The 54,026-nt window shown below is 61.5% G+C and carries 62 protein-coding genes and 1 tRNA gene (2 of these 63 cut by a window edge); 32 read left to right on the top strand and 31 right to left on the bottom strand.

What is annotated here, in order from left to right:
* The 3 genes from groES to J5286_RS04360 form a co-directional block, all read left to right on the top strand.
* On the top strand, positions 1 to 150 hold the 3' portion of the coding sequence (gene groES, locus J5286_RS04370) for a co-chaperone GroES (protein ID WP_018898571.1). Its footprint begins 147 nt before the window's first position; only the last 150 of its 297 coding nucleotides appear in the window; its start codon lies beyond the left edge, outside the window; the stop codon is at positions 148 to 150.
* Positions 151 to 207: 57 nt separating this feature from the next.
* Entirely contained in the window at positions 208 to 1,848 is a 1,641-nt protein-coding gene (gene groL, locus J5286_RS04365; RefSeq protein ID WP_209189285.1) for a chaperonin GroEL, read from the top strand.
* A 678-nt stretch (positions 1,849 to 2,526) separates the two neighbouring features.
* Positions 2,527 to 2,973 (top strand): hypothetical protein, encoded by a 447-nt coding sequence (locus J5286_RS04360; RefSeq protein ID WP_209189613.1) that lies wholly within the window; start codon positions 2,527 to 2,529, stop codon positions 2,971 to 2,973.
* An 84-nt stretch (positions 2,974 to 3,057) separates the two neighbouring features.
* Here J5286_RS04360 and J5286_RS04355 read toward each other — a convergent pair whose 3' ends face one another.
* Positions 3,058 to 3,768, bottom strand: a complete 711-nt coding sequence (locus J5286_RS04355) for a glutathione binding-like protein (protein ID WP_209189284.1) — start codon at positions 3,766 to 3,768, stop codon at positions 3,058 to 3,060.
* A gap of 221 nt (positions 3,769 to 3,989) precedes the next feature.
* On the opposite strand from J5286_RS04355, the gene J5286_RS04350 reads away from it, so the two are divergent.
* Complete coding sequence (locus tag J5286_RS04350; RefSeq protein ID WP_047508180.1) at positions 3,990 to 4,436, top strand: DoxX family protein; 447 nt, start codon at positions 3,990 to 3,992, stop codon at positions 4,434 to 4,436.
* Positions 4,437 to 4,523: 87 nt separating this feature from the next.
* Here J5286_RS04350 and hisG read toward each other — a convergent pair whose 3' ends face one another.
* The 3 genes from hisG to hisS form a co-directional block, all read right to left on the bottom strand.
* A complete protein-coding gene (gene hisG, locus J5286_RS04345; protein ID WP_047508182.1) occupies positions 4,524 to 5,219 on the bottom strand; it encodes an ATP phosphoribosyltransferase in 696 nt (231 codons plus the stop codon).
* Positions 5,219 to 6,337, bottom strand: a complete 1,119-nt coding sequence (locus J5286_RS04340; protein WP_209189283.1) for an ATP phosphoribosyltransferase regulatory subunit — start codon at positions 6,335 to 6,337, stop codon at positions 5,219 to 5,221. Before J5286_RS04340 ends, hisG begins: the two co-directional genes overlap by 1 nt.
* Positions 6,338 to 6,517: 180 nt before the next feature.
* Positions 6,518 to 8,038 carry a histidine--tRNA ligase gene (hisS, locus tag J5286_RS04335; RefSeq protein ID WP_209189282.1) on the bottom strand — a complete coding sequence of 507 codons (1,521 nt, stop codon included), beginning with the start codon at positions 8,036 to 8,038 and terminating at the stop codon, positions 6,518 to 6,520.
* A gap of 137 nt (positions 8,039 to 8,175) precedes the next feature.
* Between hisS and J5286_RS04330 the strand changes: the two genes are divergently transcribed.
* The 5 genes from J5286_RS04330 to copM all read left to right on the top strand — a co-directional run bounded on the left by J5286_RS04330 (position 8,176) and on the right by copM (position 10,431).
* Complete coding sequence (locus J5286_RS04330) at positions 8,176 to 8,931, top strand: hypothetical protein (protein ID WP_209189281.1); 756 nt, start codon at positions 8,176 to 8,178, stop codon at positions 8,929 to 8,931.
* 65 nt (positions 8,932 to 8,996) lie between these two features.
* Positions 8,997 to 9,260: a BrnT family toxin gene (locus J5286_RS04325; protein ID WP_209189280.1), complete on the top strand. Its 264-nt coding sequence runs from the start codon at positions 8,997 to 8,999 to the stop codon at positions 9,258 to 9,260.
* Positions 9,241 to 9,555 (top strand): BrnA antitoxin family protein, encoded by a 315-nt coding sequence (locus tag J5286_RS04320; RefSeq protein ID WP_209189279.1) that lies wholly within the window; start codon positions 9,241 to 9,243, stop codon positions 9,553 to 9,555. The genes J5286_RS04325 and J5286_RS04320 overlap by 20 nt, the downstream gene beginning before the upstream one ends.
* 49 nt (positions 9,556 to 9,604) lie before the next feature.
* The gene (locus tag J5286_RS04315; RefSeq protein ID WP_209189278.1) at positions 9,605 to 9,979 is read left to right on the top strand and encodes a hypothetical protein; all 375 of its coding nucleotides are present in this window, start codon (positions 9,605 to 9,607) and stop codon (positions 9,977 to 9,979) included.
* Positions 9,980 to 10,053: 74 nt separating this feature from the next.
* Positions 10,054 to 10,431, top strand: coding sequence for a CopM family metallochaperone (copM, locus tag J5286_RS04310; protein ID WP_209189277.1), 378 nt, complete (start codon positions 10,054 to 10,056; stop codon positions 10,429 to 10,431).
* Between the two features lie 64 nt (positions 10,432 to 10,495).
* Here the strand turns inward: copM and J5286_RS04305 are convergent, their stop codons facing one another.
* Complete coding sequence (locus J5286_RS04305; RefSeq protein ID WP_209189276.1) at positions 10,496 to 11,545, bottom strand: aldo/keto reductase; 1,050 nt, start codon at positions 11,543 to 11,545, stop codon at positions 10,496 to 10,498.
* Positions 11,546 to 11,874: 329 nt separating this feature from the next.
* Between J5286_RS04305 and J5286_RS04300 the strand changes: the two genes are divergently transcribed.
* From J5286_RS04300 to J5286_RS04285, 4 genes are all read left to right on the top strand, one after another.
* The gene (locus tag J5286_RS04300) at positions 11,875 to 13,218 is read left to right on the top strand and encodes a TadE/TadG family type IV pilus assembly protein (RefSeq protein ID WP_209189275.1); all 1,344 of its coding nucleotides are present in this window, start codon (positions 11,875 to 11,877) and stop codon (positions 13,216 to 13,218) included.
* Between the two features lie 5 nt (positions 13,219 to 13,223).
* On the top strand, positions 13,224 to 13,748 hold the full coding sequence (locus J5286_RS04295) for a TadE/TadG family type IV pilus assembly protein (RefSeq protein ID WP_052214002.1): 525 nt from the start codon (positions 13,224 to 13,226) through the stop codon (positions 13,746 to 13,748).
* Entirely contained in the window at positions 13,748 to 14,275 is a 528-nt protein-coding gene (locus J5286_RS04290) for a TadE/TadG family type IV pilus assembly protein (protein WP_209189274.1), read from the top strand. The genes J5286_RS04295 and J5286_RS04290 overlap by 1 nt, the downstream gene beginning before the upstream one ends.
* Before the next feature lie 65 nt (positions 14,276 to 14,340).
* Positions 14,341 to 15,045 carry an HAD family hydrolase gene (locus J5286_RS04285; protein WP_209189273.1) on the top strand — a complete coding sequence of 235 codons (705 nt, stop codon included), beginning with the start codon at positions 14,341 to 14,343 and terminating at the stop codon, positions 15,043 to 15,045.
* A 12-nt stretch (positions 15,046 to 15,057) separates the two neighbouring features.
* Here the strand turns inward: J5286_RS04285 and J5286_RS04280 are convergent, their stop codons facing one another.
* Entirely contained in the window at positions 15,058 to 15,558 is a 501-nt protein-coding gene (locus tag J5286_RS04280; protein WP_209189272.1) for a hypothetical protein, read from the bottom strand.
* Entirely contained in the window at positions 15,555 to 16,184 is a 630-nt protein-coding gene (locus J5286_RS04275; RefSeq protein WP_209189271.1) for a DNA-3-methyladenine glycosylase I, read from the bottom strand. The genes J5286_RS04280 and J5286_RS04275 overlap by 4 nt, the downstream gene beginning before the upstream one ends.
* Before the next feature lie 212 nt (positions 16,185 to 16,396).
* Between J5286_RS04275 and J5286_RS04270 the strand changes: the two genes are divergently transcribed.
* Entirely contained in the window at positions 16,397 to 17,140 is a 744-nt protein-coding gene (locus J5286_RS04270) for a L,D-transpeptidase (protein ID WP_209189270.1), read from the top strand.
* Between the two features lie 122 nt (positions 17,141 to 17,262).
* On the top strand, positions 17,263 to 17,934 hold the full coding sequence (locus J5286_RS04265; protein WP_209189269.1) for a L,D-transpeptidase: 672 nt from the start codon (positions 17,263 to 17,265) through the stop codon (positions 17,932 to 17,934).
* Positions 17,935 to 17,977: 43 nt separating this feature from the next.
* Here J5286_RS04265 and J5286_RS04260 read toward each other — a convergent pair whose 3' ends face one another.
* The 4 genes from J5286_RS04260 to J5286_RS04245 all read right to left on the bottom strand — a co-directional run bounded on the left by J5286_RS04260 (position 17,978) and on the right by J5286_RS04245 (position 22,649).
* Complete coding sequence (locus tag J5286_RS04260) at positions 17,978 to 18,415, bottom strand: hypothetical protein (protein WP_209189268.1); 438 nt, start codon at positions 18,413 to 18,415, stop codon at positions 17,978 to 17,980.
* Between the two features lie 56 nt (positions 18,416 to 18,471).
* The gene (glcF, locus tag J5286_RS04255; RefSeq protein ID WP_209189267.1) at positions 18,472 to 19,785 is read right to left on the bottom strand and encodes a glycolate oxidase subunit GlcF; all 1,314 of its coding nucleotides are present in this window, start codon (positions 19,783 to 19,785) and stop codon (positions 18,472 to 18,474) included.
* 222 nt (positions 19,786 to 20,007) lie between these two features.
* Entirely contained in the window at positions 20,008 to 21,213 is a 1,206-nt protein-coding gene (gene glcE / locus J5286_RS04250; RefSeq protein WP_209189266.1) for a glycolate oxidase subunit GlcE, read from the bottom strand.
* Positions 21,210 to 22,649 (bottom strand): FAD-binding oxidoreductase, encoded by a 1,440-nt coding sequence (locus tag J5286_RS04245; RefSeq protein WP_209189265.1) that lies wholly within the window; start codon positions 22,647 to 22,649, stop codon positions 21,210 to 21,212. The genes glcE and J5286_RS04245 overlap by 4 nt, the downstream gene beginning before the upstream one ends.
* 134 nt (positions 22,650 to 22,783) lie before the next feature.
* On the opposite strand from J5286_RS04245, the gene J5286_RS04240 reads away from it, so the two are divergent.
* A complete protein-coding gene (locus J5286_RS04240) occupies positions 22,784 to 23,680 on the top strand; it encodes a LysR family transcriptional regulator (RefSeq protein WP_209189264.1) in 897 nt (298 codons plus the stop codon).
* Positions 23,681 to 23,683: 3 nt separating this feature from the next.
* Here J5286_RS04240 and J5286_RS04235 read toward each other — a convergent pair whose 3' ends face one another.
* Positions 23,684 to 24,535, bottom strand: coding sequence for a LysR family transcriptional regulator (locus tag J5286_RS04235; protein ID WP_209189612.1), 852 nt, complete (start codon positions 24,533 to 24,535; stop codon positions 23,684 to 23,686).
* Between the two features lie 101 nt (positions 24,536 to 24,636).
* Here J5286_RS04235 and J5286_RS04230 point away from each other — a divergent pair, with 101 nt between their 5' ends.
* Positions 24,637 to 25,635: a zinc-dependent alcohol dehydrogenase family protein gene (locus J5286_RS04230; RefSeq protein ID WP_209189263.1), complete on the top strand. Its 999-nt coding sequence runs from the start codon at positions 24,637 to 24,639 to the stop codon at positions 25,633 to 25,635.
* 47 nt (positions 25,636 to 25,682) lie between these two features.
* Here J5286_RS04230 and J5286_RS04225 read toward each other — a convergent pair whose 3' ends face one another.
* Entirely contained in the window at positions 25,683 to 26,840 is a 1,158-nt protein-coding gene (locus J5286_RS04225; protein ID WP_209189262.1) for an adenosylhomocysteinase, read from the bottom strand.
* Positions 26,841 to 27,275: 435 nt separating this feature from the next.
* Between J5286_RS04225 and J5286_RS04220 the strand changes: the two genes are divergently transcribed.
* The 5 genes from J5286_RS04220 to J5286_RS04200 all read left to right on the top strand — a co-directional run bounded on the left by J5286_RS04220 (position 27,276) and on the right by J5286_RS04200 (position 32,601).
* Complete coding sequence (locus J5286_RS04220) at positions 27,276 to 27,788, top strand: NUDIX hydrolase (protein WP_209189261.1); 513 nt, start codon at positions 27,276 to 27,278, stop codon at positions 27,786 to 27,788.
* A gap of 64 nt (positions 27,789 to 27,852) precedes the next feature.
* Positions 27,853 to 29,352 (top strand): inorganic phosphate transporter, encoded by a 1,500-nt coding sequence (locus J5286_RS04215; protein WP_209189260.1) that lies wholly within the window; start codon positions 27,853 to 27,855, stop codon positions 29,350 to 29,352.
* A gap of 13 nt (positions 29,353 to 29,365) precedes the next feature.
* A complete protein-coding gene (locus tag J5286_RS04210) occupies positions 29,366 to 30,106 on the top strand; it encodes a 16S rRNA (uracil(1498)-N(3))-methyltransferase (protein ID WP_209189259.1) in 741 nt (246 codons plus the stop codon).
* Between the two features lie 146 nt (positions 30,107 to 30,252).
* A complete protein-coding gene (locus J5286_RS04205; RefSeq protein ID WP_018898536.1) occupies positions 30,253 to 31,626 on the top strand; it encodes a glutamate--cysteine ligase in 1,374 nt (457 codons plus the stop codon).
* A 99-nt stretch (positions 31,627 to 31,725) separates the two neighbouring features.
* Entirely contained in the window at positions 31,726 to 32,601 is an 876-nt protein-coding gene (locus J5286_RS04200) for a DUF937 domain-containing protein (protein WP_209189611.1), read from the top strand.
* 96 nt (positions 32,602 to 32,697) lie between these two features.
* On the opposite strand, the gene J5286_RS04195 is transcribed toward J5286_RS04200, so the two are convergent.
* The gene (locus J5286_RS04195; RefSeq protein WP_113009985.1) at positions 32,698 to 32,997 is read right to left on the bottom strand and encodes a DUF1127 domain-containing protein; all 300 of its coding nucleotides are present in this window, start codon (positions 32,995 to 32,997) and stop codon (positions 32,698 to 32,700) included.
* A gap of 203 nt (positions 32,998 to 33,200) precedes the next feature.
* On the opposite strand from J5286_RS04195, the gene J5286_RS04190 reads away from it, so the two are divergent.
* Complete coding sequence (locus J5286_RS04190) at positions 33,201 to 34,157, top strand: LysR substrate-binding domain-containing protein (protein WP_209189258.1); 957 nt, start codon at positions 33,201 to 33,203, stop codon at positions 34,155 to 34,157.
* Between the two features lie 26 nt (positions 34,158 to 34,183).
* Here J5286_RS04190 and J5286_RS04185 read toward each other — a convergent pair whose 3' ends face one another.
* The 5 genes from J5286_RS04185 to J5286_RS04165 all read right to left on the bottom strand — a co-directional run bounded on the left by J5286_RS04185 (position 34,184) and on the right by J5286_RS04165 (position 39,116).
* A complete protein-coding gene (locus tag J5286_RS04185) occupies positions 34,184 to 34,828 on the bottom strand; it encodes a TetR/AcrR family transcriptional regulator (protein ID WP_209189257.1) in 645 nt (214 codons plus the stop codon).
* A 280-nt stretch (positions 34,829 to 35,108) separates the two neighbouring features.
* Positions 35,109 to 35,531: an MAPEG family protein gene (locus J5286_RS04180; protein ID WP_209189610.1), complete on the bottom strand. Its 423-nt coding sequence runs from the start codon at positions 35,529 to 35,531 to the stop codon at positions 35,109 to 35,111.
* Between the two features lie 97 nt (positions 35,532 to 35,628).
* Positions 35,629 to 36,186, bottom strand: coding sequence for a hypothetical protein (locus J5286_RS04175; RefSeq protein WP_209189256.1), 558 nt, complete (start codon positions 36,184 to 36,186; stop codon positions 35,629 to 35,631).
* Positions 36,186 to 37,670, bottom strand: coding sequence for an IMP dehydrogenase (gene guaB / locus J5286_RS04170; RefSeq protein WP_018898529.1), 1,485 nt, complete (start codon positions 37,668 to 37,670; stop codon positions 36,186 to 36,188). The genes J5286_RS04175 and guaB overlap by 1 nt, the downstream gene beginning before the upstream one ends.
* 453 nt (positions 37,671 to 38,123) lie before the next feature.
* Positions 38,124 to 39,116 carry an MBL fold metallo-hydrolase gene (locus tag J5286_RS04165; protein WP_209189255.1) on the bottom strand — a complete coding sequence of 331 codons (993 nt, stop codon included), beginning with the start codon at positions 39,114 to 39,116 and terminating at the stop codon, positions 38,124 to 38,126.
* A 254-nt stretch (positions 39,117 to 39,370) separates the two neighbouring features.
* Between J5286_RS04165 and J5286_RS04160 the strand changes: the two genes are divergently transcribed.
* Positions 39,371 to 40,795 (top strand): DHA2 family efflux MFS transporter permease subunit, encoded by a 1,425-nt coding sequence (locus J5286_RS04160; RefSeq protein WP_209189254.1) that lies wholly within the window; start codon positions 39,371 to 39,373, stop codon positions 40,793 to 40,795.
* Between the two features lie 13 nt (positions 40,796 to 40,808).
* Here J5286_RS04160 and J5286_RS04155 read toward each other — a convergent pair whose 3' ends face one another.
* From J5286_RS04155 to J5286_RS04145, 3 genes are all read right to left on the bottom strand, one after another.
* The gene (locus tag J5286_RS04155) at positions 40,809 to 41,204 is read right to left on the bottom strand and encodes a VOC family protein (protein ID WP_112979921.1); all 396 of its coding nucleotides are present in this window, start codon (positions 41,202 to 41,204) and stop codon (positions 40,809 to 40,811) included.
* 101 nt (positions 41,205 to 41,305) lie between these two features.
* A complete protein-coding gene (locus tag J5286_RS04150; RefSeq protein WP_112944595.1) occupies positions 41,306 to 42,025 on the bottom strand; it encodes an RlmE family RNA methyltransferase in 720 nt (239 codons plus the stop codon).
* A gap of 23 nt (positions 42,026 to 42,048) precedes the next feature.
* Positions 42,049 to 43,611: a Ppx/GppA phosphatase family protein gene (locus J5286_RS04145; RefSeq protein ID WP_209189253.1), complete on the bottom strand. Its 1,563-nt coding sequence runs from the start codon at positions 43,609 to 43,611 to the stop codon at positions 42,049 to 42,051.
* 259 nt (positions 43,612 to 43,870) lie between these two features.
* On the opposite strand from J5286_RS04145, the gene J5286_RS04140 reads away from it, so the two are divergent.
* The 5 genes from J5286_RS04140 to J5286_RS04120 all read left to right on the top strand — a co-directional run bounded on the left by J5286_RS04140 (position 43,871) and on the right by J5286_RS04120 (position 46,640).
* Positions 43,871 to 43,944, top strand: a tRNA-Gln gene (locus J5286_RS04140).
* Between the two features lie 180 nt (positions 43,945 to 44,124).
* Entirely contained in the window at positions 44,125 to 44,808 is a 684-nt protein-coding gene (locus tag J5286_RS04135) for a helix-turn-helix domain-containing protein (RefSeq protein ID WP_209189252.1), read from the top strand.
* A gap of 195 nt (positions 44,809 to 45,003) precedes the next feature.
* Positions 45,004 to 45,234, top strand: a complete 231-nt coding sequence (locus tag J5286_RS04130; protein WP_209189251.1) for a hypothetical protein — start codon at positions 45,004 to 45,006, stop codon at positions 45,232 to 45,234.
* A 513-nt stretch (positions 45,235 to 45,747) separates the two neighbouring features.
* Positions 45,748 to 45,981, top strand: a complete 234-nt coding sequence (locus J5286_RS04125) for a hypothetical protein (RefSeq protein ID WP_209189250.1) — start codon at positions 45,748 to 45,750, stop codon at positions 45,979 to 45,981.
* Between the two features lie 458 nt (positions 45,982 to 46,439).
* Entirely contained in the window at positions 46,440 to 46,640 is a 201-nt protein-coding gene (locus J5286_RS04120; protein ID WP_511458190.1) for a Y4lK-related protein, read from the top strand.
* A 567-nt stretch (positions 46,641 to 47,207) separates the two neighbouring features.
* On the opposite strand, the gene J5286_RS04115 is transcribed toward J5286_RS04120, so the two are convergent.
* Genes J5286_RS04115 through J5286_RS04095 form a run of 5 tightly spaced genes read right to left on the bottom strand, consistent with a single transcriptional unit; the run spans position 47,208 to position 49,283 of the window.
* On the bottom strand, positions 47,208 to 47,462 hold the full coding sequence (locus J5286_RS04115; protein WP_348529240.1) for a DUF6074 family protein: 255 nt from the start codon (positions 47,460 to 47,462) through the stop codon (positions 47,208 to 47,210).
* A gap of 5 nt (positions 47,463 to 47,467) precedes the next feature.
* The gene (locus J5286_RS04110; protein ID WP_209189247.1) at positions 47,468 to 47,722 is read right to left on the bottom strand and encodes a hypothetical protein; all 255 of its coding nucleotides are present in this window, start codon (positions 47,720 to 47,722) and stop codon (positions 47,468 to 47,470) included.
* Complete coding sequence (locus J5286_RS04105; protein WP_209189246.1) at positions 47,719 to 48,405, bottom strand: twin-arginine translocation signal domain-containing protein; 687 nt, start codon at positions 48,403 to 48,405, stop codon at positions 47,719 to 47,721. The genes J5286_RS04110 and J5286_RS04105 overlap by 4 nt, the downstream gene beginning before the upstream one ends.
* Complete coding sequence (locus J5286_RS04100) at positions 48,405 to 48,890, bottom strand: hypothetical protein (protein ID WP_209189245.1); 486 nt, start codon at positions 48,888 to 48,890, stop codon at positions 48,405 to 48,407. Before J5286_RS04100 ends, J5286_RS04105 begins: the two co-directional genes overlap by 1 nt.
* Before the next feature lie 39 nt (positions 48,891 to 48,929).
* Positions 48,930 to 49,283, bottom strand: coding sequence for a hypothetical protein (locus J5286_RS04095; RefSeq protein WP_209189244.1), 354 nt, complete (start codon positions 49,281 to 49,283; stop codon positions 48,930 to 48,932).
* A 101-nt stretch (positions 49,284 to 49,384) separates the two neighbouring features.
* Here J5286_RS04095 and J5286_RS04090 point away from each other — a divergent pair, with 101 nt between their 5' ends.
* From J5286_RS04090 to J5286_RS04080, 3 genes are all read left to right on the top strand, one after another.
* Positions 49,385 to 49,618 carry a helix-turn-helix domain-containing protein gene (locus J5286_RS04090; protein WP_209189243.1) on the top strand — a complete coding sequence of 78 codons (234 nt, stop codon included), beginning with the start codon at positions 49,385 to 49,387 and terminating at the stop codon, positions 49,616 to 49,618.
* A gap of 508 nt (positions 49,619 to 50,126) precedes the next feature.
* A complete protein-coding gene (locus tag J5286_RS04085; RefSeq protein WP_348529239.1) occupies positions 50,127 to 50,702 on the top strand; it encodes a DUF6932 family protein in 576 nt (191 codons plus the stop codon).
* The gene (locus J5286_RS04080; protein ID WP_209189242.1) at positions 50,702 to 51,670 is read left to right on the top strand and encodes a hypothetical protein; all 969 of its coding nucleotides are present in this window, start codon (positions 50,702 to 50,704) and stop codon (positions 51,668 to 51,670) included. Before J5286_RS04085 ends, J5286_RS04080 begins: the two co-directional genes overlap by 1 nt.
* 253 nt (positions 51,671 to 51,923) lie before the next feature.
* Here the strand turns inward: J5286_RS04080 and J5286_RS04075 are convergent, their stop codons facing one another.
* The 4 genes from J5286_RS04075 to J5286_RS04060 all read right to left on the bottom strand — a co-directional run.
* Positions 51,924 to 52,916, bottom strand: a complete 993-nt coding sequence (locus tag J5286_RS04075) for a hypothetical protein (RefSeq protein ID WP_209189241.1) — start codon at positions 52,914 to 52,916, stop codon at positions 51,924 to 51,926.
* A complete protein-coding gene (locus J5286_RS04070) occupies positions 52,909 to 53,319 on the bottom strand; it encodes a hypothetical protein (protein WP_209189240.1) in 411 nt (136 codons plus the stop codon). Before J5286_RS04070 ends, J5286_RS04075 begins: the two co-directional genes overlap by 8 nt.
* A gap of 66 nt (positions 53,320 to 53,385) precedes the next feature.
* The gene (locus J5286_RS04065; RefSeq protein ID WP_209189239.1) at positions 53,386 to 53,883 is read right to left on the bottom strand and encodes a terminase small subunit; all 498 of its coding nucleotides are present in this window, start codon (positions 53,881 to 53,883) and stop codon (positions 53,386 to 53,388) included.
* Between the two features lie 11 nt (positions 53,884 to 53,894).
* Positions 53,895 to 54,026: the end of a hypothetical protein gene (locus tag J5286_RS04060; RefSeq protein ID WP_209189238.1), read on the bottom strand. 252 nt of this gene lie beyond the right edge of the window; the window shows 132 of its 384 coding nt (coding positions 253-384); the start codon falls outside the window, past its right edge — the gene reads right to left on this strand; its stop codon occupies positions 53,895 to 53,897.

Raw genomic sequence — 54,026 nt, 5'->3', positions numbered from 1 at the left:
GCTCGTGACGAGTCCGGCAAGGTCGTCGCTCTCGACGTCAAGGCTGGCGACCGCGTTCTGTTCGGCAAGTGGTCCGGCACCGAAGTCAAGATCAACGGCGAAGACCTTCTGATCATGAAGGAAGCCGACATCATGGGCATCATCGGCTAATCAGCCGGTTTCCCATCCATCTCAGTTCGCTGACACCCCTTTTCAGGAGTTCTCAAAATGGCAGCTAAAGAAGTAAAGTTCGGCCGCTCTGCGCGCGAAAAGATGCTGCGCGGCGTCGACATCCTCGCTGACGCAGTGCAGGTAACCCTCGGCCCGAAGGGTCGTAACGTCGTAATCGACAAGTCCTTCGGCGCTCCGCGCATCACCAAGGACGGTGTATCGGTCGCCAAGGAAATCGAACTCGAAGACAAGTTCGAAAACATGGGCGCCCAGATGGTCCGCGAAGTTGCTTCGAAGACCAACGACATCGCCGGCGACGGCACCACGACGGCTACCGTTCTGGCCCGCGCTATCGTTCGCGAAGGCGCCAAGGCAGTTGCTGCCGGCATGAACCCGATGGACCTGAAGCGCGGTATCGACCTCGCTGTTGCAGAAGTCGTCAAGGACCTGCAGGCCAAGGCAAAGAAGATCTCCACCTCGGCTGAAGTTGCCCAGGTCGGCACGATCTCCGCAAACGGCGACAAGCAGGTCGGCGACGACATTGCTGAAGCCATGCAGAAGGTTGGCAACGAAGGTGTTATCACCGTCGAAGAAGCCAAGACCGCTGAAACCGAACTCGAAGTCGTCGAAGGCATGCAGTTCGACCGCGGCTACCTCAGCCCTTACTTCGTGACCAACCCGGAAAAGATGGTCGCCGACCTCGACGACGCTTACATTCTCCTCCACGAGAAGAAGCTCTCGAACCTGCAGGCGATGCTCCCGGTTCTCGAAGCCGTCGTTCAGACCGGCAAGCCGCTCCTCATCATCGCTGAAGACGTCGAAGGCGAAGCTCTTGCTACGCTCGTCGTCAACAAGCTGCGCGGTGGCCTGAAGATCGCTGCCGTCAAGGCTCCTGGGTTCGGCGACCGCCGCAAGGCCATGCTGGAAGACATCGCTATCCTCACGGGCGGCACTGTCATCTCCGAAGACCTCGGCATCAAGCTGGAATCCGTAACGCTCGACATGCTCGGCCGTTCGAAGAAGGTTTCGATCTCCAAGGAAAACACGACGATCGTCGACGGCGCTGGCGCCAAGTCCGACATCGAAGGCCGCGTTGCGCAGATCAAGGCTCAGATCGAAGAAACCTCTTCCGATTATGACCGCGAAAAGCTGCAGGAACGTCTTGCCAAGCTCGCTGGCGGCGTTGCCGTCATCCGCGTTGGCGGCTCCACGGAAATCGAAGTCAAGGAACGCAAGGACCGTATCGACGACGCTCTGAACGCCACACGCGCGGCCGTTCAGGAAGGCATCGTACCGGGTGGTGGCGTTGCTCTCCTCCGTTCGGCTTCCAAGATCACCGCAAAGGGTGCAAACGACGACCAGGAAGCTGGCGTCAACATCATCCGTCGCGCTCTTCAGGCTCTGGTTCGCCAGATCTCCGAGAACGCCGGTGACGAAGCATCGATCGTTGTTGGCAAGATCCTCGAGAAGAACGAAGACAACTACGGCTACAACGCCCAGACGTCCGAATACGGCGACATGATCGCCATGGGCATCGTCGACCCGGTCAAGGTTGTTCGCACGGCTCTGCAGAACGCAGCTTCGGTTGCTTCGCTGCTGATCACGACCGAAGCCATGATCGCCGAGCTGCCGAAGAAGGACGCTCCTGCCGGCATGCCTGGCGGCATGGGCGGAATGGGCGGCATGGACATGATGTAAGACCGAGAGGTTTTACATCTGATCCAACCGGTTCAGGTTACGGAAGGGCGGCCCTCGGGTCGCCCTTTTCGTTTTGTGATTCGCACTCACATTCGCGTGCGGAATTTTTCAACCTTGTGATGAAACGTATAATCATACAAATGGAGAGCTGTTGAGCTTGGCGAGGCTTTCGTGAAGCTTGCTCGACGGGCGATTTTTACCGAGGGGTCAAATTCTCGTAACAATCGAGTTTTCTTGCCAATGGTTGCCGTCAGAGGCAGGAAACGCCCGCAACTCCATCAATTTCGCATTATTTAGCAGTGTTTTTATCAACCTTTCCGCTATTTCTGGTCGTTGACGACTGGGTGCGAGGATCCGTCTGCGTGTTAAAAACCGTTGCCGTTTCTGCAAAAAAACTTATAGATTCGCGCTGTGTTCGGCGCTTCGTTCAGGCGCACTTGCCGCTGCATCGCCGACACCGCTCAGAATTGCATTGACGCACGGACCGAGTTACTTATTCTGAATTAAATTAGAAGTTGCATATTTTGGAAAGGCTGGGCAGAGTGGGCTCACTTCTTGGGGCGACCGCTCGGAACGCTATTTTCCGGTCACCGAGCATGAAGCGCGGCGTCGACTGAAACTGTGATGTTTGCCGGGTGTGCAGCAAGGGAGAACGCTGCGCCCAAACTGGGGAACAATGTGTTTAAGATAACAAAAGCCACCGCATCCGCACCGCTGATGCACGGATCGCTGGAACTCAATGATAACAATCCCGACATGCTTGCTCAGCTTTCCGTATCCGAGAGCTGGGTCGGCGACTTTTCCAGCGGCGTGATCCGCCTTCAGGAACGCAGCGCCCGGCTTCATGGCCTGAGCGTACCCGAATGCGGCTTGCTCAGCCTGATGCGCTGTTATGATCCGAAAGATCGCGGCCGCATCGTCCAGATTTTCGAACAGGCTGCGGCGCTATCCTCGTCCTTCTGTTTTTCGACCACGATCATCCTGCCGAACGGCTACCGCCAGCCGCTGTTCTGCATGGGTGAATCGAACGGCTACGAAGAAGAAGGCAATGGCAGCATGATCGGCATGTTCATCTTCCCGCGCATCGAGGCCGACACGAGCAAGGCCGCTATTCGCCGCCAATAAGACTTACTGCTTTCACGGAAAAGCCGGCCTATTGGGCCGGCTTTTGACGTTATATGGGCACCGCGTCGGCGCCGAGGGCTCGGCTTAGGCCGGACGGGCGGGAATGTTTAGCCCCTTTTCGCTGGCCGGGCGCGCCATGCAGCGCTTCAGCCAGTCCATGACCGCCGGGAACTTGTCGTATTCCAGGAGCTCCCGACCGCCATAAAAGACATCGGCGCCGCGCACCCACGGGAACGTGGTAATATCGGCGATGGTGTAGGTGTCGCCCATGATCCACTGGCGGCCCTGCAGCCGCTCCTCCAGAACGCCGAGCAGGCGCTTCGACTCGTCGCGATAACGCTCCACCGGATAGGAGTTGTTGGCGACCTTGTCGGCCGCGAACTTGTGGAAGTGGCCGAACTGGCCGAACATCGGCCCGATGCCGCCCATCTGGAAGAACACCCACTGGAGCGTTTCGTAGCGACCGGCTGCGTCCGCCGGAATGAGCTTGCCGGTCTTTTCGGCGAGGTAGACAAGGATCGCACCGGATTCGAACAGGCCGATCGGCTTTCCATCAGGGCCATTGGGATCGATGATCGCAGGAATGCGGCCATTCGGATTGAGCGACATGAACTCCGGAGACTTCTGATCGTTGGTGCCGAACGAGATCAGATGCGGCTCATAGGGCAGAGCGAGCTCCTCAAGCGCGATCGACACCTTCACGCCGTTCGGCGTCGGCAGCGAATAGAGCTGGATGATATCGGGGTTGCTTGCCGGCCAGCGTTTGGTGATCGGGAATGCGGAAAGGTCTGCCATCTGAAGTCTCCATGCGGGATAAGGCGGCCGACCATAGAAGAGCGCCGAGGGACATGGCAAGCGGTGATCGTGCGCACTCAGTCGTTCACCATTACTGAACAAACTGTCCGCTACCGTCTATCTTTCCATGACGGCCAAAAAAGAGGAGAAACAGTGCATACGAGATCGACAACCGTGCCGGGGGCACACCGGTCTCAGCTCATTCAACCGGAGACAGTTCCATGTCGAATACCCAGAACATTGTCATTCTCGTCGCCCGCATCCTCCTCTCCTTCATCTTCATCTATTCCGGCTTCGGCAAGCTGACCGACCCGGCTGGCACCGCCGGCATGATCACCGGCGCCGGCCTGCCTGCCGCGACCGCTCTTGCCTACCTCGCCGGCCTGTTCGAACTCGTCACCGGTCTTGCCGTTCTCGTCGGCTTCCAGACGAAGATCGTCGGCTGGGCACTGGCCGCATTCTGCATCTTCACCGGCGCTGTCTTCCATTCCGGCACCGTTGCCGTTCCCGGCTGGCCGGATGCCGCTCTCGGCTGGATCAACGCTCTCAACGGCATCATGCTGATGAAGAACTTCACGCTCGCCGGCGCCTACATCCTCCTCGCCACCTTCGGCCCGGGCCTCTACTCGATCGACGCCCGCCGTGGCGCCCTGCCGGTCGCCGCTTAATCGGCACCCTATTCTCCCAAGCATAAAAAAGCCCGCCGCCAGTTCATCTGGCGGCGGGCTTTTTCGTGATTGATACGACGATAGATGTCAGAGCGCGGCGCGAACGGCTTCGATCAGCCGGGCCACCGACGGCTCGTTGGCGTGGCTCTGCTTGCGGGCGCGCACGAGGCAGGCCTCTGAGCGCAGGATGACGCCATCCGACAGTATCTTCAGGTGGTTGGCGCGCAGCGTCGAGCCCGTCGAGGTGATATCGACGATGATATCCGCCGAGCCGGACGCCGGTGCGCCCTCGGTGGCGCCCAGGCTCTCGACGATGCGATAGAGCTGGATGCCGTGCTGGCGCGAGAAGAACTGCTGCGTCAGCCGCCAGTATTTGGTGGCGATCGTCAGGCGTCGGCCGTGGCGGGCGCGGAAATCGGTGGCGACATCGCCGAGATCGGCCATGCTGTCGACATCGAGCCAGATCTCCGGCACCGCGACGATGACATCGGCGTGGCCGAAGCCGAGGCGGGCGCAGAATTCGACGCGCTTGTCGGCTTCCGCCAGGCCTTCGCGGATCAGGTCTTCGCCGGTGACGCCGAAATCGACGGTGCCGTTGCCGAGCTCCTTGGAGATCTCGGAGGCAGAGAGGAAGGCGACCTCGACATCGTCCCAGCCTTCGACGCGGCCGCGATAGGAGCGGTCGTTGCCGACGGCGGTGATCTTCATGCCGGCCTTCTCAAAGATGGCCGAGGCGTCGTCCTTCATCCGGCCCTTGGAGGGCAGCGCGATGGTGATGGTCATCAGGCGGCCCTTTCCGTTTCGATGCGATCCAGCCACAGCGAGAAGCCGACGGCCGGGATGCGCTCCTTGGCGCCGAGCAGGGTCATCAGCTTGTCGAAGCGGCCGCCACCGGCGAGCACGGCATCCGAACCCTCGACGCCGATCTCGAAGACGAGGCCGGTGTAATAATCCAGTGGGCGGCCGAAGGCGGCGCGATAATCGATGAGCGAGAGATCGACGCCGGCATTGGCAAGTGCCGCGACGCGACCATCGAAGCGCGACAGGGCGTTGCCGAGCTTGAGGCCGGCGGCATCGGCGAAGCCGGACAAGGCCGCAGAGGCATTGATCAGCGGCACGTTGAGCGACAGGAACTCCTTCAGCACCAGGAAGGCTGCGTCATCGAGCCGGGTTTCCGACAGGATCAGCTTTTCCTTCAGCCTGCGGGCGATGTCCTGCGGCGAGCGGCTGGCATTGGTGGAATAGCCTGTCGCCTGCATGGTGGCATCGATATGGGCGACCAGCGCCTCTTCATCGTCGGCGCCGAGAAGGCGGGCGATATCGTCGCTGAGGCCGGTGACGAATTGCGGACTGACAAGGCTGGCGAGCAGCGCTTCGAGATGGGTGGTGTCGCCAAAGGCATGGATCAGCCGCTTCTGCCAGCCGAGCGGCAGGCCGAGCGCCTGGACGACGGCTTCAAACACGGCCTGATCGCCGAGCGTGACGGCCAGTTTCTTGCCCGGCAGCAGCCGCGACAGCACGGCCGTAGCATCGCCGATGGCGCGGGCGTCGGCGCTCGGGATGTTGATATCGCCGAGATCCTCGATGCCCGCCTGATAGAACTCATTGCCGCCTTCGCGGCGCTGGCGGAAGACCTCGCCCAGATAGGCATAGCGCTTCGGCGTGCCCATGGCGCTTTCGATATGGCGCAGGCAGACGGGAATGGTGAATTCCGGCCGCAGACACAGGCTGGCGCCGGTTTCGCTCTCGGTCATGAAGATGCGGCGGCGAAGGTCCTCGCCGGCGATGTCGAGAAAGGGTTCTGCCGGCTGGATGACCGGGGTGTCGACGCGCTCGGTGCGCCGGGCGGCGAACTCGGCGAGCAGGTCTTCGGAGAAGGCTGGGAGGTTGATCAGGGGCATGGGGTTCGTGTCTCCGGGGCTACCCCCCTCTGTCCTGCCGGACATCTCCCCCACAAGGGGGGAGATCGGCCAGGTTCATCCGCTCGCTCCACATTCACTGTTTGGCGCAAGCCGCGCAACACATCGATCTCCCCCCTTGTGGGGGAGATGTCCGGCAGGACAGAGGGGGGTATTCCCCGCTCAAACATCAGAGGCTCGCTTGCGATCTTCCGCCTGCGCCGCCAGGATTTCCTTCACCTTGGCGACCAGATCGGCCTCCTTGACCGTTTCCTGCGCGACACGGGCTTCGCGCCACGAGGCGTTGTCCTCAATCTCGCCGGAGAGGCGCTTGCCCTCGATCAGGTCCTTGATCTGCACGACACCCTCTGCGCGCTCATCACCGCCCTGGATGATGGCGACTGGGCAGCCGCGGCGGTCGGCGTATTTCAGCTGGTTGCCGAACTTCTTCCAGTTGCCCTGGTACATTTCGGCGCGGATGCCGGCCTGGCGAAGCTCCTGGGTGATGCGTTGGTAGCGGCCCATGGCCTCGACATCGCCATCCATGACGGTGACGAGGACGGGTTCGACGACTTCGCTCTGGCCGAGCTTGCCGAGGTTCTTCAGCGCCGTCATCAGGCGCGAGACGCCGATGGAGAAGCCCGTTGCCGGAACCGGCTGACCCATGAAGCGGGAGACCAGACCATCATAACGACCGCCGCCGCCGACGGAGCCGAAGACGACCTTCTCGCCCTTTTCGTTGGTCACGTCGAAGGTGAGTTCGGCCTCGTAGACCGGGCCGGTGTAATATTCGAGGCCGCGGACGACGGAGGGGTCGATCTTGATGCGATCGGAATTATAGCCGGCGCCAGTGACGAGACCGCCGATGAGGTTCAGTTCCTCGACGCCTTCAGCACCCTTGGAGGTGCCAGCGACGAGTTCGGCAAGCTGGGCGGCGCTTTCGGCGTAATCCTTGATGCCGACGAAAAAGAGAACCTTTTCGATCTGGCCCTGATCGAGTCCGGCTCCCTTCGTGAAGTCGCCAGACTCATCCTTGCGGCCGGGGCCGAGCAGGAGAGCCACGCCCTCGGGACCGAACTTGTCGAGCTTGTCGATGGCGCGGAGCACGTTCAAACGCTGGGCGGCCTTGTCGTCGCCGCCGAGGCCGATCGCTTCCAGAACGCCGTCCAAAACCTTGCGGTTATTGACGCGGATGACATAGTCGCCGCGCTTGATGCCGAGGGCTTCCAGCGTGTCCGACATCATCATGCACATCTCGGCATCGGCCTGAACGCCGGGCGCGCCGACGGTATCGGCGTCGAACTGCATGAACTGGCGGAAGCGGCCGGGGCCGGGCTTCTCGTTGCGGAAGACATAGCCGGCGCGATAGGTGCGGTAGGGCAGCTGGATCTCGTTGAAGTTTTCCGCGACATGACGGGCGAGCGGCGCTGTCAGGTCGTAGCGCAGCGACATCCACTGCTCGTCGTCGTCCTGCAGCGAGAAGACGCCTTCGTTCGGACGATCGGCATCCGGCAGGAACTTGCCGAGCGCATCGGTGTATTCGAACAGCGGCGTTTCGACAGGATCGAAACCATAATGCTCGTAGACTTCGCGGATCTTCGCGGTCATCTCGTTGACAGCGCGAATATCGGCCGCCGAACGATCGACGAAGCCGCGAGGAAGTCTGGCCTTGAGCTTTTGTGGTTTCTTCTGCTTGTCGTTCATTTCCAACGTCTTCCGCTCAGTGTGACAGTGGCGGTTTCCTAGCGGAAAGGGTCGGATGCGGCAAGGGCGAAGGCCCTTGATCCGGAAGACAGAATCGATTGAACGAGAGAGAATGAACCGAATGGCGGAGCTATATGATGATCGCTGAAGCACTTCTCTACGCCGCGACCGCCTGGCGGACGCAGAAGGCGCGCCGCAAATATATCCGCTACTCCGTCAATCTGTGGTCGCGCGCCAACCGTTGCAGCCGGCAGTGGGCGGAGCATGAGGAGAATACGAGGCGAGCGATCCTTGCCGCCATGGCGGGCTGCAAGCAGCGGCGGACGGCTGTGGTGCTGGGTTCCGGCTTGCTGCGCGATGTGCCGATCCGGGAGCTGGCAGCCAGCTTCGATACGGTCGTTCTGATCGATCTCGTGCATGTCGCGACGGTGAGGATGAAGATGCGCCGCAAGGCCTATCGCAATGTCCGGCTGATCGAGCGCGATCTCTCGGGCTATGACGCACTTGCGGCCGGTGAACAGCCGGAGCCGCTCGGGTTCCTGCGCAATGTGCCCTATCTGGATCTCGTGGTTTCGGCCAATCTGCTCTCGCAGATCGGGCGCGGGGTGCAGCGGCGGTTCGAAGCCGAGCGGGAGCGGATGCCTGAGGATACGGTGGAGCGGCTGATCGCAGCGCATCTTTCCGGCCTGTCGCGCATGCCGTTCAAGAGCTGCCTTGTCACCGACGTCTCCTATGCGGTGATCGATCGCAATGGAAAGACCCATGAAGAGAGCGACCTGATGCACGGGGTCGCGGTGCCGGAGGCGCGGGCGGCGTGGGCCTGGCCGGTGGTGCCGATTGGTGAGGAAAGCCCGGATTACCAGGTGATCCATCGGGTGATTGCGGCCTGGTGAGTTGCAAGATATCCTGATGCAATCAAAGATTTATTGTATCACTTTTATTTTGCGATATCGTATCGATGAAGATCGTTTGGGATGAGCCGAAACGGCTTGCCAACCTTGACAAGCATGGGCTCGACTTCGCCGATCTCGACGAGGTGTTCTTTCTCGGCGCCATATTGCGGCCGGCCAAGCGCGGGCGCTTGATGGCGATCGGGCGCTTTGCGGATGGCTCGATCGCCGTGGTGTTCGTGGTGCTGGGTTCGGAGGGCATTTCCGTTATCTCGATGCGCCCGGCGCGAAAGAGCGAAAGGAGGCTGCTGGATGACAGCGAAGAAGACTGAGTTGCAGATCGAATTCAGAGAAGGGCGCGGCTATTCCAAGGACGATTGGGATGAGGTCAGCGACAATCCCGAATGGACCGAAGAGGACTTCAAGAAGGCGCGCCCCTTCGCGGAGGTCTTCCCCGAGCTTGCCGAGAGCATCCGGCGTTCGCGCGGGCGGCCGGCGGTGGAGAGCCCTAAGCGGCAGATATCGCTGCGGCTCGATCCCGATGTGATCGATGCGTTCAAGGCGACCGGCAAGGGGTGGCAGGGACGGATCAATGATGCGTTACGCAAGGCCGCCAAGCTCGATTAGCGCGACGCGACGTCTTGGCAGCGGTGGCGCGCTTGCCTATGTTTAACCGATGCGGCTTTTCTCTATCGCGACGATGATGCTGGCATGGCTGACCTACGGAACGATGTTCGCGTGGGTGGGATGTCCGATGTGCGCGTCGATGAGCCAGCCCGCCGCTGTCGATATGGCTGCCGGCAAGCCGCACCATCATATGCCTGATATGGAGATGGGCGATGCCGTCAAGGGCTCAGTGCCGGCGAAGAACCCGTGTGCCGCCGGCGGCATGGCGCATATGCCGCTCTGTTCTGCCTGTCTCATCGTGCCCGTCGACGTGATTGTTCATGTGGATGGCAAGCAGGTGTTTTCCTATCCCTCGCCGGCGATCGCGCTCGCCTTTCCCGGCGCACGGCCGGCTCCGCAAGCGCCCCCTCCCCGGTTGAGCTGACAATCCAGATCCTGAGAAACGCGGCGATATCAGCCGCATCGGACTTTCATTGCCAGACTGAGGAAGGATATCCCATGTCTCTTAAACTACTCGCTCTCACCACCGGTCTTGTTGCCGGGCTCTCATTCATCGCTCTTCCTGCACGCGCGGAAGACAAGCCGATGGATATGGACATGAGCATGCCGATGGGCGACCACAGCCCGTCCAGCCATGCCTTTTCCGAGGCCAACAACAAGATGCACAAGGACATGATGATCGAATATAGCGGCGACGCCGATATCGACTTCGTGCGCGGAATGGTCGCCCATCATCAGGGGGCGATCGACATGGCCAAGGTGGAGCTGCAATACGGGAAGGACCCCGAAATGCGCAAGCTGGCGGAGGGCGTGATCAAGGCGCAGGAGGCCGAGATCACCGAGATGCAGGCGTGGCTGAAGGCGCACGCCAAGTAAGGCCGCTTCCGCGATTGCCTGCTGGACGCCGGGTTTGTATCGGCGTCCAGCGTTTCGATTGCGATCAAGCCTTTGGTTCGAACGGCGCGGGGCGGCGACCCGCACCCTGGCGGGAGAGCATCCAGCCGGGATATTCGGGCGCGAGTTCGCTGACCTCGTCCAGCTTCTTCAGGTCATCGGCATCGAGTTTCAGTCCGACGGCTGCGAGGTTCTGGTCGAGCTGTTCGATGCGCTTGGCGCCGATGATCACAGTCGTGACGAAAGGCTTGGCGAGCACGTAAGCGAGCGCCACGGTAGCGACGCTCACGCCGTGCTTTTCGGCAATCTCGCGCATGACGGCGACGCAGGCCCAGGCGCGGTCCTTGTCGACAGGCGGGAAGTCGAAGGCGGCGCGGCGGCCTTCGCCGTTGCCCGGCGCGCCGGGGCCGTATTTACCCGATAGCAACCCGCCGGCCAGCGGCGACCAGACCATCAAGCCAACCTTCTCCTCGTTCATCATCGGTACGATATCGCGCTCGAGGTCGCGGCCGGCAATGGAGTAATAGGCCTGCACGGTCTCGAAGCGGGCGAAGCCGCGACGTTCCGAAACCCCAAGCGCCTTGGCGATGCGCCACGCCTGCCAGTTGGAGACGCCGACGTAGCGGACAAGGCCGCGCGAGACGAGATCGTCCATCGCCCTCAGCGTCTCGTCGATCGGGGTGACGCTGTCGGTGCCGTGGATCTGGTAGAGATCGATATGATCGGTCTGCAGGCGCTCGAGGCTCTTTTCGACCGAATCCATGATGTGGCCGCGCGAGGCGCCGCGATCGTTCGGCTTGTCGCCCATCGCGCCGTAGACCTTGGTGGCGATGACGACATCCTTGCGGGCGACGCCGAGGTTCTTCAGCGACTGGCCGAGCAGCTTCTCGGAATCGCCGAAAGAATAGACGTCAGCGGTATCGATGAAATTGACGCCTGCCGAAAGCGACCGCTCGACGATCGCATCGGCCGCCTTCTGATCGACATCGGCGATGGAGCCCCACGGGCTGCTTGGGTCAGGAGCGCCGAAGGTCATGGTGCCCAGGCAGATTTCGGAGACGAACAGGCCGGTATTTCCAAGCTGGTTGTAACGCATGGTCAAACGTTTCCTTGTGAGGACCGCCGTGAAGCCGGCGGAGGGAATGATCCCGGTTATATGATTTTTGGGCGGCGCAGCGCTGGCATGGCAGCGCTTGCTGCAGGCATGAACCCATCAGACATAAGTTGCGCGCGCTCGGTTTCAACGGCTCACGCGATACGCAGGGGTTGCAGCAACATAGGTCGCTCGCAACTCATTGGCGCACAACCGTGATTGCACCCTGCAATTGCCGCTCTTAGTAATTGTATTTACTGCGTTTTCCGAGCGGATTCATAAAATTCTAATTGATATCCACCTAAACAATCCTCGCAGATGCGGGGGCAATCATGACATCCTTGGTTCAGCTTGTGAGTTCACTGCTGCGCAACAAGCGCGGCAATGTGGCGATGATCGTAGCGCTGCTTTTCGTGCCAATGGTCTTGGCCGGTGGCGCCGGGGTCGATCTCGCGCGCTATGAAGCGGTGCGCGTGGAAATGCAGGACGGGCTCGACCGCGGCGTGCTGGCGGCGGCGTCGCTGTCGCAGAAGCAGAAGACCGCCGATGTTCTGAAAAGCTACATGAACAATCTCCCCTACGGTGCTGACGTGGCCATCGACTTCTCCGAAGCGACGGCGATGAACTCGCGCAAGATTTCGGCCAACGCCTCCTATACGATCAACACCGCCTTCATGCATCTGGCCGGCGTCAAGACGTTGACGATCAAGACGGCGTCGAGCGCCGAGGAGGCCAAGCAGAATATCGAGCTGTCGCTGATGCTCGACATGTCGGGTTCGATGGTGGGCAGCAAGATCAAGAACCTGAAGATCGCCTCGCAGCAGTTTATCGACCAGATCCTGACCGACGACACCAAGGACTATACGACGATCAGCGTCGTGCCCTATGCGGGCCACGTCAACGTGGGTTCCGCGGTCTTCGACAAGCTCGGCGGCTCCCGTCTGACCGGCCAGTCGCAGCCGACCAAGGATCCGAATTACAAGGGATCATGCTTCGAGCTCGACAATGCGGGCTTTGGCAGCGATGCGATCCCGAGCTTCAAGGCTCGGTCGAACCTGCCGATCTTCACGAACTGGAATTACAACACGACCGACAAGGAAAAGAGGTGGTGGTGGTGTCCCGGCGAAGAGGACGCGATCACCTATTTCTCCAATGACGCGACCTATCTCAAGGCCCGGCTGAACGCGCTGCAACTCTATGACGGCACCGGCACGCAGAACGCCATGCAGTGGGGCTACATGCTGCTCAATCCGGCCTCATCGAGCATCGTCCAGGCGGCGATCGCGAGCGGGCAGATGTCCTCGAAGTTCTCCAACCGCCCGTCCAGCTTCAGCGATGCCGACACGATGAAGGTGCTCGTCTTGATGACTGACGGCGTGATCACCGCGCAATTCCGCCCGAACGACTACAAGCGCTCTCCGGATCTCAGCCCGAGCAACTACACGATGTCAGGCAACACGGCGACCTACTTGAGCAATATCTGCTCGACCGCCAAGGGCAAGGGCATCACCATCTTCACCATCGGCTTCGAGCTCGGCAGCGACACCACCGCGATCAACGCCATGAAGAACTGCGCGACGAGCTCCGCCCACTTCTACCAGGCCTCCGGCTCCGGCATCGGCGACGCTTTCAAGTCGATCTCGACATCGATCCGCAAATTGAGACTGACGCAGTAATGAGAGTGGGCTTTTTCAGTAGCGCGCGCCGGCTTTTCGGCGACAGCAAGGGCGCGGCGGCGATCGAGTTCGCCATCCTGGCGCCGATCGTCTTTGCCGTCATCTTCTCGATCTTCGAGGCTGGCTTCATCATGACGCAGTCGATCATGCTCGACCGCGCAGTCAGCCGCAGTTCGCGCGCGCTGCAGATCAACGGCGCCAAGATGAGCTATGCCGATTTCAAGGCTTCGGTGTGCAAGGAAGCGGTGATCCTCAGCGATTGCGTCAAGTCGATCCGCATCGAGTTCACGCCGGTGACCAAAGCCTCGGATTTCCCGACGACGGGCACGCCCTGCGTCGACCGCTCCGTCGCGATCGATCCTGTCACCAGCTACAATTCCGGGCAACCGTCGCAGATCATCTTCACCCGCGCCTGCTATGTCGTCGATCCCTTGGTGCCGGGGCTCGGCTTCGGCCTGAGTTTCCCGAAGGACAACACCGGCGCCATCCAGCTGACCTCCAGCTTTGCCTTCGTCAACGAGCCGACCTGATGTTCAAGCACGCCTTTTCCCGCCTGATCCGCGAGCGCTCCGGCGCATCCGCGATCGAGTTCGCGCTGCTGGCGCCAATCCTGCTGTTCTTCTTCCTGGCGAGCATCACGGTGTTCGACATGTACCGGACCTACCAGAACATCGTGCAGGCCAACGGTATCGTCGCCGACGTGATCTCGCGGCAGACCTCGATCGACAATACCTTCGTGTCCAATCTCTACAGCGTCTTCACGCATCTGCAGCAGAACAGCACGGCCCCGATCGCGCTTCGAATCTCCAGCATCAAGAAGACCGCCGGGGTCTACAAGCTGGACTGGACGAAGGAGAGCGGCACGGCCGGCCTGTTGAAGGCGCAGGTTCTCAGCAGCTCGACGCTGCCGCAGCTGACGGACGGAGATTCGGTGATCTATGTCGAGGGTGCGGCCAGATACACGGCGATGACCAGCATCATGGGCTTCGGCAGCATGACGTTCGCCGAGACCGCCTTTTCACGCCCGCGCTTCATCGGCGCCATCGTCTATCAGTGACGCAATCCCTTGCGGTGAAGGCGCGAGGCTCCTAATTGTTTTTCAATGAACAAGAGGGTGCGCCCATGACGACCCGCACGCTGACCACGATCGGCTTCGATGCAGACGACACGCTGTGGCAGAACGAGCAATTCTACCGGCTGACGGAAACGCACTTCACCGAACTGCTCTCCGACTATGCGGAGGGCACGCTGGTTTCGGAGCGGCTGCTGGCCGCCGAGAAGCGCAATCTTCAGCATTACGGCTTTGGTATCAAAGGCTTCACGCTGTCGATGATCGAGACCGCGATCGAGATTACCGAGGGCAATGTGCCGGCTTCGGTGATCGCGCAGATCCTCGATACCGGGCGGGATCTTCTCTCGCATCCAGTCGAGACGCTGCCCGAAGTGCGCGAGACGCTGGCGGCGCTAGCCGACCATTACCTGCTCGTGCTGATCACCAAGGGCGACCTGTTCGACCAGGAGCGCAAGCTGGCGCAATCCGGCCTTGGCGATTTCTTCCATGCCGTCGAGATCGTTTCCGACAAGACGGCGGTTACCTATCGCCGGATCTTCTCCAAGATCGGCGGCGGGCCGGAGCGGGCGATGATGGTGGGCAATTCGCTGAAGTCGGACATCGTGCCGGCAATCGCCGCCGGCAGCTACGGCGTGTTCGTGCCGCACGAACTGACCTGGGTGCTCGAGCATGTCGAGGAGCCGACGAAGGCGCCGCGCTTTCGCAAGATCGAACGGCTTGGCGAACTGCGCGGCGTGATCGACAGTTTGGGTTAAACGAAGCTCCGCTTACTTGCGCGAGGGGAAGAGCGGCGACGGCTTGCTGTCGTCGGCAGGGGCCGGCGCGGGTGTTACCGGCGCGGCTGAGGCAGCCTGCGGTTCCACGAGAATGCTGTAGGGTGCGCCGAGACCGCGTCTTGGAGAGGCCTTGGAATAATAGGGGCGAAGCAGCCAGGTGGCATCCTGCTTGACCGTCGTCTGGAAGGTCTGCCCGTCCTCGTCGGTGCCGAAGATCGCTTCGTCGTCGGGGGCCGCGAGATCGAAGATCGCGAGGAAGGCGAACTGGCTCTTCGTCGAGAAATCGATCTTCACATGCTGGCCGGCCTTGACGGGCAAGGTGTAGACCTTGCCGTTGCCGAATTTCGTCCAGCCCTTGAGCTCCATGGTTGCTGCCGGAAACTGCAGCTTTTCCAGCCTTTCGCCGCGCTGCAGCTCGGGTGTCTGCGCCATAGCGGCGGGCGCGATCGCGCTTATGGCGATCGCCATTGCCATCAGTTTCAGTTTCTTCATGGACGTACCAATGCGTCGCGCATCGCCTCTACTTCGGGACGGCAGTAGCAGCCTTCGAGATGATCGTTGACGAGACCCATTGCCTGCATGAATGCGTAAACTGTGGTCGGGCCGACAAAGGTCCAGCCGCGCTTCTTCAAATTCTTGGATATGGCGACCGAGGTGGGCGTAGTCGGATTGGCCATGATCGTGGCGCGATCGACCACCTTGGGGCGCTCGTTGTGACCGGGCTCGTAGCTCCAGAAATAACGCGCGAGCGAGCCGAACTCGTCGCGCAGTTCGATCGCGCGCTTGGCATTGTTGATCGTCGAAACGATCTTGCCGCGATGGCGGATGATGCCGGCATCGCTAACGCAACGCTCGACATCCTCATCGTTAAACAGCGCCACCTTATCGAAATCGAAGCCGGCGAAGGCCGCGCGGAAATTCTCGCGCTTGCGCAGGATGGTGAGCCAGGAGAGGCCGGACTGGAAGCCTTCAAGGCAGATCTTCTCGAACAGTCGGATGTCGTTCACGACCGGCCTGCCCCATTCCTCGTCGTGATAGCGCAGATAATCCGGCAGGTTGCCGTGCCAATGACAGCGGCTCTTGCCGTCCTCACCGATTGTAATGCCTGTCTCGCTCATCACGTTCCATTCGTTTCAGCGGCTGCGAATCCGGCTTTACCATTTGCAAACCCTGTTTCCAAACCGAACGATAACCCTGACGAAAAGTTTATAGGCCAGTTCGGCTTTTAGTGAACGCGGGTTTACCATTCGCTGGCGAGCGCGGTGGCAGCATGATCGGCAGGTGGCGGATGCCGCCCGTCCATTTTCGGCCATTGTAGAGAGTTCGTCCGATGATGAAATCCGTTTTGCTCGCCGCAGCCCTGCTCGGCGTCTTTTCCACGGCCGCCCTTGGCGACGACCGTTACGTTTCCCGTCCGCCTGTCGTGCTGAGCCCTGATCTCGCGGCACCGTGGATCATGCAGCTCAGCGGCGGCAATGTTCGCCCCGTCGTCTACCAGCGCCCCGTCATCGTGCAGCAGCAGCGCGGGTTGTTTGCTCCGCGCGCCGTTCGCCGCGCGCCGGCAGCACAGCAGGTCTCGGCGATCAACCCCGGCGTTCCTGTCATCCGCGGCCAGATCGAGCCGCAGTTCCTGCCACAGATGGTCGACTACCAGACCAAGGAAGCGCCCGGCACCATCGTCATCGATACCAACAACCGCTTCCTCTATCTGGTCATGACAAACGGCAAGGCGCGTCGCTATGGCGTCGGCGTCGGCAAACCGGGCTTCGAGTGGGCCGGCGTTCACAAGGTGACGCGCAAAGCCGAGTGGCCGGACTGGACGCCGCCATCGGAAATGATCAGCCGCGAGGCGGCGAAGGGCCATTATCTCCCGGCGCGGATGGATGGCGGACCGGAAAATCCGCTCGGCGCGCGCGCCATGTATCTCGGCTCGACGCTCTACCGCATCCACGGCACCAATGCCCCTTGGACGATCGGAAGCGCCGTTTCCTCGGGCTGCATTCGCCTGCGCAACGAGGACGTCGTCGACCTTTACGAGCGTGTCAAAGTGGGTACGCGGGTCATCGTGATCTGAATTTTCTTATGGCGGCAAGGACACACCTTGCCGCCTACCCCGCATTTTCAGGGTTTCCAGCTTGAAATCCCGGTCGATTCCGTTAGCTTTTCCGGCGATCGTGCCTTGAGAGGGAAATCGAAATGAAGAAAGTGTCTCTGCTCGTGGCGGCCGTTGCCGTTGCGATGTCGGGTATGGTGGCCGTTGCCAGCGCCGAGCCCGTAATGACGGCGACGGATGCCGTTCGTGGCGTCAAGCACAGCCAGCAGGTCAAGCCGCAATACAAGAAGCGTGTCGTCCGCCTCATCACCAATGAAGCGCCGGGCACCGTGATCGTCGATACGGTCAACAAGTATCTCTACCTCGTCGAAGGCCGCAACAAGGCCACGCGCTACGGCATCGGCGTCGGCCGCGAAGGCTTCGGTTGGTCAGGTGTCGTGAAGATCGGCCGCAAGGCTGAATGGCCGACCTGGACGCCGCCGGCTGAAATGCGCGCCCGCGAGGCCCGCGCCGGCCACAACCTTCCGGCCGTACAGCCGGGTGGCCCCGACAATCCGCTCGGCGCCCGCGCCATGTATCTCTACCAGGGCGGCCGTGACACGATCTTCCGCATCCACGGCACCAACCAGCCCTGGACGATCGGCCTCAACCTGTCTTCCGGCTGCATCCGCATGGTCAACAACGATGTCGAAGACCTTTACGATCGCGTGCCCGTCGGCACCAAGGTCATCGTCGTCGGCCCCGGCAACAAGCAGGGCAACGTCGCCTTCGACGATCGCGGCATCGACGTTCTGAGAACGATCTTCGGCGGCTAAGGCCTCATGTCATGAAATGAAGGGCGGCTGGATTTCCGGCCGCCTATTTCGATCCGCAGCTGACCTTGCCGTTGAAGGCCTGCGGCGCCGCACCGCCCTCGATCGCGAGTTCGTAGGTGCCGGCAAAGGCCTTGGCATTGTTGCGCTGCTCGGCCGATACGATCAGATTGGCCGTCTGGCCACCCGCCGCCTTCCCGCCATCATACAGAACCTCAAGCCTGAGCTCACCATTGTGCGACCAGTGGTTCGTCAGGCTGTCCGAATCAAGATCGATCCTGCCCAGCGGCTGCGGCGCGGTTTCGTTCTTCAGGAGAAGCGCGCCGCGAAAGTGATTGAGCTCGTGCCCATTCTCCGCCTTGAAGCCGCTTTCGACGGTGAAGCGGACATTCTTGTCGTCGGCGGAACAGAAGAGACGGCTGTCGGCGTGTGCGACTTCGGTGGCGCCAAGAAGAGCGGTGAACGCCAGGATGAAACGGTGCATGCTTGAGCTCCAAATGCCGCCGGACGATCCGGCCGCGTCAGGCTAGCCCGAAACCCTTAAATTTTTCTGGCCGCTAATTTGACGGGCATGTCGCCGCCATAGGCCCAATCGAGCAGTTCCACGGTGTGCAGGATGGGGATCGCGGTCGCCGACGCGATCTGGGTGATGCAGCCTATATTGCCTGTGGCGATGATATCGGGCTTCGTCGCCTCAATGTTCTTCACCTTGCGGGCCTTCAGCGCGTCGGAAATATCCGGCTGCATGATGTTGTAGGTGCCGGCCGAGCCGCAACAGAGATGGCCTTCGGCCGGATCGCGCACGGTGAAGCCCGCAGCCTTCAACAGCTGCTTCGGCGCCATAGTGATCTTCTGGCCGTGCTGCATCGAGCAGGCGGAGTGATAGGCGACCGTCAGTCCCCTCGGCATGTGCGAGGGAAGATCGAGCGTCGCCAGATATTCGGTGACATCGCGGGCGAGCGCGGAAACGCGGGCGGCCTTTTCGGCGTAGATGGGATCGAGCCGCAGCATGTGGCCGTAATCCTTGATCGTCGTGCCGCAGCCGGACGCGGTGATGATGATGGCATCGAGCCCGCCCTCTTCGATCTCGCGGGTCCAGACATCGACATTGGCGCGGGCGCTTGCCAGCGCCTGTTCCTCGCGGCCCATGTGATGGACCAGCGAACCGCAGCAGACTTCTCCCTTGGGCACCACGACCTCGACGCCGAGACGAGTGAGAAGCCGGATGGCCGCGGCGTTGATGGCGGGGTCGAGCACCTGTTGCGCGCAGCCGGTAAGGATCGCCACGCGGCCTCGCTGCTCGCCCTTTTCAGCCGCGTGTGTTGCCGGCGTTGCCAGATGCGAGGGTGCGGGCAGGCTGCGCGGCGCGAGCGCCAGCATGGCGGCGAAGGGTTTCAGTGCCTGATGGCGACGGAACAGGCCTTCGAGCGGCCTGCCGATGCGGGCCAGCCGCAACGCCAGGCGGAAGCGGCCGGGATAGGGCAGCACGGCGGCGAGAATGCCGCGCGTCAGCCGGTTCATGAAGGGGCGCTTGTAGGTCTTTTCGATATGGGCGCGGGCGTGATCGACGAGATGCATGTAATCGACGCCCGAGGGACAGGTCGTCACGCAGGCAAGGCACGAAAGACAGCGGTCGATATGGGTAACCACCTCCGTGTCGGCCGGGCGGTCGTTTTCCAGCATGTCCTTGATGAGATAGATGCGGCCGCGCGGGCTGTCGAGCTCGTTGCCGAGCGTGACATAGGTGGGACAGGTGGCGGTGCAGAAGCCGCAATGGACGCATTTGCGCAGGATCTGCTCGGAGGCCGCGACATGGGGATCGGCTAGCTGGGTGGGGGTGAAGTTGGTTTGCATGTCAGGCTAACGGTCCCCTGTTGTCGTGCGATGAAGACCCCTCCCCAACCCCTCCCCACAAGGGGGAGGGGCTTGCTGGGCGCGGACTCAGTGACACATTGAAACCGTTCAACGATCGCAAGCGTGATGATTTGGCACGGAGAATACCAAGGGTTAGCCCCTCCCCCTTGTGGGGAGGGGTTGGGGAGGGGTTTTGCCCACGCACAGCTGGACACCACAACATCACCATCCCCCCATCTTCCCCGGACTGAAAATCCCCGCTGGATCAAACTTCTCCTTCACCCGCGCCGACAGCAGCGCCACCGCATCGACCTGCGGCTCGAACGCCGGTGTCGCCGCGCGCATCGAAGCTGGCGCACGCATCAGCGTGGCGTGGCCGCCGCCGAGTGCCGCCATGAAGCGCCGCAGCAGGTCGGCTTCGGCGTCCGCCTCCATGCGCATCCAGACGAGACCGCCCTGCCAGTCGTAGAAGGCGTCGACGCCGGTCTCCAACCGAAGTGCCGCGACCAGCTGGTGGCCGACCGACGGCGCCACCGAGACGCGCCAGACGGGCCGCGGGCCGCCGTCGGCATAGGGTTTCACGTCGCGGATCTCGCGCCAGAGCGTGGCGCTGTCATCCTCACCGAGGCGTGCGGTCGGGCCGAAGGCGGACATGGCAGAAGCCAGCTTCTCGGCTCTTGTGGCAACGGAGGCCGGCAGGCCCTCGATGCGCAGCACGGTCGCCTCGCCTTCCGGCAAGCGATTGCCTAGGAAGGTCCAGGTGACGGTCATGGGCAGGTGGGCGGCGCCCGAGACCTCGACCGGCAGCGCCATTGCGGCGGCCATGGCATTGGCGGCCTCGGCGTCGTTGAGGCCCGATATGACGATCGTCACTTCCGACTTGGGCCTTGGCGGCACGCGGAAAGTGACCTCGGTGATGAGGCCGAGCGTGCCGTGCGAACCGGCCATCAGCTTGACGAGGTCGAGGCCGGTGACGTTCTTCATCACCCGCCCGCCGGCCTTGATCGCCTCGCCGCGTCCATTGACGAAGCGGACGCCGAGCAGGCTGTCGCGGGCGGCACCCGATATCAGGCGGCGCGGGCCGGAGACGTTGGCGGCGAAGACGCCGCCGATGGTCGGCTCACCCGATGTGCCCATGAGGGGGCGGTGATCCATCGGCTCGAAGGCCATGGTCTGGCCGCTCTCGGCCAGTGCCGCCTCGATTTCTGCCAGCGGCGTGCCGGCGCGGGCGGTGAGCACCATCTCGCCGGGATTATAGGCGACGATGCCCGAGAGCGCGGTCGAGCGCAGGCGGTGTTCAGCTGTCTCAGCATTGCCGAAGCCTGAACGGGTGTTGCCGCCCGCGATGCCAAGCGGCGTGCCGGCCTGCGCATGGGCGCGGATGATCTCGGCGGCTTCCTCCTCCGTATCTGGGCATAGCTCGATCATGCGGGTTGGCGCCCTTCGAGCGGGAAGACCTTGGAGGGATTGAGCAGCCAGCCGGGATCGAAGGCGGCGCGGACGGCGATTTGCTGGGCGAGATCAGCCTCGGAATATTGATGGCGCATGAGATCGCGTTTCTCGATGCCTACGCCGTGTTCGCCGGTGAGACAGCCGCCGGCATCGACGCAGAGCTTCAGGATCTCCATGCCGGCCGCCTCGGCGCGGGCGGCATCATCGGGATCGTTGGCGTTGAAGAGGATGAGCGGGTGCATGTTGCCATCGCCGGCGTGGAAGACATTGGCGACGCGCAGGCCATGGCGCTCGATGATTTCAGAGGTCTCATTCAGCACGTAAGAGAGCTGGCTGAGCGGCACGGTGCCATCCATGCAGATATAATCGGCAATGCGGCCGGTGGCGCCGAAGGCGGACTTGCGGCCTTTCCAGATCAAGGCGGCTTCCGTGGCCGACTGGCATTCGCGCACTGTGCTGACGCCGTGACGACGGGCGATGTCGACGATATCCTTCAGCATGTCGTCCATCTCGGCCTCCGAGCCTTCGACCTCGACGATCAGAAGCGCGCCAACATCGAGCGGGTAACCGGCCTTGGCGAAAGCTTCGCAGATCTCGATCGCCTGCTTGTCCATGAACTCGATGGCGACGGGGATGATGCCGGATGCGATGACATCGGCGACGCAGGAGCCCGCCTCCTCGGAGGTCGCGAAGCCGAAGAGCACCGGCCGAGCGCCTTCCGGCTTGGCGATCAGCCGCACCGTTGCTTCCGTCACGATGCCGAGCTGGCCCTCATGGCCGCAGACGAGGCCGAGGAGATCGTAGCTGCCGGCATCCAGCCCCTTGCCGCCGAGATCGATGACCGTGCCGTCGACGAGCACCATTTTCACGCCGAGCAGGTTGTTGGTGGTGACGCCATATTTCAGACAGTGGGCGCCGCCCGAGTTCATGCCGATATTGCCGCCGATGGTGCAGGCGAGCTGCGAGCTCGGATCGGGCGCATAAAAGAAGCCATCGGCGGAGACGGCTTCTGAAATGTTGAGATTGGTGACGCCGGCCTCGACCACCGCGGCGCGATTAAAAAGGTCGATCTCGATGATGCGGTTCATCTTCGAGACGCAGACGACAACCGCATCCTCCTGCGGAATGGCGCCGCCCGACAGCGACGTACCGGCGCCGCGCGGGACGACAGGGATGCCGTAGCGGTGGCAGTATTTCATCACCGCCGCGACTTCAGCCGTGCTGCGCGGAAGTGCCACGGCAAGCGGCATGCGGCGGTAGGAGACGAAGGCGTCAGTCTCGAAGGGCATGAGTTCGCGCGGCTCGGAAACCAGGCATTCCGGCGGCAGGAGATCGGCGAGATCGGCAATGATCTGCCGGCGGCGCGCCATGACATCGGCGCGCGGGGCGAGAAACGAAATGGCGTCGGACATGCCTTTCCTCCCTTCGCCACATCAGGCGAAACCGGCCGTATCCTCCATACTGCCAAGGCTTCGGGCTTAACACTTTCCCCAATCTGGCGCAAATGCTAAGCACTTATGACAAAATAAGAAATTATCGGGGCGACATGACCAATCTGGGAGATCTCGAAATCTTCGCCAAGGTGGCGGCGACGGGCAGCATGTCGCTTGCCGGGCGGGCACTCGGCTTCTCGCCTGCGGTGGTTTCCAAGCGCATCAAGCGGCTGGAAGACCGGCTGGGAACGCGGCTCCTGCAGCGCACGACACGGCAGATCTCGCTCACCGAAGCCGGCCAGGGTTTCTACGACCGGGTGCTCGGCATTCTGGCCGGGCTCGAGGAGGCGGAGTTCTACATTTCCGGGCGCTCGGCGCAGATGCATGGGACGCTGAAGGTCTCGGCGCCGACCTCGTTCGGGCGCATGCATATCGCGCCGCATCTGAAGCGCTTCATGGACGCCCATCCCGACCTTGCAATCAACCTCGTGCTCTCCGACGAGTTCAGCGATATCGTCGGCGGCGGGTTCGATCTGGCGATCCGCATCGCGGAGCTGACCGATTCCAGCCTTGTCGCTCGCCGCCTGGCGCCTGTGCGCCGGGTGCTCTGCGCCTCTCCCGATTATCTCAAGGCGAATGGCACGCCTGACAGCATCGACGATCTCAAGCGGCATCGCTGCCTGCCGGCGCACAATAACGATGTCTGGCGGCTCGAGGGACCTGAGGGCGCGCTGTCGATCCGGCCGGAAGGGATGCTCGTCACCAACTCCAGCGAGGTGATCCGCGAGGCCGTGATTGCCGGCCTCGGCATCGCGCTACGCTCGACCTGGGATATCGGCGCGGAGCTGAAATCCGGGCAGCTGGTGCAGGTGCTGCCTGCCTATGAGGGGTCGCGCAACGTGACGCTGTCGGCCGTCTATCCAAGCCGCCAGTTCCTGCCGGCCAAGGTGCGGCTGTTCATCGATTATCTCGCGGAGCTTTATGGGCCGGTGCCCTATTGGGAACGGTAAGGATCAGTTGGCCAGCCGCTCGATGACGTGATCGAGCAAAGCGCGCAGCCGCGCCATGCGCTTCATGTCGCGGTGATAGCCGACCCAGGTGTCGCGCCCCGGCGGCGGCTCGCCGAGATCGACGCGCTCGATCGCGGCGAGACTGTCGCCAAGCGGACGCGGAAGGACCGCGAGGCCGGCGCCGTTGGCGCAGAGCGTTGCCTGCACATCACGGTTGTTGCTGCGAAGCGCGATCGACGCCTTCGGCAGCAGGCGCTGGAGCCATGAGACATCGGGCATGCCGCCGAAAGCCTCGTCCATGGTGACCAGACGCGCGCCTTCCCCGCCTCCCGCCACCGGATGCGGCAGGCCACGCTTGATGTAAAGGCCATATTCGATGCGCAGCAGCCTGCGGGAGATCACTTCCGGCTCCGTGAAGGGTGCGATGCGGAAGACGAGGTCGGCTTCGCGCCGCGAGAGGCTGAGCAGGCGGCTGTCGGTCAGGAGTTCGACGACGACCTTGGGATAGGCGAGCGAAAACTCGGCGATGACAGGTGCCAGCAGATGGGTGCCGAACCAGTCCGAGGACGAGAGACGCAGGAAGCCGGTGAGGTCGCTGGCGGTGCCGGCCAGCTCGCGCTGCAGGGCAAGCGCCTCCTCCTCGATCCGCTCGGCATGGGCGAAGACCGCCACGCCTTCGTCGGTCAGCACGAAACCATCGGCGGTGCGCTGGAAGAGCGTCTGGCCGAGCGCTGCCTCAAGGGCGCGCAGGCGCCGGCCCATGGTCGGTTGCGTCAGCCCAAGGCTGCGCGCCGCCGCACCCAAGGTGCCGAGCCTGGCAATGGCCAGGAACAGCCTGAGATCGCTCCACTCCATGCTCACCCAAACATTTCTGCATGATCTTCATACGTTATCTATGATTTCCATTCGATCTTCAACGGCGCATCCTCCTTTCACCAACACGAAAGGAGTGTTCCATGTCTTCGAAATCCACGATGAAAGCGCTTGTCGTCGACGCACAGCAGGGCGCGTTTCGCGAGACCGAGATTGCCCGGCCCGAGGCCGCCAAAGGCCAGGTGCTGGTGCACATCCAGGCCAGCGGCGTCAATCCGCTCGACACCAAGATCCGCGCCGGCAACGCCGCCCATGCCCGCCATCCCCTGCCCGCCATACTCGGCATCGACATGGCGGGTATCGTCGAGGCGGTCGGTCCTGATGTGACCGGTTTCCGGCGCGGCGACGCGGTCTACGGCATGACCGGCGGGGTCGGCGGTATTCAGGGGTCGCTCGCCGAGTTCGCGGCTGTCGACGCCGATCTCATCGCGCTCAAGCCGAGCAATCTTTCGATGCGGGAAGCCGCAGCCTTGCCACTCGCGGCGATCACCGCATGGGAAGGGCTTGTGGACCGGGCGAAGGTTTCGAGCGGCCAGCGTGTCCTCGTCATCGGCGGTGCCGGCGGGGTCGGGCATGTCGCGGTGCAGATCGCCCGGGCTGTCGGCGCTGACGTTTACGCGATCGATGGCGCGGCGAAGGCAGATTATCTCCGCGGCCTCGGCGCCACCGCGATCGACCGCGCCGTCGGGACCATCGAGGATCACGTCGCGACCTATACCGCTGGGCGTGGCTTCGATGTCGTCTACGATACGGTCGGCGGCGCCGGGCTCGACATGGCGTTCAAGGCGGTCGGCCGGTTCGGCCATGTCGTGAGCGCGCTTGGCTGGGGCACACATGCGCTGGCGCCGCTCTCGTTCAAGGCAGCGAGCTATTCCGGCGTGTTCACGCTGCTGCCATTGCTTACAGGCGAAGGCCGCGCGCATCACGGCGAGATCCTGCGCGAGGTGACGCGGCTCGCCGAAGCGGGCAAGCTGTTGCCCCGCATGGACAGCCGCCGGTTTTCGCTTGCCGATGTCGCCGAGGCGCACAGGCTGATCGAAAGCCGCGAGGCCGAGGGCAAGCTGGTGGTCGAGATCGATTGATGATCTCGCGCCGGGGCTCTTGCGGCCCCGGCAGCGGCTGGAAAGGCCTACCGCGCCAGATCGAGATAGGCGTTTGCTACCATCGCGTCGATATCCGCAGGGACCGGTACGATGCAGGCTTCGGGGCCCACGCCCCGTTTGGCGACGCGTTCCAGGCAGCGGACCTGCAGGGTGAAGCCTAGGTCCATGGATTCCACCGAGTTCCCAAGCGGGCGCGGGCCGGCGAGGTTGGCCATGTGGCCGCCGCCCAGGATGTGGATGGCGCGGCCGTCCTTCATATGCAGGGTCTCGATACCATCGGCCTCATAGCGGTCGGTCGCGATAACGTCCTCGTGGGCGCGGAAGGCGGCGACGTCGATCTCGTTGGGGAAATGGCCGCCGTTCATGAGGATGGCGCCGTTCTTGATCAGCGGCAGGTCCCTCAAGGTGATGATATCGGGATGGCCGGTGACGGTGACGAGCACGTCGGCGGAGCGGATGGCGTCATCGCGCAGCGGTGTGACGAAACCATCCAGATGCGCTTCGAGCGTGGTGACAGGATCGATATCGACGACGCTCACCTGCGAGAAGGCATTGCGGAAACAGGCGGCCGTGCCCTTGCCGCAGGCGCCATAGCCGAACACGGTGACGCGCTTGCCGTTGGTGGAGCGATTGGTGAAGCGCATGTAGCTCTCGAACAGGCTCTGGCCGACCGCGTGCTTGTTTTCGGCGAACTGCTTGATCGGGCTGTCGTTGATGACGAGGATCGGCATGTTCAGCCTGTCGCGCAGCGGCAGCAGGCGGGTGCGTCCGGAGGTGGTCTCCTCGGTGCCACCAAGGAGATTGGCGTAGGGGCTTTCGGCGGCGATGGCGAAGAGATCGCCGCCGTTGTCGAGCAGCAGATCGGGCTTTTCGGCGACCACAGCAACAAGGCTCTGATGATGCGCGGCGGGATCGGTGGTCTGGGTGGCGAAGACGGTGATGCCCTGGCTGCGCAGATACTCCACCGTTGCCGGCTGGGTGCTGTTCAGGTTGCCGGTGCAGACCAGACGCGCGCCGCCGGCGTTGAGCGTCATCAGAAGTGCCACGGTTTTCGGTTCGAGATGGATGCCGGTGCCGATCGTCAGGCCCTCGAAGGGACGCGTTACGCGGAACTCCGCCGCCGTTGCCTGCAGCAGCCGGCAGCTGCCTCCGATCCAATCGATGCGCGTTGCTTCCGATACCATGAACCATCCTCCTGTTTCGACGCATTGATAAGCCGAATGGCGGGTGGCGACCAAGGATATTTTTTCGCAGAGAGTGGCGACTCATTGCGCCGGATCACCTGCCTCAGCAGGCTTTGAGGGTCTAAATTACCTTCTCAGGATGTTAGCCGGGCAATCTTTTCTGTGGAGAACCGACGCAGAATTGCCAATGTTTGGGGCTATCGGCATGCGGCATCACGTCCCGATTGATTATGACGAAAGTCGATATCATATTAAATGGCACTCGACGTGACGGAAATAGAGCATTCGATGGCGGTTTTTTGAAACCGAAACCAAAACGAAAGGCTCTATTGATAGATATAAAGCCTGAACCGAAAGCAAAACACACACATGGATCGCGCAAGCTTTCCATGAGACACTAATATACGCACCCAACCGATAAAGGTGACCCGACCGTTGAGCCTACTTGCCCGCCTCGCCTCCGATGTCCAGCTGATGTTCCGGCGCCCTCCGCGCCAGCAATATGCTGCGCTCTGCTACCGGACGAAGGGCAAGACCGGCGCGCTTGAGGTGCTGCTTCTGACCAGCCGCGATACCGGCCGCTGGGTGATCCCCAAGGGATGGCCGATGGATGGCAAGACCTCCTACGAGGTCGCCGCCCGCGAGGCTTACGAGGAAGCCGGCGTGCGCGGGACGGTCGAGAGCCAGACGATCGGCTGCTACCACTATCCCAAGGTTCTGAAGAACGGGCTGAAGGTGACCTGCAAGGTTCAGGTCTACGTGCTCGAAGTCTCGACGATCGCCAAGAACTTCAAGGAAAAGGGCGAGCGGCGTTACGAGTGGGTTTCCTGCGAAGAGGCCGCCAAGCGCGTCAACGAGCCGGAACTGCGCGATCTCTTCCTGCTCTTCAAACGCCGTATGACGGAGCAACTCGAGCCGCTGGCGCTGCAACAGATTCCGGCTGAATGATTCCTGCCATCTTGCGCTGCTAGAATTCGCGGCGCAAAAGCGGGCCTCAATCACAAGGAACAGCATGGCCGACCGCCCCACCGTCCTCACCAAACGAACGCTCGACAAGGATCTCGACAAGCTCACGCAGGTCGAGGACGCATCGAAATACGTCTCGCGCAAGCTGGTGGCGCCGGGGATCGGCCTCGTCTTTCTCGGCCTCGCCATGCTGTTTGCCGCGATCTACGTCTTCGATCGTCCCGGTGCCGGCCTGGTGATCGCGGCCGCGGCGCTTGCGGCCTACATGGCCATGAACATCGGCGCGAACGACGTGACCAACAACGTTGGCGCTGCCGTCGGCGCGCGCGCCATGACCATGGGTCAGGCGCTTGTCATCGCCGCTATCTTCGAAATCCTCGGCGCGACGATATCGGGTGGCGCCGTGGTGAAGACGATCTCGTCGAGTATCGTCGACGCATCGCAGATCCCGCCCGCCACGCTCTCCTGGATCATGATGGCCGCGCTGATGGCAGCCGCACTCTGGATCAACCTCGCGACATGGCTGCACGCGCCCGTTTCGACCACGCACTCGATCGTCGGCGCGGTGATCGGCGCCGGCGTCGGCGCGCTCGGGCCGGGGCCGGTCAACTGGCGCGTCCTGGCGGAGATCACCTCCAGCTGGATGACCTCGCCGCTGATCGGCGGCGTGATTGCCGCCGGCATGCTCTATCTCGTCAAGACGCTGATCATCTACCGCGAGGACAAGATTACCGCGGCCAAACGCTGGGTGCCCGTGCTCATCGCGCTCATGGTTGGTGGCTTCGCCGCCTACATGATCCTGCAGCTTGAAAGCACCAATGCGTTCTCGGCGTCGACGATCATCCTGCTCGGCATTGCCGCGGGCGTGGCCGGCTGGCTGGTGGCGCGGCCGCTGGTCAATATGCGGGCGCAGGGGCTGGAGAACCGCAACAGCTCGCTGCGGGTGCTGTTCCAGATGCCGCTGATCGGTGCGGCGGCGCTTCTCTCCTTCGCGCACGGCGCCAACGACGTGTCCAACGCCGTCGGCCCGCTTTCGGCAATCGTTCGTGTATCCTTCGAACAGCCACTCGTGCGCGGACTGGCTCCGCCGCTCTGGGTGATGCTGATCGGGGCGCTCGGCATTTCGGTCGGTCTGCTGCTCTTCGGGCCACGCCTGATCCGCCTCGTCGGCGAGCAGATCACCAAGCTCAATCCGATGCGCGCCTATTGCGTGGCGATGGCGACGGCCTTCACCGTCATCGTCGCATCCTGGCTCGGGCTACCGGTCAGTACCACGCATATCGCTGTCGGTGCGGTGTTCGGCGTCGGCTTTTTCCGCGAATGGTACACCCGCAACTCCAAGCGCCGGATCGAATACATGCGCCGCAAGGCCGAGGTCTGGATGCTGGAGGAGCCTGACGATCCCAACACCCACGAGGTGCGCAGGCGCCGGCTGGTGCGGCGTTCGCACTTTATGACGATCATCGCCGCCTGGGTCATCACCGTGCCGGCATCCGCCGCGCTTGCGGCCGCGCTCTATTGGGTTATGGTCGCGCTCTTCGTTTAGCCAGGACATTTCGATGCGCGCCAATTTCAGAATGCAACGGCTGTTTGTCGCCGCTCCCCTCTCCAAAGGTGTGGCGGCGGAGGCGACGCCGGACCAATACAATTACCTCGCCAATGTGCTGAGGATGGGCGATGGCGCCGAAATCCTCGTCTTCAACGGCCGCGACGGCGAGTGGAAGGCAAAGCTTTCGCTGCCGACCCGCAAGCGCATCATGATCGTGCCCGAGAAGCAGACGCGGCCGCAGCCGGAATCCTCCGACCTGCATTATCTCTTCGCACCGCTGAAAGTCGGGCGGCTGGATTATCTCGTGCAGAAGGCAGTGGAGATGGGCGCCGGCGTGCTGCAGCCTGTCATGACGCAGCATGTGCAGGGCAAGATCAACAATCTCGACAAGCTGCGCGCCAATGTCATCGAGGCGGCCGAGCAATGCGGCATTCTCGGCATCCCCGAGGTCGCCGAGCCGGTGCGGCTCTTCGACATGCTCGACGGATGGTCGAGCGACCGGCGGATCATCTATTGCGACGAGGGCGATGCCGGACAAAACCCGCTGCCGATCCTGTCGGCGGTAAAGGAGCGCAAGCTGGCGCTGCTCGTCGGGCCCGAGGGCGGCTTTTCCGAGGACGAGCGCGCGCGCCTGCGCAGCCTCGATTTCGTGACCGCCATTCCGCTCGGGCCGAGAATATTGCGCGCCGATACCGCAGCCGTCGCCGCCATGGCAGTGATACAGGCGGCACTCGGCGACTGGAACAAATAGCCGCGTTGGCAACAGGCCACAGTTGCTGGTATTTTTTTGATGGCTGGTTGAAACAATTTCACTTGCAACATACGTGCCAGCGGTCCTAATCACCCTTCCTACTGTCCGGATACTTTCCGGGCGTTTCCCGAATACAGGTTACTTGAATGGCTCGCGATACCACCGACCAGACCCCGCTCTCTTCGGTTCAGGAGCTGACCGATTATCTTGCGGCGGGAAACAAGCCGGAAGAGAAGTTCCGCATCGGCACCGAACATGAGAAGTTCGCCTTCTTCCGCGCCGACAACAGCCCGGTTCCCTATTTCGGCGAGAACAGCATTTCCGGCCTGTTGAAGGGTCTGGAAGCGAAGAGCGGCTGGGAGCCGATCCTCGACGGCGAGAACATCATCGGCCTTGCCGAGCCATCGGGCATGGGCGCGATCTCGATCGAGCCGGGCGGGCAGTTCGAGCTCTCGGGCGCGCCGCTGGAAAACATCCACCAGACCTGCAAGGAATCCAACGCGCATCTGGCGGTGCTGCGCGAAATCGCCGAACCGATGGGCATCCGCTTCCTTGGCATCGGCGGCAGCCCGAAGTGGACGCTCGCCGAGACGCCCGTCATGCCGAAGTCGCGTTATGGCATCATGAGCCGCTACATGCCGAAGGTCGGCACGCAGGGTCTCGACATGATGTACCGGACCTGCACGATCCAGGTGAATCTCGACTTCTCGTCGGAAGCCGACATGCGCAAGAAGATGCGTGTTTCGATGAAGCTGCAGTCGCTGGCAACGGCGCTGTTTGCCTCCTCCCCCTTTACCGAAGGCAAGCTCAACGGGCTGCAGTCCTGGCGCGGCGATATCTGGCGCGACACGGACAACAACCGCTCGGGCCTGCTCGACTTCACCTTCCGCGACGATTTCGGCTTCAACGACTATGTGGAATGGGCGCTCGATGTGCCGATGTACTTCATCGTCCGCGACGGCCGCTACAAGGACTGTACCCACATCACCTTCCGTCAGTTCATGAACGGCGCGCTGAAGGGCGAGATCGCCGCCTGGGAGCCGACGATGGGCGACTGGACCAACCATCTCTCGACGCTGTTCCCCGACGTGCGCCTGAAGCGCTTCCTCGAGATGCGCGGCGCCGATGGCGGCCCGTGGCGCCGCATCTGCGCGCTGCCGGCCTTCTGGGTTGGCCTGCTCTACGACGCAACGGCACTCGAGGCTGCCGACCAGCTGACCAAGGACTGGGGCTTCGACGAGGTGAACGCACTGCGCAACGCGGTGCCGGCCGAGGGGCTGAAGGCCGCATTCCGTGGCCACACGCTTTACGATACGGCGCGCGACGTGCTTGCCATTTCCAAGGCGGGCCTCAAGGCGCGCGGCAAGCTCAACAGCGAAGGCCAGGACGAGACGATCTTCCTGTCGCCGCTCGATGAGGTCATGGCCAAGAAGGCGACGTTGGCGGAAGACCTGCTGGCGCTCTACAACGGCCGCTGGAACGGTTCGGTCGAGCCTGTGTTCACCGAGTATCAATACTAAAGGCAGCCACTAAGCCCTTCTGCAAAAAGCGGTTTGCGCATTCCTTTTTCCGGCTATAGTGACGCGATCATGCGTCGCGAACCGGGAAAGGGCTTTTCCATGCTGCCACTCTTCGACATGATGATGCAGGCGCAGAACGGCGCGGCGATGGACGCGATCTCAAAGCAGTTCAACCTGGCGCAGGAACAGGCGACGCAGGCGATGGCCGCGCTGATGCCGGCTTTCTCGGCCGGGCTGAAGCGCAGCAGCAGCAACCCTTACGATTTCATGGGCCTGATGCAGGCGGTGTCGTCAGGCAACTATGCCAAGTATTTCGAGGACATGAGCAAGGCATTCACGCCGCAGGGGATTTCCGACGGCAACGACATCCTGGCGCAGCTCTTCGGCTCCAAGGACGTGTCGAGGGCAGTGGCGGCGCAGGCCGCGCAGATGACCGGGATCGGCCAGGAAATCTACAAGCAGATGCTGCCGATCATGGCCGGCACGCTGATGGGCGGGCTGTTCAAGCAATCGATGGGGCAAATGAACGCGCCGGTGAACCCTTTCGTCAACACGGCGATGGGCGAGAGCATCCAGCAGTGGCTGCAGGCAACCGGCTTCGCGCCGAAGCAGGCGCCAACGCCGGCACCGAGCATTTTCGACAACCCATTCACGCAGGCGATGCAGCTGATGTTCAGCGCGCCGAAGCCGGAGCCCGAAAAGCCGGCACCGGCCAATCCGTTCCTCGACAATCCCTTCACCAAGGCATTCCAGGAAATGATGGGCAGCTTCGCCCAGCCCGCGCCGCAGAAGCCGGCGGAAACGCCGAAGGCCAGCGAAAAGGCGGAAAAGGCGCCCGAGGCCTCCAGCTACATGGACATGCTGAACACCATGTTCGACAGCGGGCTCGAAGTGCAAAAGGGCTACCAGAAGAACATGGAGGCGATCTTCGAGAGCTATATGCCGAAGACGCCGCCCTCTTCCCCCAAGCCATAAAACGCGCATAAAAAAACCCGGAGACGACTGGGAGGTCGGCACCGGGCAAGAGGCAGGGTTATTGGCTATCACCCTGCGGGGAAAACTGGTTTCGGCTCAATCCTGATTGAGCCGATGAAGCGAATTACGGCCGCGATTGCGCGCGGACCGCGTCAGCTGATCCGACGGATCCTCGAAGAAGGTCGAGGCCAGGAAGGCCGCGTCGAGATCGGCCCGGGAAAGGCCGATATCCTTCAGCTGGTTGTCGTCGAGTTCGTGCAGCGCGTTGATCTCCATACGATTGCGAAACACGCGCAGTACGGATGCCAGCGTTGCGAAACCGGCGACGAGACGCTGCGAATAGGTCTTGGTCGCGGGGTTGCAGTCGAGTTCTAATATCCGGTCTGTCGTGCGCATGGGATGATCCTTTCATGGGCGCGCAACAACCCGCCCTTTCCGCGCGATCAGGCACGGAGAGGCAAGTTGGTTTTCGAGCGGACAGGCCGATTTGCCTGGCCATCACTTTGATTGATTTGCAGCCACAAGATGCCAAAGGGCTATTGATCAGTCCAACGAATGTTTCTAATGATTATCATCAGAGATGTTTATAGGTGAGAACCATGGCCGCGCCTCTTGATATTGACCAGCTGCAGACCTTCATCGCCATCATCGATTCCGGCAGCTTCACCAAGGCCGCCGACCGGGTCTACAAGACGCAATCCGCCGTTTCGATGCAGATGCGCCGCCTCGAGGAGCGGATCGGCAAGCAGCTGTTCATCAAGGACGGCCGCGGCAACCGGCTGTCCGTCGAGGGCGAGAAGCTGCTCAACTATGCTCGCCGCATCATCCGCCTCAACAACGAAGCGATCGCAGCCTTCGACGATAACCGGCTCGAGGGCACGCTCAGGATCGGCACGCCCGACGACTATGCCGAGCGCTACATGCCGGAGATCATCGGCCGCTTCGCCAAGACGCATCCGAATGTCGAGCTCTATATCGTCTGCGAGCCGTCGGTCGATCTGGCCGAGCGCATGCACAGGGGCGAACTCGACATCGCGCTGGTGACGCATAATCCGCGCGTGCGCATGTCGGACGTGGTGCGGACCGAGCCGCTCTGCTGGGTCGGCTCGGCCAACCATCCGATCCGCGACGATGCGCCGGTGCCGCTCGCCGTCGGCCGCCGTGACTGTCCCTGGAGACAGACCGCCATAGCTGCGCTCGACGCGGGCGGGCGCGAACATCAGATCCTGTTCACCAGCTGGTCATGCACCGTCATCGCGGCGGCGGTTCTCTCCGGGCTTGCTGTTTCGACCATGCCGGAATCGGCGCTACGCACCGGCATGAAGGTGCTGACCCAGGCGGACGGCTTCCCAGCGCTCCCCCCGGTGCAGATCGGCATCATGAAGCGGCCGGGCGTTTCGATCTCGCTGATGAACGCGATCACCGCACACATCACCGCCTGCCTCGACAACATCACGCCTGCCGTGGTGGAGGACAATCTCGATGCGGAGGTGAAGGGCACTTACGTACGCGCCCAGCCGCGCCTGAAGGTCGCAAACACGGTGACCAGCTGGTAATTGGCACCAGCTGGTAATCCGCATCATCAGCCGACCAGCTCCGCGGGCATGGCTGTAAAGAAGGACGTGCGCACGAGGCATTTGCATTCCTGCAGGATGCGTGCGGCGAAGAAGGGATCGCTCGTGACAGCGAGCCTGACCGACGAACCGATCAGGTGGCTGAACAGATAGGTGCGCGCCTCGGTATCGACATCGCTGAGCTCTGGCGCGATGCGCTGGGCGGTTTCGCGAAAGATCCTGGCGATGCGGCTGTTGTGCTCCACATTCAGCTGCGAGAGGTCCTGATCGGTCTCCGTGCCGAGCCAGATTCCAAGGCTTGCGGCATCGTTGCGATAGTCCTCATAGTGCCAGTCGATGGTTGCCTCGAGCACATCGAGGGCTTCCGGCACCGATTGCACCGACGCGAAGGCGTCCGCAACCCTTACGCGGATGGCCAGCGAGTGGCGGTCGAACAGCGCTTTGACGATCGCCGCCTTCTCGGGGAAATACTGATAGACCGAGCCGATCGGCACATTGGCGGCGACCGCGAGCTCCGTCATGCGCATCGCGCCGACACCCTTGGCCGCAATCAGCTCCGAGGCGGCGGACAAGATCAGGTCCAGCCTCTGAATACTGCGTTCCTGTTTCGGCTTCCTGCGGAGGCCAATGCGATCGAAGCTCCCGACGTTCATGTCGTTCCCCATCCCTCTTATTCGCAGACCGGACATTGCCCAAAACCGGCCCTTTTGGCCGATATGACATGCAGGTCTTCATGAGGCGTAAACAGGATAGGTTGTATTTTATCGACAGGTAAAAGCTCAACCAAATCGAGGTGATACGCCCTGATTTGGTCAGTTTTTCGAGGGTAAATTTACGCAGTTTTTGGGGAAAGAACGCGTCGCATGGCGTGTAAGGCGCTGCCGTTACTCCCGGCATCAGCAAGGCCGATTCGCGGGGAGCGAGTTGGCCGGCTCAGCCGTTCGGGAACATTATCCACACCGCAAGCCAGACCCACATGACGCCGAGCACGAGATAGCCGGCGGCAAAGAGCGGGCTGCGGTAGCGCAGATTGTTGCTGGTGACGTGGACGAAGGCGTGGACATAGCGCAAGGCGACGAAAATCCAGGCAAGCACGAGCGCGATCAGATTGTCGGCTTCGGTCATGTAGAGAAGGATGCAGCAGGCGTAGAACAGCACCGGCAGTTCGTACTGGTTGGCGAGGCTGTTCTTGACGATCAGGCTCTCGGTCGGCTCGCCACGGTTTTCGCGATAGTCGGATGCACGCACCTTGCCTGACTTCAGCATCTTCTGGCGGCGATAGCCGAGGAGCATGTAGAGCAGATAGACCAGCGCCGCATGGGCGATGATGGGCCAGAACATCTCATAGCCTGTCATTCCGGTCATACGCTCGTCTCCTTAGCCAGTTTTCTTTTGGTGCCAGAGCTTTAGAGCAAACGAACCGAGGTTTCCAGTGTCGGCTTGGCCAGTGGCGTCAGCGATCCGTCGGCGGCACGATGCGGTAGACGAGGAAGCGCAGGATGACGATGACGCAGACGGTCAGGCTCGCGAATTTGAGGCTCGACGCCCATGGCAGTAAAGCTGGGGCGAAGCTCCACTCGGCGCCGCCGGCGAAGAGGTTGTCGGTCAGGATGTTCTCGGCATAGTCGGAGAAGCCGTAGAGGAAGGGCAGCGCATAGATCGCGGCGATCATCAAGGGATGCATCGGACGATTGAAGTAGCGGCCTGCGGGGCGCAGCTTGGCGAGAACAGTGAACAGGAACGCCGTCAGCACGAACGGCAGGATCAGATCGGGCCCGCGATGCATGGCGACAAGCAAGTCGCGCGCTTCCGGCTTTCGCTCAAACAAGCCGCGCATGGCGTCGATATCGCTCGCATCATAGCGACCCAGCCGCGCTTCGAGCATCGCGGCGTGGGTCATATCCTGAAACGGCAGGACGTAGCCCAAGAGCATCCAGATGAAGACGCCGAGGGAGATGGCCGCGAGCAGCGCGACGACCGAGGTCGGAATACGGCTGCTCGCGTCGTTCATCAGGCGCCGGAACCCGGGTAGTTCGGGCTTTCGCGAGTGATGGTGACGTCGTGCGGATGGCTTTCACGCAGGCCGGCGCCGGAGATGCGCACGAAGGTGGCGCGTTCCTGGAAGTCCTTGAGGTCCTTGCCGCCGACATAGCCCATGGCAGCCTTCAGGCCGCCAGCGAGCTGATGCAGAACTCCGGAGACCGGGCCCTTGTAGGGAACCTGACCTTCGATGCCCTCGGGAACGAGCTTGAGGGTGTCGCGCACTTCCGCCTGGAAGTAGCGGTCCGCCGAGCCGCGGGCCATGGCGCCAACGGAGCCCATGCCGCGATAGGCTTTGAAGGAACGACCCTGGTAGAGGTAGACTTCGCCCGGGCTTTCATCGGTACCGGCGAGTAGCGAACCGATCATGACGGCGGATGCGCCGGACGCGATCGCCTTGGCGACGTCGCCGGAGAACTTGATGCCGCCATCGGCGATGACAGGAACATCCTGGGCGCGGGCCGCTTCGACCGCCGACATGATGGCGGCGAGCTGCGGGACGCCGACGCCTGCGACGATGCGGGTCGTGCAGATCGAGCCCGGGCCGATACCGACCTTGACGGCATCAGCACCTGCATCGATCAGCGCCTTGGTGCCATCGGACGTCGCGACGTTGCCGGCCATGACGCGGACGGAGTTGGAGAGCTTCTTGACGCGCGCGACGGCGTTCAGAACGCCCTGCGAGTGGCCGTGCGCGGTATCGACGACGAGCAGGTCGACGCCAGCCTCGATCAGGCGCTCGGCGCGCTCGAAGCCATCGTCACCAACGCCGACGGCGGCGGCGGCGCGAAGGCGGCCCTGCGCATCCTTGGAGGCGTTCGGGTTGAGCTGCGACTTCTCAATGTCCTTGACGGTAATGAGACCGACGCAACGACCTTCGCCATCGATCACCAGCAGCTTTTCGATGCGGTGGGCGTGCAGCAGACGCTTGGCTTCCTGCTGGTCGACGGTTTCCTTGACGGTGACGAGGCCCTCACGGGTCATCAGCTCATAGATCTTCTGGGCGGGATCGGAGGCGAAGCGGACGTCGCGGTTGGTGAGGATGCCGACGAGGCGGCCGGACTTCTCGACGACAGGAATACCGGAGATGCTGTGGATCTTCATCAGCGCCAGCGCATCGGCGAGCGTCGCATCCGGGCCGATGGTGACAGGGTTGACGACCATGCCGCTTTCGAACTTCTTGACCTGGCGGACCTGCTCGGCCTGCTCGATCGGGGTCAGGTTCTTGTGAATGACGCCGAGGCCGCCGGCCTGCGCCATGGCGATCGCGAGCCGGCTTTCGGTGACCGTGTCCATGGCGGACGAGATAATGGGGATGTTGAGTTCGAAATCGGTGGCAATGCGCGTCGCGACGCTGGTCTGGCCCGGAAGGACGTCGGAGTGACCAGGCTGCAGCAGCACGTCATCGAAGGTGAGTGCGTCTAAACCGGTCGGCGTTTCAATGATGCGAGCCATGGCCAATTCCTTATAAAAGAAAAATGCACCCTCACCCGGAACGTCTTATCCGCACCGGCGATGTGTAAGGTTGCTTTGGAAGTTGGCGAGGGCTGGTACCACGTCTATGGCGTTAAGGGAATAGTAAAAAATGTGGCCGGTCGTGGGTGGCGTGAGCGTGAGGCTGGCGGGCTGCTGCTACGGTTTGGCGCACCGAACGCGCGCCGGCTAACGTTCAGCGCTTCCCTCCCCGCGTCCTCATCCCTGTGCTTGTCACAGGGATCCAGCGCACTCAAGTCCTTGAGCGCAATGGACTCTTCCGGCCGCGCCGACGGGCGTCGGCTGGATTCCTGTGACGAGCACAGGAATGAAGGTGGAGAGAGACTGGCGCGCTTTCCCGCGGAGAAACGTACGCCGAAAACACGACAAGCCCGGCGCGGTGGCCGGGCTTGGTATGGCTGCCATGCAGCAGGATCAGAGGTCGAACTGGTAGGTCTTTGGAACGAAGCGGTAGCCGCTTTCGTAAACTTCCGCATAGCCGACAGCCGGGAAAGGCATGTGGTAGCCGAGGAACGGCACCTTGTCGGCTGCGATCATGTCGAACACCTTCTTGCGGGTGGCAGCAGCGCCCGCCTTGTCCATGTCGAAGCGGACTTCCCAGGTCGGGTTCTGCAACGACAGGATATAGTGGTTGGCGGTATCGCCGGTGGCGACCAGGCGCTTTCCGTCCGACTCGATGTTGAAGATCATGTGGCCGGGCGTGTGGCCGGGGGCCATCATCGCGGTGATGCCGGAGGCGATCGTGTCACCCTCGCCGATGAAGGTCATCTTTTCGGCAAGCGGCGCGACATTGGCGAGCACCGCCTTGTGGCCGCCTTCGGCCGGCGTTCCCTCGCGGGCCTTGTCGGTCCAGAAGTCGTACTCGGTCTTGCCGGCGACATAGCGGGCCTTGGCGAAGGCCGGCTTGCCACCTTCCATCAAGCCGCCGATGTGGTCGCCATGCAGATGGGTGAGTGCGACGATGGTGATGTCGTCGGTCGAGTAGCCGGCGGCCTTGAGGCCGGCTGCGAGCTGGCCGTTGCCCTTGGCGCGGCCGCTTTCGCCGAAGCCGGTATCAACAAGGATCACGTCCGAGCCGGTATCGACCACGAAGGGCGCGAAGGTGTTGACGAACTTGTCCGTCGGCAGGAAGTTCTTGGCGAGCAGCGCCTGAACGGTTTCCGGCGTCTGGTTGGTGCCGAAGGTTTCATTCGGCTTTTCGCCGACCACGCCACCGTCCTTGACGACGGTGAACTTGAAGGAGCCGAGCTTGAACTGATTGAACTGGGGCTGCGTTGTCGCATCCATCTTGGTGTTGTCTCCGGTTGCGGCCATCACGGCCGTCTCTTTCAAAATCATCGGCGCGGCCAGCAGGCCAACGCCTGCCGCTACAAACGCGCGCCTGTTCATCCCCATCGAAATCGCCATGTTCCATCCTTTGCAATAACGCACGGCGCATTGGCGCGCCGCCCCCATCGTCATGACGGACCACCCTTTATCGCAATCCGCCGAAACGAACATATGTCAATTCCGCGCGTTGAAATCCCTGAACCATCCGTGTCACGCAGACGTGATGCATTCGCATTTCCTAAGATGAATGCGCACTTGGCAGACGCCGGTGCGAGGACTAAAGAGCAGTGGCTTTCCGAGCCGCCTTTGCTAGACCCCCAAGGCTTTCGCGCATGAACCGCATCGTTCCCCTGATCCTTGCCGTCGCGCTCTTCATGGAGCAGATGGATTCCACCGTCATCTCGACCGCGCTGCCGGCGATCGCCAACGACCTGCATGTCGGGCCGATCACGCTGAAGCTGGCGCTGACATCCTATATGGTGTCGCTCGCCGTCTTCATCCCGATCAGCGGCTGGATGGCGGACCGGTTCGGCGCCAAGCGCATCTTCCGCCTCGCCATCTGCGTCTTCGTCGTCGGCTCCATCTTCTGCGCGATCTCATCCGGCCTGATCGAATTCGTCGTCGCCCGCTTCCTGCAGGGCATGGGCGGAGCGATGATGACGCCGGTCGGCCGCCTGGTGCTGTTGCGCACCACCAAGCGCAGCGATCTCGTCTCGGCCATGGCGCTGCTCACCATTCCGGCGCTGGTCGGGCCGCTCGCGGGACCGCCGCTCGGCGGCTTCATCACCACCTATTTCACCTGGCACTGGATATTCCTGATCAACGTGCCCGTCGGCATTATCGGCGTGTGGCTGGCGACGATCTTCCTGCCCGAGGTCGAGGCGACGGCGCCGCCGAAACTCGATATCACCGGCTTCGTGCTCACCTCCTTTGCCGCAGCCGGCGTGGTCTTCGGCCTCTCTGTCGTCAGCCTGCCGGCACTGCCGCCGATCATCGGCATCGCGGCGACCGCCATCGGCATCGTCTGCGGCGCGCTTTATGTACGCCATGCGAGACGGCACCCGGCACCGATCCTCAATCTGCAGCTCTTCAAGAACCCGACCTTCCGGGCATCGACGACAGGGGGCACGCTGTTTCGCATCTGCATCGGCGCCATGCCTTTCCTGACGCCGCTGATGCTGCAGCTCGGTTTCGGGCTGACGCCGTTCCAATCCGGCCTCATCACGTTCGCCGGCGCGATCGGCGCGATCACCACGAAATTCATGGCCAAGCGAGTGTTCGCGGCCGTGGGCTTCCGCTCGACGCTGTTGACGGCGGCGGGCGTGACCACACTGGTGACTGTGACCACCGGCTTCTTCACGCCGACCACGCCGCATCTCGTCATTATTCTGGTGCTTCTGATCGGCGGCTTCTCGCGCTCCTTCTTCTTTACCGGCGTCAACGCTCTTGCCTATGCCGACATCGACGACGCGCAGGCGAGCCAGGCGACCTCGATGAGCTCCGTGATGCAGCAGATCAGCCTGGCGCTCGGCGTGGCCGTGGCCGCAGCGATCCTGGAGACCTCGATCTTCATTCGCGGCGAAGCGCTGCAGGCGGTGGACTTCCACATTGCCTTCTACGTGATTGCGCTGATGACCGTGGTCGCGACCATCCCCTTCATCCGCATGGACAAGCATGCCGGCGCGCTGGTCTCCGGCCATCGCGTCAAGCCGCTCGCGGCAACGGTGCTGGACGCGGAACAGCAGGCCGTGAAGTAAGCGTCCGCGACGTTTATTCGGCGGCCGGCTCAGGCGCCTCGCAGACGGCGCTCAGCTTGTTGCCATCGGGATCGCGCACATAGGCGGCATAGAAATTGGCATGGAAGGGGCGCAGGCCCGGCTCGCCCTCGCTGACGCCGCCGGCTGATATCGCCGCGCGATAGAAGGCATCGACATCCGCCCGGGTTTCGGCCGCGAGCGCAATCATGGTGCCATTGCCATTCGATGCACGGCGGCGGTTGAAGGGTGTGACGATCCACAGCCGACAGCGGATATCGCCATCGGCGGCGTAGCCGATCTCTTCTTCCGAATAGCGCTGGCGGCGGTAGCCCAGCACGGGGAGCACGACATCATAGAAATGCCGGGCCTGGTCGATGTCGTTGGTTCCGAGCGTGACGTAAAGCAGCATTGATATCCGCGGTCATTCCGGTCTTGGCCCAATGATGGGCTGTCTTGGGCCCGCCGGAACGGTCCCGGGAGTGTCATACTCCACCCGGAATGGCCCCGAAATCAAGCCTCGGTTTCGTCGGCCTGATGTTTGCGTCCTTTGAAGCCCTTGGCGAGCAGGAACATCTCAACGGATTCGGCGCGCGAGGAGGCCGGCTTGACGTGGACGACCTGCTTGAAATTCTGCTTCAGCAGATTGAGCAGGTCCTTTTCCGTGCCGCCCTGGAAGGTCTTGGCCAGGAAGTGACCGCCCTCGCCCAGAACCTCGATGGCGAAATGCGCGGCCACTTCGCACAGATGCATGGTGCGCAGATGGTCCGTTCTGTGGTGGCCCGTGGTCGGCGCCGCCATGTCGGAGATGACGAGATCGGGCGTGCCGCCAACCGCTTCCATCAGCTGGTCAGGCGCCGTCGGATCGAGGAAGTCGAGCTGCAGGATCTTGACGCCGGGGAGCTGCGCCATCTCCAGGAAGTCGATGGCCGCGACGCGGATGTCCTCATCCGTCGAGCCGGTGACCTTGGCGGCGATCTGCGACCAACTGCCCGGTGCGGCGCCGAGATCGATGATGCGGCGCGCGCCCTTCAGGATGCCGTGCTTCTCGTCGATCTCCAAAAGCTTGAAGGCGGCGCGGGCGCGGTAGCCTTCGAGCTGGGCGCGCTGCACATAGGGATCGTTGATATGGCGCTGCAGCCACTGGCGCGAGGACGCCTTCATCTTCTTGTTCTTGACGCGCTGGCCGAGCTTGCGGCCGGTGCGGTTGCCCGCAATGGTTGGCTTGGTCATAGCTGATCCCCTATTTGCCGCACTTACTTGCCGCGCTGACCGCGGCGGTGGCGATGGCGCCGCCAGACGCCGTCATCCGCCATCATGTCGGTGAGAAGGCCTTCCCTCAAGCCACGATCGGCAACGCGCATGCGCGGGCTCGGCCAACGGCGGCGAATGGCCTCGAGAATGGCGCATCCGGCGAGCACCAGATCGGCGCGATCAGGCCCGATGCAGGGATTGGCGGCGCGGCTGGCGAAATCCCACGAAAGAAGCTTCGCCTGCATGGCCGAGACCTCATCATCGGACAGCCAGATGCCATCGACCTTGCGCCTGTCGTAGCGCGGCAGATCGAGATGGACGCCGGCAAGCGTGGTGACCGTGCCCGAGGTGCCGATCAGGTGGAAATCGCCGAGATCGCCATCGATGACGGGGCAATCGAAGCCGGAGAGCATGCCCTCGACCTCAAGCACCATGCCTTCGAAAACATCCGGCGTGACATCGCGGCCGCCGTGGCGCTCGGACAGTGTCACGACGCCGACGGGAAGCGAGGTCCAATGGGTGATATGATTGGCAAGCCGGCTGAAGCGGCTGTCGCCGATGCGGATAACCGCAATCTCGGACGAGCCGCCGCCGATATCGAAGAGCACGACGGAGCGCGTCTCGCGGCCAACCAGCGAGGAGCAGCCGGAGACGGCGAGCCGCGCCTCGGTCTCGCGATCGATGATCTCTAGTTCAAGCCCGGTCTCCGCAACAACGCGCTGAAGGAACTCCTCGCCGTTGCTTGCCTGGCGGCAGGCCTCGGTGGCGATCAACCGCATGCGGCGGATCTCGCGGTTCTTCAGCTTGCCGGCGCAGACGCGCAGCGCATCGACGGCGCGATCCATTGCGTCGTCGGACAGACGCCCGCTCGCAGCCAGCCCCTCGCCGAGGCGCACGATGCGCGAGAACGCGTCGACGACACGGAACTGGCCCGGACGGGTCGGCTGCGCGATCAAAAGGCGGCAATTGTTGGTGCCGAGGTCGAGTGCGGCGTATAGCTCATCCGGCCAGGGATGGGCGGAAGCGGGCCGTTCGCCGCGCTCCTGATGATGACGCTGGACGCGATTGTCGTTTTCGCCGCGCGCTTCCTGGGCGGGACCACGGCCGACATTCGGCTGATTCGCAGGCGCCTGCGCGGGCTGATGGCCTGATGGCTTTGTCTGCGCCAGCGGTCGGCCCTGCAGGCCGCGCTTGCCGCGATGCTTGCGACGGCCGCGCTTTCCCGAAGCCGCGTCGCCATCATGCGCTAGCGCGCGATTGGCGGATGCGGCCTGATCACCCTGTTGCTGCTGTCTTGGAGCACCCTCGCCCGACGCACCGGAACCGCGACGGCGGCGCTTGCGCTTGCGGGCCGATGTCTCGGCCGCAATGTCCGTTGGACGTGCATCCATTGGGCGCGCTGCCTCGCCGGCAATGCCGGAGGGGGCATGCGAAGCGGCCTGAGCTGCATTGCGGGATTGCCCGCCACGCTTGCCCTTGCGGCGCCTGGATTTCTTGCCATCCTTGCGCGCTGCCGCCGACGCCCCGTCAGATTGCGGCTTAAAGCCGCCTTCGGGGTCTTCCACGTTGTTTTTCCACCGCGCCGCGCAAGTCCTGAAGGATGAACTCCTTGAGGTATGCTGCTGGCGCTCGTTCGATTTTGCGTTGGCGCGAAGATACCAGCGCTCGGCCAAAACGACAAATTCTTTTTCCCAACCCTCAAGAATCCGCCTTTTCCAACACTCCACAGCGCCGCTCAATTTTTTTTCAAACAGCTATTTGCATTCCGCGATGATTTGGTTATAAGCGCCGCACAGCAGCCAAGCACGCTTCGGCAGCGACTGCTGGGGAATAGTTCAATGGTAGAACGACGGACTCTGACTCCGTTAATCTTGGTTCGAGTCCAGGTTCCCCAGCCAATCACTTTCATCAACGAAATCAACGGATTACCTCGCTGGACACGCAACATCTCGGTTGATTTCTTGTTGCGTCATGTTGCAAGCTAGTCGCCTTGGTTTCCAGCGGTTTCCAATGATGCACGGCAAATCCACGCAACATGGAATGCAACATGCTGGACCGGTGTTTTCACGGGACTAGCGATGGACACGGAAAAACTCCCTTATTGGCCCGCCGCCTTGAACAGGAAGCTTGCCGCAGCCTACTGCGGGCTTTCGACAGAGACTTTCGGCAAGATCTGCCCCATCAAGCCCATCTCCTTAACCGGCTCATCGCGGGGTGACCGTTATTTACGCCAACGGCTGGATGAGTGGCTGGTGTCACTCGACCCTAACGAGCCAGCCGCAGAGAGCATCAAGCAGTCGCTTTCGTGGCAATCGGATCGGGAGAGCCGCTCCTCTTGGGTGGAGTTGGAATATGGAGCGCCAGAGCCGGCCAAAGGTGCCGGCGGATATCCAATCGTCGACGACAAAAACAACCCGGTCAGGCAGTGGTATGATCAGCTTGGCTTCGATCCCCGCACAATGGGGCAAGACGACATGAAGAGGCTGATGGATGAGAACCATCAGAAATGGGCAGCAGCTCTTATTGGAACCCCACTCGGGAAGCGTGAACGGGTAGCTTTGAGCCAGTTGGCTGCGCATCTCCCTAATCAGCCAATCCCCGGCGCCGCGATCAAGAACTGCGGGCCCGATACCGGCGACCGTTTGGAGGCGCGCGGGTTCTTGGAGATCCACTCCGTACCGGATGACCCAAGGCGACTATCTCACTACGTACTGACAGATGAAGGCTTAAAGGCCTGGCAAAAACTGCAGGATGAGGCTTAGTCGAAATGACGAGAGCGACGTTCCGCCAAGCCGACCTCGAGCGGATAATGAAAGCCGCGAAAAGAACTGGTTCGATCGTTCAGATCGACCTCCGGACAATGGTTGTCTCGGTATTGCCCCAGAGCGGGAGCGTGCCAGTTACTGATCCGACAGCAAAGTTTGCTCCAGATGGTGAAGAGAACTGGGATTGATCACGTGAGCGAACCGATAGACGCTAGGGAAGCACTGCTTGCGCTGCTCAAAGAGCGCGGGCTTGAACCCGGCGTGCCGCTCAGCCTCTACGAGGTCGGGCCGCCCCTTGTCGGGCAAGGCATCAGCCAGGACACCATAGTCGACGTTCTCTATTCCCTGAAGGATGAGGGCGTCATTGATCTGCCTGGCAACCGGCTAGTTCTCTTGATTGATTTAAACGACAGTCAGTCCTGACTAGCCGGCAGCTTGCTACGCGTACTCGCGCGACCGCGGAACATCGAGAAGGTGAGGAGGTTCTGTATCTGCAATTGCTAAGGAGCCAGGCATGCAGATGCATCAACCGACCGTACGATTAGCTCTGTTGTTGCGGGCCCTGAACTGCAGTTCGTTTGAAGAGCTTCCGTGGCAAGTAGGTAGGAAGACCGTTAACGCCGCTGCTGATGCAGGCCTGGTAGAGGTTGAGCCTGATTCAATGCAACGTTTACGACCACGATGCAGACTTACCGAGCTCGGCGCCCTTTACATCGAAGAGAATCGGTTCGTGTTTGAATGACGTGGAAATCGTTCGTCCCGCCCAAGCAAACGCCAAGAAGTCAGATGGGAGAAACTTAAATCGTATTCGCTCGCATTAAAACATTAGGTCATTTGCATAAGTAGGCATACTGTCGGTTGTCGGCCTATCGTTCCCGGGCAGAGCCGATTGGGAGATTTTATGTGCTCTTGCCTGAAGGTAGGAGCACAATTGTGATGGTTATAACCCTCAGCGACACGACATCCACGGATCCAGCATTCACGATTGCCGAAGATTACATCAAGAACCCCAATCCACCGCGAGCACAGAGTAAACTACACAGGTTCGCGATAGTTGGCGTTCCCGAGAGCGAACGGGTTCACTTTAAATTCCATTCGATGCGCGATTTCCGCCGTCTTCAAGTCGTCCTTGATCATTTCGCCAAGAATGCGGGCGGAAAAAAATCGTGACCGCGCCACCTTCATTTGAATGCTTGGCTCTAGATGAGAGGCAATCCATCATCCGGGCGCTAGCCCGCAGGCTTCAGAATTCAGCATGTATTGCCAAGCTTGATGAAGATCCAGTATGGCGGTTACTTCTGGGTCTTAGTGTTCGGCTAGCAGGATGCTGCGAAGAGGTGGCTGCAGATCCTGGCCGTGCGCGCGATGTAGTCGAAAAGTCTCTCAAACTCCTGAGCGAATTCGAGTTACGACGCCCCCAGCGATCAAGCAATGATGGGTTAGCAACCAAGACGCGACATTGAGCCTTCGAGAAAGTAAACGCGATGTTTGGGAGTGTCATGCATGGGAACGCCGAAAAACGGTGCACCAGGTAAGCCGGGTCTACCGGGCAAGCCTGGGAGTGGGCAAAATCCAGGAAAAGCCGGGTTGGGTGGCGCCGGTGGGAAGCCAGGAAAGTCGTCGCGGTGATGGGAGGAACCGGCTACCTCTTCGGTGACGCGGATCTGTCAGCAGAGGCTTATGAGGCTGTGGCGCCTAAGCTGCTTGAGATCGATCAGCGCTACGGCTCCAGGCAGCACTTGATCTCCGAGATTGCCGAATACCTGGTTTCGATCGGGCGATATTCGCCGCCGCTGATCCCCGATATGGCGTCTCGAAACTTCCGCTGACGCCAGGTCGCACTTGCCTCACGTATGATATCCGAAAAACCTTGCGTCTATGCCCTCGCGCGCACGCGCGTACTGCTCCCGAAATAGACCTAAAACGTCCTCATTTTTCGAGATGCTATAGCGCTCGCAGCCAGCCTCGCGTGCGCGCGCGTACTTGGTCCGGAAATTCAAAATCACTGCCTCGATGTCAGGTTTTGTCAGGTCCTGCCTCGCGCGCGTGCGCGTACTGGTCGCGAAATTCCCGAGGTGTTGCCATCATGGCAATACCTTCAAGCCGTGAGCGGCTTTGATTTGCTTTGATTAAATTCAAAGGTGCCAGCCCCTCTGATGTTGACATTTGTTGACAAGCGGATGTGCGCGTTTCTGTCGGAGAATGCTGGGTCTCTCGCGTGCGCGTGCGCGCGTACTTGCTGCGGAAACTCTGGAAGACGCTGCCGAGGGGCCTATTCAGGCCTATTTTAGGCTCGACTGGAAGCTTTGATTTGCTTTCATCCAAGATGCTGGCCACGTCTACTCGGCTTCTGCTTTAGATCGCCTATCGCCTTGATCGAGCGAGCCAATCCGATTTTACCCCACCCCTTCGTCACTATGCTCATCGGCGGCCGCAAAGAGCCGCTGGAGCTCGATCTGCACCGCCGTGGTGAATGCCATGGCTTGGCGCGAAACCTCGCCCTCGGGCAAGCCTAGGCCTTTGAGATGGGCAGCAAGCGCCTGCATCTCCTTGCGCCAGTAGACGTTGGCAAGCTCACCGTGGAGCCGCTGCAGGGCCGAGGCGCAGCGCTGAACCTGGGAGCGCTGCCGATCGAGAGGGAAGCAGCACACGGCCCTCACAAGGCATACCCGCTGATAGGTGCAGGATACTGCTCGGCCATGCCGCCGGCGTCCGCTATTCCGCGCTCTGCCTCGTCAGCCTCGCGCTCGTCGTCGCCTTCGCGGTCATCCATGGTGCGAGGGTCGAAGCCGGCATGATCCGGCTCCAGGTTTTCATCCCCGTCAAGCAGATCAAGCAGCTCGATCAGCTCTTCGATCTTGGCTTCAAGTTCAGCGCGCCGGAAGGCTACGATTGAGGTGTACGCGTTCATACGGCTGCCCTCCCGATAGCTGACAAGGCAACTTCCAGCGTTTCCGCGTCATCACGAAGATAGGTGCCGTCCTCATTCTTCCACATCTGGACGATCCACCGGGCTTTCCGAGCTGCATCGTCGAGGCTGGTCGGGACATACTCAAGGATTTCACGCTCGACGTTCTTCACCTGGTCAGACGATGCCTTAACCCGTTGCTCTGCATCATTGAAGCCGCACGCCTCTTTGATTGCGTCTGCCTCCGCAATTCTTGACCGGAGCTCGGCGATTTTCTCATCCATGCGGGCGTAGTGCACGGCCTGCTCCCGTTCCTTTCGGGCAAGGCCTTCCGCGTTAAGCTTTCCAGAGCCGACGATGAGCCAGTGGTCATGACGTTGGTAGTGCTTGCGGATCTCATCCTCTGTGTGCGCATAGATCGGCTCGGAAGGCCGTGTACCGTCGTCGTTGATGTATCCTCGCAGAAGCCGGCCAATCTCGACCCTCTGCGCTGGAGCGGCCTCCATGGCCTCGCTGTCCATGATTACGCTGTAATGGTCCCATTCGAGGCTGTCAGCGGCGATAGCAAGCCTCTGGCGTTCGAAGAGCGTACCGAGCGGGTCAGACACAGCTTCAGGGGCTGCTAGGGCCGGAGTGGCTGCGGCGACCAGAGCGCCAGCCATGAAGTTTCTACGCGTGGTTTCCATCACAGCACCCCTTCCTGACGTTCGAGGTAGCGCAGGACTGCTTCAACCAGCACATCGCGCAGTTCGTCGACAAACACCGACTTGTCGGCGATGAATTTCAGAGTGGTGATTGCACCGCGACGGGTGAGCAGAGTTGGCGCCTTCCAGTTCAAGAGCACCTCGAGCGGTGGTCCATACGTCTCCGCGATGAGCCGCTCTTCATTCTCGGCTGTGATGGTTCCATCAGGAAAGGCGTCCATGCGGGCCATGCCTTCACGGTAGGCGTTAATGGCATCCTCGAATGGGTCCTTAGCGTCCGGGAGGTCCATGTAGCAGAAGCCAACGGCAAACGTCGGCCTAACCGACGTCGGATAAACCACTGCCTTCCAGTCTCCATCGGCGTACTCGTCGAGTGCACGCGCCAATTCCCAGCCGAGGCGATTTACTTTCTTCACGGGAGTTTCGGGCAAAGCTTCGCCCTCAACAGGAACGCGGTCGTTCTGCATGGTCAGTCTCCGTTGATATGGATTGATATGATTCAGCCCTTAGAGGCGCGCTGTTGCCTGCAGTCTTGAAATCTCGGCTTGGAGGGCGAGCCGATCGCCTTCCACCCGCATCCGCCAGGGACGAGCATTCACGCGCATCAGCTCGGCGGTCAGTTCATGCACTCGATCGGCCGCACGCTGCTGGATAGTCTTGAGCGCCTCGGCGGCTTCCCACTTGACCGTCATCCACGCCGACTTGAGGCAGCGCGAGAACGACTTGCGGCGGCTCGCCTCATTGGCTGGGCGGCTGCCGTTCCACTGCTTGCGGAAAAGCTTCCATGCCAGCTGCATAATGCGGGATCGGTCGAATTTGGGCATGCCTTCGGCGGTGGCCTTAACCATGATGTCAGGCATTTGGTGATTTCCTATTGCTGCTGCGTTGTTACAGGTGTATGTAAAGCATACAAACGTATGCGTCAATAAAAAAGATACAACTGTAACCATTTGGAGCTAATATGGCCGAACTGACCCCCGAAGCTAACCGAGCTGCTCGCGCTATCCTGAAGTGGTCGGTAAGGGAGTTGGCCGATCACGCCGGCATCGCCTTCACGACGGTCCACCGCTTCGAGTCCACGGGCATCGCCACCGACACGACGAAGGACAAAATCAAGGCCGCTTACGCCGCGCACGATGTCGAGATAACCAATGGCGACTACACCGGCGCCCGTCTCAAGCTGAAGAAGGATTGAGGATGCGGGTCAACAGCACGCGCTATCTGTACGTGTTAGCCAGTGAAGCGGGCATCTGCCGAGTTAGCGCTTCGAAGGGCGAACCCGGTCCAGCCAAGAGCCTCCAATACGCCAGCGACTACAGTCTGACCGTTGTTGAGAGCGTCAAAGTCCCAGTTGCGACCGCCATGAAGGTGAAGGCAAGAGCAATGGAGATGATGCGAGGTGCGCGTGTTTTCGGTGAGTGGTTCAAAGTTACGCCTGAGATAGCGTGCGCGGCCCTCCGCTTGGCAATGATCGAGCATGCGCAAGGTCCATTGGCGCCAAGCGAGCAATAGGGACCGTATCGGCGGCCCTTCAGCCTTGCGGAGCGCAGCACCGCGGCTCCTCGGGCAAATTGTCGGCGCTGGGTGGTGGTCATCTCCTGCTAATCCCGGCTGGGACGGATAGCAGATTTCCCCCGGTAAACGTGCATGGTTGCTTAACCATTTCTCCCCAAGATTGTCGCAATTTCAATTGGGGGAGAGACGTGCCTATTCCAGACTTCGATCACCGCGGGCTCATCCCGCCGGTCAGAAACGATCCTACCAGTTTAGATCGATCCCCTTACCTGGCCACGATGCAGGAAGTGGTCGGTCGGTTTGGCACCTCCCCACATCGACGCCAGCTGTTGCGCAGCTTGATTGCTTACAGACGGTTGTTTGCGGCAGACAGCTACGATACAGGGATCCAACTCCTGGACGGGAGCTTTGTTGAGAACGTCGAAGCGACTGCCGGCAGACAGCCTGGCGATATCGACGTTTTCACCCTTGTCGCGCCCCCGCAGAAGTATGTCGATGACTATTCCCTTTGGCAGAGTCATGGTGCAGGTTACTGGGAGAGCCAGCTTGTGAACCGCCAGCTCAATAAGCAGCGGTTCTCACTCGACAGCTACGGTATTATGATTGATAGCAGCATGCCTATCTTCGACATGCTCCAGAATGTGACCTATTGGTACGGCTTGTTCTCACACCAACGGGACACATTTCAATGGAAGGGTTTTGTCGCAGTAGACGTAAACCCCTTCGATGACGAAGCTGCACTTCTAACGATGGGAGATGAGTGATGCCAAATCTGCTTTCGCTAGAATCCCTCGAAAGCGATCGGGCCTTCGTCGAAAAGCAGCGTGACAAAGCGCCCGCTGATCGATGGGGCACATCCAAGACGATGTGGGACCAACGGCTGTCCGATATCAATCAAAAGATTGACGAGATCAAATCGAAGCCGGCGAGCCATGCCAGCGTTGCGCTTATCTTTGACGGTCAGCCTGTTGTCGGCCAGGGCGATATCCGCCTGGATTTCACAACTGAGGCGCTGAGCTCGTACCAGAAGATAATCGCCGCTTCCTTGGCGACCCAGCAAGACAAGACCATCGCAGCCAAGGGCCGCGTTCGCGGTGCCGACAAATCAAAGCTGTTCATCCGCGATATCGTTCGCGGATCGATGGGTTTCATTCTTGAAGAATTAGCGGCGCCCCAAACGGATCTTTTTGCCACCCCGCTGAAAACGGCTGTCGAAGAGGTAACCGAGCTGATTGGCAAGCTTAACTCTTCGGACGAGCAGCAGTTCGTGGAAGCTATCGACAGTACGCCCCCTCGTTTGGTCGGAGCCCTTCAGAAATTCACCAAGGTGCTGGAAGACGCTGGCGCCACAACGAGAATTGTCGGCGATGTGAACCGCGTAGCGCTTACTTCAGCTGAGATCCACCGCCTGTCATACCGCTTCGCAGAGGTCGATGTGACAGACGAGCAGTTGACATTCGAAGGCGTACTCCTCGGCATGTTGCCCGACTCGCGTGAGTTCGAACTCCAACTCCATGGTGAAGCTGCAACCGTAAAGGGGAGCGTGTCTGAGGAAATCGCCACCCGCTACATTACAGACAGCGCTTTCAAGGAAAGGCTTCTTCTTCGACCCGTCACGGCGCACCTCACGCTTACCAAGACCATGCGCCTAGGTACCATGATCAGGCAGCAGCTTGTCCTGGAGTCGCTTGAGCCAAGCGTGACCCCTGACCTTCTCTCCTCAAGCGATTGAGAGCCTCAAGGTGGCTATGCCGCTCCGATAAGGGTTCGGTAGCACCACCTTGCGACTTTGCCCTTAAGGCACCATCCAAAACGGCCCCCAACCTGTAGAAGCCCTTCCTGTTTGCGGGCGTGATGAAGCCATCGGCCACGAGCTGGCGGAAGCGGAAGCCCGTCACCTTGAGGAAGCGGGCTGCTTCATCGGCGCTCACCAGGTACTCGCGGAGACATTTGCGGTTCGAGCGAAGAATGGTCATGTGCCTCTCCTATGCCGCGAGCCCGAGCTGCGGATGCTGGTTTGTGTTCGCTGGCTTCATCAGTTCCTCGATCTTTTCCCGCGTAACAAAGCTACCCTTTGCCACCAAGGCCTCAACCTTCTCTCGGACAGATGCAGGGGTTTTGTTCTGCGCGAGGATAAGCAGGCCAGTTGCTTGGACCATCTCAAGCATGCGCTCGTCGTCTCCCCATAGCCGGGCTATCTGCATGTAGCTGTTGGCGGTCGTCACCGCCACTGAGCACTGCTCGCGCAGCCATGGCTTGAACTCGCCCTGGGGCAACGTCGCCCTCATCCTGAGGCACTCCATGCCGATATCGGCCATCTCCCTGCCGGTGCGCTTCGTGCAGACTGGCGCCTCTCCCTCGGCTGCCTTTCGCATGTACCGATCGGCAGCGTGGCGTGTCATGCCGGCCGTCTCTCGAAGCCATGCGCGGAACTCCCGCGGCGTGAGGGTGTCTTTGACCGCCAGCAGCGTCTTACCGGCTTCGATAGCCGTTTCAGCCGGTACCTGCCTTAGGACGCGATTGTCCTCAACGTCACCGGTCTTTCTGAGGAAGCTGAAATCCACTTCCCGATCAGCGCTGTTCTTGGTGTAGATCCGGAGCATCATGTACATGGCGCCGGCCGCCGCCTGCCTTACAGTCACGATGCCGTAAAGCGATTGGCAGTGCCAGGTGATCCAGCCGAGGGGGATCTTGTCCCATGCCTGATACCAGTCGCTCAGGTCCTTCTCGATCCATTCTGAGCAGGCCTCGACGAGATCCGAAGTTGCCCAGAGGATTGGCGCCGTCATTAGCCCCTGATTGCCCTTCGTCTCCATGAGGGTCGACACGACGAGCCGGAGGTGTCCTTCCCCGTACTTTTCCAGGATGGCGAGGAGGGTAGCAATGGCGCGCGTCTCTCCTGGTTTGGGGAACTCGTTCGCCTTGATGATTTTCACGTCGAACTCTTCGCAGATTGCTCGGACGATGGCTTCAGACATGGGAGGGCTCACCTTTCTCGATGATGGAATCAAGCATGGCTCGGAGAGTTTGCCGGACAGGCCAAGGACGAAGGCGCACAGCGCGCTTTCTCTGCTCGGACAGGTCAATGGTCGCGAATACCTGCTCAAGCGCGTCCTGGGGCATCTGTGGGCGAAATAGCAGCACGTCGGACACTGCACCGAAGGTATCGCTGGCAAGGTCTGGAGATTTCGAGGAGAGCACACACCGCAGGACGGCGGATAGGTGAGTTTCGCCATGGCGATCGAGCAGACCGTCGAGCGTGCGGCCGGCGTGAGTATCGCTGGCGCCACATCGCTGGTTCGTCGGAAGGGATCGAAGGCCGAAGTCAGCCAGGATGGCAGGCAGGGAGGAAGACAGAACAGGCTTGGAAGCTTGAAGCATCGTGCACTCTCAGCGAACGACTTGTGAAAAGACGTTTACCAAAAGAGAACGCGCTGAGCCAGTGCGTCAGTGCACTTTCCTCGGCTTCATCTGGTCCGACTGCACCATGAGGCCAATGCGCAGCGCCACCCGTTCAAGCAGATCCATCTCATCATCGGTCAGATCATCGAGCATCGATCCATCGAAAGTGAATAGGCCCGTTGACTGAGGCGAGGTGCTGTCGGCCTTCAGGAGGTTGTGAAGCTTCGCCTTGCCGAGGATTGCGCTCACAGCAGCGGCGTAGCGCCCGGAGGCCATAGCCTGCACTCGTGCCACCTCAAGCTCGTCGGTGAGGCTCTCTATGCTCACAAGCGCCCTCTCGACGCCTAGCGCCTGTATCTCGGCCACGCGAGCCCGGACCACATCATTTAACATCAGCCTTGATGCGTTCTGCTGGTGCGGTTTGAACCCCGCCACGGCGTAGGCTTCAGTCGCGCTTTTGCCGCTTGCCACAGCTTGAGCGAATGCTTCGTGCCTCGGGTTAGCCAGGACTGACATCCGGTGGTCTGAGGTGTGTTTAACCATTGCCCTGCCCTTCACTGCACAGAGGTGTTTGCCGGCTGGTGCTCGAAGAAGCGTCGATCGTTCACCCTTGCGCCAGTGAGATTCTCCAGCACCGTTGCGACCGAGCTTACAGCAGAAAGCAGATGCACGACGAGACCGCGAAC

Origin of the sequence: Rhizobium sp. 16-488-2b (assembly GCF_017741815.1) — a bacterium.
Lineage (GTDB): Bacteria > Pseudomonadota > Alphaproteobacteria > Rhizobiales > Rhizobiaceae > Rhizobium.
This window is presented reverse-complemented; position numbering and strand designations above follow the sequence as displayed.

What these genes read in the sequence shown, in the direction of transcription:
- groL (WP_209189285.1), top strand. Translation starts at nt 208, where the DNA reads ATGGCAGCTAAAGAAGTAAAGTTCGGCCGCTCTGCGCGCGAAAAGATG.
- J5286_RS04355 (WP_209189284.1), bottom strand. Translation starts at nt 3,768, where the DNA reads ATGGCAGACCTTTCCGCATTCCCGATCACCAAACGCTGGCCGGCAAGC.
- J5286_RS04350 (WP_047508180.1), top strand. Translation starts at nt 3,990, where the DNA reads ATGTCGAATACCCAGAACATTGTCATTCTCGTCGCCCGCATCCTCCTC.
- hisG (WP_047508182.1), bottom strand. Translation starts at nt 5,219, where the DNA reads ATGACCATCACCATCGCGCTGCCCTCCAAGGGCCGGATGAAGGACGAC.
- J5286_RS04340 (WP_209189283.1), bottom strand. Translation starts at nt 6,337, where the DNA reads ATGCCCCTGATCAACCTCCCAGCCTTCTCCGAAGACCTGCTCGCCGAG.
- hisS (WP_209189282.1), bottom strand. Translation starts at nt 8,038, where the DNA reads ATGAACGACAAGCAGAAGAAACCACAAAAGCTCAAGGCCAGACTTCCT.
- J5286_RS04330 (WP_209189281.1), top strand. Translation starts at nt 8,176, where the DNA reads ATGATCGCTGAAGCACTTCTCTACGCCGCGACCGCCTGGCGGACGCAG.
- J5286_RS04325 (WP_209189280.1), top strand. Translation starts at nt 8,997, where the DNA reads ATGAAGATCGTTTGGGATGAGCCGAAACGGCTTGCCAACCTTGACAAG.
- J5286_RS04320 (WP_209189279.1), top strand. Translation starts at nt 9,241, where the DNA reads ATGACAGCGAAGAAGACTGAGTTGCAGATCGAATTCAGAGAAGGGCGC.
- J5286_RS04315 (WP_209189278.1), top strand. Translation starts at nt 9,605, where the DNA reads ATGCGGCTTTTCTCTATCGCGACGATGATGCTGGCATGGCTGACCTAC.
- copM (WP_209189277.1), top strand. Translation starts at nt 10,054, where the DNA reads ATGTCTCTTAAACTACTCGCTCTCACCACCGGTCTTGTTGCCGGGCTC.
- J5286_RS04305 (WP_209189276.1), bottom strand. Translation starts at nt 11,545, where the DNA reads ATGCGTTACAACCAGCTTGGAAATACCGGCCTGTTCGTCTCCGAAATC.
- J5286_RS04300 (WP_209189275.1), top strand. Translation starts at nt 11,875, where the DNA reads ATGACATCCTTGGTTCAGCTTGTGAGTTCACTGCTGCGCAACAAGCGC.
- J5286_RS04290 (WP_209189274.1), top strand. Translation starts at nt 13,748, where the DNA reads ATGTTCAAGCACGCCTTTTCCCGCCTGATCCGCGAGCGCTCCGGCGCA.
- J5286_RS04285 (WP_209189273.1), top strand. Translation starts at nt 14,341, where the DNA reads ATGACGACCCGCACGCTGACCACGATCGGCTTCGATGCAGACGACACG.
- J5286_RS04280 (WP_209189272.1), bottom strand. Translation starts at nt 15,558, where the DNA reads ATGAAGAAACTGAAACTGATGGCAATGGCGATCGCCATAAGCGCGATC.
- J5286_RS04275 (WP_209189271.1), bottom strand. Translation starts at nt 16,184, where the DNA reads ATGAGCGAGACAGGCATTACAATCGGTGAGGACGGCAAGAGCCGCTGT.
- J5286_RS04270 (WP_209189270.1), top strand. Translation starts at nt 16,397, where the DNA reads ATGATGAAATCCGTTTTGCTCGCCGCAGCCCTGCTCGGCGTCTTTTCC.
- J5286_RS04265 (WP_209189269.1), top strand. Translation starts at nt 17,263, where the DNA reads ATGAAGAAAGTGTCTCTGCTCGTGGCGGCCGTTGCCGTTGCGATGTCG.
- J5286_RS04260 (WP_209189268.1), bottom strand. Translation starts at nt 18,415, where the DNA reads ATGCACCGTTTCATCCTGGCGTTCACCGCTCTTCTTGGCGCCACCGAA.
- glcF (WP_209189267.1), bottom strand. Translation starts at nt 19,785, where the DNA reads ATGCAAACCAACTTCACCCCCACCCAGCTAGCCGATCCCCATGTCGCG.
- glcE (WP_209189266.1), bottom strand. Translation starts at nt 21,213, where the DNA reads ATGATCGAGCTATGCCCAGATACGGAGGAGGAAGCCGCCGAGATCATC.
- J5286_RS04245 (WP_209189265.1), bottom strand. Translation starts at nt 22,649, where the DNA reads ATGTCCGACGCCATTTCGTTTCTCGCCCCGCGCGCCGATGTCATGGCG.
- J5286_RS04240 (WP_209189264.1), top strand. Translation starts at nt 22,784, where the DNA reads ATGACCAATCTGGGAGATCTCGAAATCTTCGCCAAGGTGGCGGCGACG.
- J5286_RS04235 (WP_209189612.1), bottom strand. Translation starts at nt 24,535, where the DNA reads ATGGAGTGGAGCGATCTCAGGCTGTTCCTGGCCATTGCCAGGCTCGGC.
- J5286_RS04230 (WP_209189263.1), top strand. Translation starts at nt 24,637, where the DNA reads ATGTCTTCGAAATCCACGATGAAAGCGCTTGTCGTCGACGCACAGCAG.
- J5286_RS04225 (WP_209189262.1), bottom strand. Translation starts at nt 26,840, where the DNA reads ATGGTATCGGAAGCAACGCGCATCGATTGGATCGGAGGCAGCTGCCGG.
- J5286_RS04215 (WP_209189260.1), top strand. Translation starts at nt 27,853, where the DNA reads ATGGCCGACCGCCCCACCGTCCTCACCAAACGAACGCTCGACAAGGAT.
- J5286_RS04210 (WP_209189259.1), top strand. Translation starts at nt 29,366, where the DNA reads ATGCGCGCCAATTTCAGAATGCAACGGCTGTTTGTCGCCGCTCCCCTC.
- J5286_RS04205 (WP_018898536.1), top strand. Translation starts at nt 30,253, where the DNA reads ATGGCTCGCGATACCACCGACCAGACCCCGCTCTCTTCGGTTCAGGAG.
- J5286_RS04200 (WP_209189611.1), top strand. Translation starts at nt 31,726, where the DNA reads ATGCTGCCACTCTTCGACATGATGATGCAGGCGCAGAACGGCGCGGCG.
- J5286_RS04195 (WP_113009985.1), bottom strand. Translation starts at nt 32,997, where the DNA reads ATGCGCACGACAGACCGGATATTAGAACTCGACTGCAACCCCGCGACC.
- J5286_RS04190 (WP_209189258.1), top strand. Translation starts at nt 33,201, where the DNA reads ATGGCCGCGCCTCTTGATATTGACCAGCTGCAGACCTTCATCGCCATC.
- J5286_RS04185 (WP_209189257.1), bottom strand. Translation starts at nt 34,828, where the DNA reads ATGAACGTCGGGAGCTTCGATCGCATTGGCCTCCGCAGGAAGCCGAAA.
- J5286_RS04180 (WP_209189610.1), bottom strand. Translation starts at nt 35,531, where the DNA reads ATGACAGGCTATGAGATGTTCTGGCCCATCATCGCCCATGCGGCGCTG.
- J5286_RS04175 (WP_209189256.1), bottom strand. Translation starts at nt 36,186, where the DNA reads ATGAACGACGCGAGCAGCCGTATTCCGACCTCGGTCGTCGCGCTGCTC.
- guaB (WP_018898529.1), bottom strand. Translation starts at nt 37,670, where the DNA reads ATGGCTCGCATCATTGAAACGCCGACCGGTTTAGACGCACTCACCTTC.
- J5286_RS04165 (WP_209189255.1), bottom strand. Translation starts at nt 39,116, where the DNA reads ATGGCGATTTCGATGGGGATGAACAGGCGCGCGTTTGTAGCGGCAGGC.
- J5286_RS04160 (WP_209189254.1), top strand. Translation starts at nt 39,371, where the DNA reads ATGAACCGCATCGTTCCCCTGATCCTTGCCGTCGCGCTCTTCATGGAG.
- J5286_RS04155 (WP_112979921.1), bottom strand. Translation starts at nt 41,204, where the DNA reads ATGCTGCTTTACGTCACGCTCGGAACCAACGACATCGACCAGGCCCGG.
- J5286_RS04150 (WP_112944595.1), bottom strand. Translation starts at nt 42,025, where the DNA reads ATGACCAAGCCAACCATTGCGGGCAACCGCACCGGCCGCAAGCTCGGC.
- J5286_RS04135 (WP_209189252.1), top strand. Translation starts at nt 44,125, where the DNA reads ATGGACACGGAAAAACTCCCTTATTGGCCCGCCGCCTTGAACAGGAAG.
- J5286_RS04125 (WP_209189250.1), top strand. Translation starts at nt 45,748, where the DNA reads ATGGTTATAACCCTCAGCGACACGACATCCACGGATCCAGCATTCACG.
- J5286_RS04120 (WP_511458190.1), top strand. Translation starts at nt 46,440, where the DNA reads ATGGGAGGAACCGGCTACCTCTTCGGTGACGCGGATCTGTCAGCAGAG.
- J5286_RS04110 (WP_209189247.1), bottom strand. Translation starts at nt 47,722, where the DNA reads ATGAACGCGTACACCTCAATCGTAGCCTTCCGGCGCGCTGAACTTGAA.
- J5286_RS04105 (WP_209189246.1), bottom strand. Translation starts at nt 48,405, where the DNA reads ATGGAAACCACGCGTAGAAACTTCATGGCTGGCGCTCTGGTCGCCGCA.
- J5286_RS04100 (WP_209189245.1), bottom strand. Translation starts at nt 48,890, where the DNA reads ATGCAGAACGACCGCGTTCCTGTTGAGGGCGAAGCTTTGCCCGAAACT.
- J5286_RS04095 (WP_209189244.1), bottom strand. Translation starts at nt 49,283, where the DNA reads ATGCCTGACATCATGGTTAAGGCCACCGCCGAAGGCATGCCCAAATTC.
- J5286_RS04090 (WP_209189243.1), top strand. Translation starts at nt 49,385, where the DNA reads ATGGCCGAACTGACCCCCGAAGCTAACCGAGCTGCTCGCGCTATCCTG.
- J5286_RS04080 (WP_209189242.1), top strand. Translation starts at nt 50,702, where the DNA reads ATGCCAAATCTGCTTTCGCTAGAATCCCTCGAAAGCGATCGGGCCTTC.
- J5286_RS04075 (WP_209189241.1), bottom strand. Translation starts at nt 52,916, where the DNA reads ATGTCTGAAGCCATCGTCCGAGCAATCTGCGAAGAGTTCGACGTGAAA.
- J5286_RS04070 (WP_209189240.1), bottom strand. Translation starts at nt 53,319, where the DNA reads ATGCTTCAAGCTTCCAAGCCTGTTCTGTCTTCCTCCCTGCCTGCCATC.
- J5286_RS04065 (WP_209189239.1), bottom strand. Translation starts at nt 53,883, where the DNA reads ATGGTTAAACACACCTCAGACCACCGGATGTCAGTCCTGGCTAACCCG.